At 67.8% G+C, this 55492-nt stretch carries 53 protein-coding genes, 1 tRNA gene and 1 pseudogene (1 of these 55 cut by a window edge); 30 read left to right on the forward strand and 25 right to left on the reverse strand.

Features of this window, described 5'->3' with window-relative positions:
- Positions 1-174: 174 nt before the first annotated feature.
- Complete coding sequence (gene tyrS / locus AC07WC_RS07320; RefSeq protein WP_495209422.1) at positions 175-1386, reverse strand: tyrosine--tRNA ligase; 1212 nt, start codon at positions 1384-1386, stop codon at positions 175-177.
- A 168-nt stretch (positions 1387-1554) separates the two neighbouring features.
- Here tyrS and AC07WC_RS07325 point away from each other — a divergent pair, with 168 nt between their 5' ends.
- Together AC07WC_RS07325 and AC07WC_RS07330 are read left to right on the forward strand one after the other, a co-directional pair.
- The gene (locus AC07WC_RS07325; RefSeq protein ID WP_495209423.1) at positions 1555-3018 is read left to right on the forward strand and encodes a M23 family metallopeptidase; all 1464 of its coding nucleotides are present in this window, start codon (positions 1555-1557) and stop codon (positions 3016-3018) included.
- Positions 3019-3084: 66 nt separating this feature from the next.
- Positions 3085-4212 carry an anhydro-N-acetylmuramic acid kinase gene (locus tag AC07WC_RS07330; protein WP_495209424.1) on the forward strand — a complete coding sequence of 376 codons (1128 nt, stop codon included), beginning with the start codon at positions 3085-3087 and terminating at the stop codon, positions 4210-4212.
- 27 nt (positions 4213-4239) lie between these two features.
- Here the strand turns inward: AC07WC_RS07330 and AC07WC_RS07335 are convergent, their stop codons facing one another.
- The 3 genes from AC07WC_RS07335 to AC07WC_RS07345 all read right to left on the reverse strand — a co-directional run bounded on the left by AC07WC_RS07335 (position 4240) and on the right by AC07WC_RS07345 (position 6641).
- Positions 4240-4467 (reverse strand): hypothetical protein, encoded by a 228-nt coding sequence (locus tag AC07WC_RS07335; protein ID WP_495209425.1) that lies wholly within the window; start codon positions 4465-4467, stop codon positions 4240-4242.
- An 81-nt stretch (positions 4468-4548) separates the two neighbouring features.
- Positions 4549-5844: an AmpG family muropeptide MFS transporter gene (locus AC07WC_RS07340; protein ID WP_293979457.1), complete on the reverse strand. Its 1296-nt coding sequence runs from the start codon at positions 5842-5844 to the stop codon at positions 4549-4551.
- Positions 5841-6641 (reverse strand): exodeoxyribonuclease III, encoded by an 801-nt coding sequence (locus AC07WC_RS07345; RefSeq protein ID WP_495209426.1) that lies wholly within the window; start codon positions 6639-6641, stop codon positions 5841-5843. The genes AC07WC_RS07340 and AC07WC_RS07345 overlap by 4 nt, the downstream gene beginning before the upstream one ends.
- A gap of 207 nt (positions 6642-6848) precedes the next feature.
- Between AC07WC_RS07345 and pyrE the strand changes: the two genes are divergently transcribed.
- From pyrE to AC07WC_RS07385, 8 genes are all read left to right on the forward strand, one after another.
- A complete protein-coding gene (gene pyrE, locus AC07WC_RS07350; protein ID WP_046272987.1) occupies positions 6849-7508 on the forward strand; it encodes an orotate phosphoribosyltransferase in 660 nt (219 codons plus the stop codon).
- An 18-nt stretch (positions 7509-7526) separates the two neighbouring features.
- Positions 7527-8189: a hypothetical protein gene (locus AC07WC_RS07355; protein ID WP_495209427.1), complete on the forward strand. Its 663-nt coding sequence runs from the start codon at positions 7527-7529 to the stop codon at positions 8187-8189.
- A 237-nt stretch (positions 8190-8426) separates the two neighbouring features.
- Positions 8427-8519, forward strand: a complete 93-nt coding sequence (locus tag AC07WC_RS07360; protein WP_019183961.1) for a potassium-transporting ATPase subunit F — start codon at positions 8427-8429, stop codon at positions 8517-8519.
- A gap of 12 nt (positions 8520-8531) precedes the next feature.
- On the forward strand, positions 8532-10250 hold the full coding sequence (gene kdpA / locus AC07WC_RS07365) for a potassium-transporting ATPase subunit KdpA (protein WP_495209428.1): 1719 nt from the start codon (positions 8532-8534) through the stop codon (positions 10248-10250).
- Between the two features lie 11 nt (positions 10251-10261).
- Complete coding sequence (kdpB, locus tag AC07WC_RS07370) at positions 10262-12313, forward strand: potassium-transporting ATPase subunit KdpB (RefSeq protein ID WP_495209429.1); 2052 nt, start codon at positions 10262-10264, stop codon at positions 12311-12313.
- Positions 12310-12972: a potassium-transporting ATPase subunit KdpC gene (kdpC, locus tag AC07WC_RS07375; RefSeq protein WP_495209430.1), complete on the forward strand. Its 663-nt coding sequence runs from the start codon at positions 12310-12312 to the stop codon at positions 12970-12972. The genes kdpB and kdpC overlap by 4 nt, the downstream gene beginning before the upstream one ends.
- Before the next feature lie 37 nt (positions 12973-13009).
- Positions 13010-15670, forward strand: coding sequence for an ATP-binding protein (locus AC07WC_RS07380; RefSeq protein ID WP_495209431.1), 2661 nt, complete (start codon positions 13010-13012; stop codon positions 15668-15670).
- Positions 15651-16370 (forward strand): response regulator transcription factor, encoded by a 720-nt coding sequence (locus AC07WC_RS07385; protein WP_495209432.1) that lies wholly within the window; start codon positions 15651-15653, stop codon positions 16368-16370. Before AC07WC_RS07380 ends, AC07WC_RS07385 begins: the two co-directional genes overlap by 20 nt.
- Positions 16371-16400: 30 nt before the next feature.
- Here AC07WC_RS07385 and AC07WC_RS07390 read toward each other — a convergent pair whose 3' ends face one another.
- From AC07WC_RS07390 to coaBC, 3 genes are read right to left on the reverse strand one after another with little or no spacing between them, the layout of a single operon-like run.
- Entirely contained in the window at positions 16401-18743 is a 2343-nt protein-coding gene (locus tag AC07WC_RS07390; protein ID WP_495209433.1) for a phosphomannomutase/phosphoglucomutase, read from the reverse strand.
- Positions 18744-18755: 12 nt separating this feature from the next.
- Entirely contained in the window at positions 18756-19229 is a 474-nt protein-coding gene (gene dut, locus AC07WC_RS07395) for a dUTP diphosphatase (RefSeq protein ID WP_046272982.1), read from the reverse strand.
- Positions 19226-20485 (reverse strand): bifunctional phosphopantothenoylcysteine decarboxylase/phosphopantothenate--cysteine ligase CoaBC, encoded by a 1260-nt coding sequence (gene coaBC / locus AC07WC_RS07400; RefSeq protein ID WP_495209434.1) that lies wholly within the window; start codon positions 20483-20485, stop codon positions 19226-19228. Before coaBC ends, dut begins: the two co-directional genes overlap by 4 nt.
- A gap of 194 nt (positions 20486-20679) precedes the next feature.
- On the opposite strand from coaBC, the gene radC reads away from it, so the two are divergent.
- From radC to AC07WC_RS07415, 3 genes are all read left to right on the forward strand, one after another.
- Positions 20680-21369: a RadC family protein gene (gene radC / locus AC07WC_RS07405; protein WP_495209435.1), complete on the forward strand. Its 690-nt coding sequence runs from the start codon at positions 20680-20682 to the stop codon at positions 21367-21369.
- A 101-nt stretch (positions 21370-21470) separates the two neighbouring features.
- Complete coding sequence (argS, locus tag AC07WC_RS07410; RefSeq protein WP_495209436.1) at positions 21471-23159, forward strand: arginine--tRNA ligase; 1689 nt, start codon at positions 21471-21473, stop codon at positions 23157-23159.
- A gap of 18 nt (positions 23160-23177) precedes the next feature.
- Positions 23178-24044 (forward strand): SPOR domain-containing protein, encoded by an 867-nt coding sequence (locus tag AC07WC_RS07415; protein WP_495209437.1) that lies wholly within the window; start codon positions 23178-23180, stop codon positions 24042-24044.
- A 108-nt stretch (positions 24045-24152) separates the two neighbouring features.
- Here AC07WC_RS07415 and AC07WC_RS07420 read toward each other — a convergent pair whose 3' ends face one another.
- Both AC07WC_RS07420 and AC07WC_RS07425 read right to left on the reverse strand, forming a co-directional pair.
- Entirely contained in the window at positions 24153-24902 is a 750-nt protein-coding gene (locus AC07WC_RS07420) for an SDR family NAD(P)-dependent oxidoreductase (RefSeq protein ID WP_495209438.1), read from the reverse strand.
- 97 nt (positions 24903-24999) lie between these two features.
- Positions 25000-25191: a hypothetical protein gene (locus AC07WC_RS07425; RefSeq protein ID WP_495209439.1), complete on the reverse strand. Its 192-nt coding sequence runs from the start codon at positions 25189-25191 to the stop codon at positions 25000-25002.
- A gap of 450 nt (positions 25192-25641) precedes the next feature.
- Here AC07WC_RS07425 and AC07WC_RS07430 point away from each other — a divergent pair, with 450 nt between their 5' ends.
- Both AC07WC_RS07430 and AC07WC_RS07435 read left to right on the forward strand, forming a co-directional pair.
- Positions 25642-26112 (forward strand): YehS family protein, encoded by a 471-nt coding sequence (locus AC07WC_RS07430; RefSeq protein WP_046274114.1) that lies wholly within the window; start codon positions 25642-25644, stop codon positions 26110-26112.
- A 159-nt stretch (positions 26113-26271) separates the two neighbouring features.
- The gene (locus AC07WC_RS07435; protein WP_495209440.1) at positions 26272-27447 is read left to right on the forward strand and encodes an MFS transporter; all 1176 of its coding nucleotides are present in this window, start codon (positions 26272-26274) and stop codon (positions 27445-27447) included.
- An 87-nt stretch (positions 27448-27534) separates the two neighbouring features.
- On the opposite strand, the gene AC07WC_RS07440 is transcribed toward AC07WC_RS07435, so the two are convergent.
- Positions 27535-28173, reverse strand: a complete 639-nt coding sequence (locus tag AC07WC_RS07440; RefSeq protein ID WP_495209683.1) for a TorF family putative porin — start codon at positions 28171-28173, stop codon at positions 27535-27537.
- A 235-nt stretch (positions 28174-28408) separates the two neighbouring features.
- Between AC07WC_RS07440 and AC07WC_RS07445 the strand changes: the two genes are divergently transcribed.
- Positions 28409-28798 (forward strand): DUF6165 family protein, encoded by a 390-nt coding sequence (locus AC07WC_RS07445; RefSeq protein ID WP_070426453.1) that lies wholly within the window; start codon positions 28409-28411, stop codon positions 28796-28798.
- A gap of 21 nt (positions 28799-28819) precedes the next feature.
- Here the strand turns inward: AC07WC_RS07445 and AC07WC_RS07450 are convergent, their stop codons facing one another.
- Positions 28820-29200 (reverse strand): FadR/GntR family transcriptional regulator, encoded by a 381-nt coding sequence (locus tag AC07WC_RS07450; protein WP_495209441.1) that lies wholly within the window; start codon positions 29198-29200, stop codon positions 28820-28822.
- Between the two features lie 35 nt (positions 29201-29235).
- Here AC07WC_RS07450 and AC07WC_RS07455 point away from each other — a divergent pair.
- Together AC07WC_RS07455 and AC07WC_RS07460 are read left to right on the forward strand one after the other, a co-directional pair.
- A pseudogene (locus AC07WC_RS07455) lies at positions 29236-29736 on the forward strand (sugar phosphate isomerase/epimerase family protein); the annotation flags it as partial.
- Complete coding sequence (locus AC07WC_RS07460; RefSeq protein WP_495209442.1) at positions 29736-30605, forward strand: alpha/beta fold hydrolase; 870 nt, start codon at positions 29736-29738, stop codon at positions 30603-30605. The pseudogene AC07WC_RS07455 and the gene AC07WC_RS07460, both read left to right, overlap by 1 nt.
- Before the next feature lie 164 nt (positions 30606-30769).
- Here the strand turns inward: AC07WC_RS07460 and AC07WC_RS07465 are convergent, their stop codons facing one another.
- Entirely contained in the window at positions 30770-31198 is a 429-nt protein-coding gene (locus AC07WC_RS07465; RefSeq protein ID WP_495209443.1) for an NUDIX domain-containing protein, read from the reverse strand.
- Between the two features lie 131 nt (positions 31199-31329).
- Positions 31330-31902 carry an OmpO family porin gene (locus AC07WC_RS07470; RefSeq protein ID WP_495209444.1) on the reverse strand — a complete coding sequence of 191 codons (573 nt, stop codon included), beginning with the start codon at positions 31900-31902 and terminating at the stop codon, positions 31330-31332.
- Positions 31903-32571: 669 nt separating this feature from the next.
- On the opposite strand from AC07WC_RS07470, the gene AC07WC_RS07475 reads away from it, so the two are divergent.
- Both AC07WC_RS07475 and AC07WC_RS07480 read left to right on the forward strand, forming a co-directional pair.
- A complete protein-coding gene (locus AC07WC_RS07475) occupies positions 32572-32931 on the forward strand; it encodes a DUF1428 domain-containing protein (protein WP_495209445.1) in 360 nt (119 codons plus the stop codon).
- A gap of 148 nt (positions 32932-33079) precedes the next feature.
- Positions 33080-35518: a S9 family peptidase gene (locus AC07WC_RS07480; protein ID WP_495209446.1), complete on the forward strand. Its 2439-nt coding sequence runs from the start codon at positions 33080-33082 to the stop codon at positions 35516-35518.
- Positions 35519-35533: 15 nt separating this feature from the next.
- Here AC07WC_RS07480 and AC07WC_RS07485 read toward each other — a convergent pair whose 3' ends face one another.
- Both AC07WC_RS07485 and AC07WC_RS07490 read right to left on the reverse strand, forming a co-directional pair.
- Positions 35534-36220 carry a hypothetical protein gene (locus tag AC07WC_RS07485; protein WP_495209447.1) on the reverse strand — a complete coding sequence of 229 codons (687 nt, stop codon included), beginning with the start codon at positions 36218-36220 and terminating at the stop codon, positions 35534-35536.
- A gap of 240 nt (positions 36221-36460) precedes the next feature.
- On the reverse strand, positions 36461-37465 hold the full coding sequence (locus tag AC07WC_RS07490) for a histone (protein ID WP_495209448.1): 1005 nt from the start codon (positions 37463-37465) through the stop codon (positions 36461-36463).
- Between the two features lie 555 nt (positions 37466-38020).
- On the opposite strand from AC07WC_RS07490, the gene AC07WC_RS07495 reads away from it, so the two are divergent.
- The 7 genes from AC07WC_RS07495 to AC07WC_RS07525 all read left to right on the forward strand — a co-directional run bounded on the left by AC07WC_RS07495 (position 38021) and on the right by AC07WC_RS07525 (position 44291).
- A complete protein-coding gene (locus AC07WC_RS07495) occupies positions 38021-39448 on the forward strand; it encodes a Do family serine endopeptidase (protein WP_495209449.1) in 1428 nt (475 codons plus the stop codon).
- 111 nt (positions 39449-39559) lie between these two features.
- The gene (locus AC07WC_RS07500) at positions 39560-39925 is read left to right on the forward strand and encodes a hypothetical protein (protein ID WP_019185548.1); all 366 of its coding nucleotides are present in this window, start codon (positions 39560-39562) and stop codon (positions 39923-39925) included.
- An 8-nt stretch (positions 39926-39933) separates the two neighbouring features.
- Positions 39934-40440 (forward strand): phage holin family protein, encoded by a 507-nt coding sequence (locus tag AC07WC_RS07505; RefSeq protein WP_495209450.1) that lies wholly within the window; start codon positions 39934-39936, stop codon positions 40438-40440.
- A complete protein-coding gene (locus AC07WC_RS07510) occupies positions 40437-40910 on the forward strand; it encodes a protein sip-5 (RefSeq protein WP_495209451.1) in 474 nt (157 codons plus the stop codon). The genes AC07WC_RS07505 and AC07WC_RS07510 overlap by 4 nt, the downstream gene beginning before the upstream one ends.
- Positions 40911-41046: 136 nt before the next feature.
- Entirely contained in the window at positions 41047-42138 is a 1092-nt protein-coding gene (locus tag AC07WC_RS07515; protein WP_495209452.1) for an AI-2E family transporter, read from the forward strand.
- Between the two features lie 46 nt (positions 42139-42184).
- Positions 42185-42895, forward strand: coding sequence for an HAD family hydrolase (locus tag AC07WC_RS07520; protein ID WP_495209453.1), 711 nt, complete (start codon positions 42185-42187; stop codon positions 42893-42895).
- 28 nt (positions 42896-42923) lie between these two features.
- Positions 42924-44291, forward strand: coding sequence for a leucyl aminopeptidase family protein (locus AC07WC_RS07525; RefSeq protein WP_495209454.1), 1368 nt, complete (start codon positions 42924-42926; stop codon positions 44289-44291).
- 126 nt (positions 44292-44417) lie between these two features.
- On the opposite strand, the gene yedA is transcribed toward AC07WC_RS07525, so the two are convergent.
- Positions 44418-45320, reverse strand: coding sequence for a drug/metabolite exporter YedA (gene yedA, locus AC07WC_RS07530; RefSeq protein ID WP_495209455.1), 903 nt, complete (start codon positions 45318-45320; stop codon positions 44418-44420).
- A gap of 218 nt (positions 45321-45538) precedes the next feature.
- Between yedA and AC07WC_RS07535 the strand changes: the two genes are divergently transcribed.
- Entirely contained in the window at positions 45539-46873 is a 1335-nt protein-coding gene (locus AC07WC_RS07535) for an MFS transporter (protein WP_495209456.1), read from the forward strand.
- A gap of 40 nt (positions 46874-46913) precedes the next feature.
- Entirely contained in the window at positions 46914-47297 is a 384-nt protein-coding gene (locus tag AC07WC_RS07540) for a hypothetical protein (protein WP_495209457.1), read from the forward strand.
- A gap of 19 nt (positions 47298-47316) precedes the next feature.
- Here AC07WC_RS07540 and AC07WC_RS07545 read toward each other — a convergent pair whose 3' ends face one another.
- The 4 genes from AC07WC_RS07545 to AC07WC_RS07560 all read right to left on the reverse strand — a co-directional run bounded on the left by AC07WC_RS07545 (position 47317) and on the right by AC07WC_RS07560 (position 51802).
- Positions 47317-48969: a M28 family metallopeptidase gene (locus tag AC07WC_RS07545; protein WP_495209684.1), complete on the reverse strand. Its 1653-nt coding sequence runs from the start codon at positions 48967-48969 to the stop codon at positions 47317-47319.
- Positions 48970-49040: 71 nt separating this feature from the next.
- A complete protein-coding gene (locus AC07WC_RS07550) occupies positions 49041-49973 on the reverse strand; it encodes an MBL fold metallo-hydrolase (protein ID WP_495209458.1) in 933 nt (310 codons plus the stop codon).
- Between the two features lie 40 nt (positions 49974-50013).
- Positions 50014-50343, reverse strand: a complete 330-nt coding sequence (locus AC07WC_RS07555) for a hypothetical protein (protein WP_495209459.1) — start codon at positions 50341-50343, stop codon at positions 50014-50016.
- Between the two features lie 169 nt (positions 50344-50512).
- Positions 50513-51802 (reverse strand): tryptophan--tRNA ligase, encoded by a 1290-nt coding sequence (locus tag AC07WC_RS07560; protein WP_293983733.1) that lies wholly within the window; start codon positions 51800-51802, stop codon positions 50513-50515.
- A gap of 107 nt (positions 51803-51909) precedes the next feature.
- On the opposite strand from AC07WC_RS07560, the gene AC07WC_RS07565 reads away from it, so the two are divergent.
- Positions 51910-52710: a hypothetical protein gene (locus AC07WC_RS07565; protein ID WP_495209460.1), complete on the forward strand. Its 801-nt coding sequence runs from the start codon at positions 51910-51912 to the stop codon at positions 52708-52710.
- Positions 52711-52800: 90 nt separating this feature from the next.
- On the opposite strand, the gene AC07WC_RS07570 is transcribed toward AC07WC_RS07565, so the two are convergent.
- The 5 genes from AC07WC_RS07570 to AC07WC_RS07590 all read right to left on the reverse strand — a co-directional run.
- Positions 52801-53022 carry a CsbD family protein gene (locus AC07WC_RS07570; RefSeq protein WP_019185523.1) on the reverse strand — a complete coding sequence of 74 codons (222 nt, stop codon included), beginning with the start codon at positions 53020-53022 and terminating at the stop codon, positions 52801-52803.
- Between the two features lie 200 nt (positions 53023-53222).
- Positions 53223-53360 (reverse strand): entericidin A/B family lipoprotein, encoded by a 138-nt coding sequence (locus AC07WC_RS07575; RefSeq protein ID WP_019185522.1) that lies wholly within the window; start codon positions 53358-53360, stop codon positions 53223-53225.
- Between the two features lie 190 nt (positions 53361-53550).
- Positions 53551-54471 (reverse strand): arginase, encoded by a 921-nt coding sequence (rocF, locus tag AC07WC_RS07580; RefSeq protein WP_495209461.1) that lies wholly within the window; start codon positions 54469-54471, stop codon positions 53551-53553.
- 93 nt (positions 54472-54564) lie between these two features.
- A tRNA-Thr gene (locus AC07WC_RS07585) sits at positions 54565-54640 on the reverse strand.
- 40 nt (positions 54641-54680) lie between these two features.
- A protein-coding gene (locus AC07WC_RS07590) for an SPOR domain-containing protein (RefSeq protein ID WP_495209462.1) crosses the window boundary here: on the reverse strand, positions 54681-55492 show its 3' portion. 7 nt of this gene lie beyond the right edge of the window; the window shows 812 of its 819 coding nt (coding positions 8-819); the start codon falls outside the window, past its right edge; the stop codon is at positions 54681-54683.

Below are 55492 nucleotides of genomic sequence, written 5' to 3' on the forward strand. Positions count from 1 at the left end.
AAGCTGAAGTCCTGTTCCTTCGCGGTTGCCGCCTTGCGGTGGCCCCTGCGTCGGGGGAGGGAAAGTATGTCCCTATCTGGGTCGTTTGTGAAGGGGGTACGCGACATTTTTTCACGTCGCCTCCCTCCCATTCATGCTGGAGGGGGTCCGGATCGCCCGGACCCCTTGTGCCGCTTAGGCCGCGACCAGCAACACGCGTGCGAAGGTGCGCTTGCCGACCTGCAGCAGGCCTTCGAAGCCGGGCACGAACACCTGCTGGGCGTCATCCACCACCTCGCCATCGACCTTCACCGCACGCTCTTTGAGCTTGCGCGACGCCTCCGAGTTGCTCGGGGTCAGGCCGGCCGCCGTCAGCAGGGCACCGATCCGCAGGCCTTCGGCCGGGATGCTTACTTCCTGCAGCGGCAGCAGGGTCACATCGCCCTGCCCGGTCACGGCGGCGTTCCAGCCGGCGATGGCCTGCTCGGCGGCCGCGGCATCATGGAAGCGGGTGGTCAGCTCACGCGCCAGGCGCAGCTTCACCTCACGCGGGTTCAACCCGCCCGCCTCGACCTGCACGCGCAGGGCCTGGGCCTCGGCCTGGCTGATATCAAAGGAGAGCAGCTCGATCCAGCGCCACATCAGGTCGTCGCCGATCTTCATGGTCTTGGTGACGATGTCGATGGCCGGTTCGCTGATACCAATATAGTTGTTGAGCGACTTGGACATCTTGGCCACGCCGTCCAGGCCTTCCAGCAGCGGCATGGTCAGCACGATCTGCGGCTTCTGCCCGTAGTGCTCCTGCAGGCCACGGCCCATCAGCAGGTTGAACTTCTGGTCGGTCCCGCCCAGTTCGACGTCCGCTTCCAGCGCGACCGAGTCGTAGCCCTGCACCAGCGGGTACAGGAACTCGTGCAGCGCGATGGACTGCTGGGCGGCATAGCGCTTGGCGAAGTCGTCGCGCTCGAGCATGCGCGCCACCGTGTGCTGGCCGGCCAGGCGGATCATGTCGGCGGCGGCCATCTTGCCGAACCACTCCGAGTTGAAGCGCACTTCGGTCTTCTCGCGGTCGAGCACCTTGAAGACCTGGTCTTCATAGGTACGCGCGTTGGCGAGCACGTCTTCCTTGGTGAGCGGCTTGCGGGTGACGTTTTTGCCCGAAGGGTCGCCGATCATCCCGGTGAAGTCGCCGATCAGGAAGATCACCTGGTGGCCGAGATCCTGGAACTGGCGCAGCTTGTTCAGCAGCACGGTATGCCCCAGGTGCAGGTCCGGGGCGGTGGGGTCGAAGCCGGCCTTGACCCGCAGCGGACGGCCGCTTTCCAGACGCTGGCGCAGTTCGTCGGACTTGAGGATCTCATCGGCGCCTCGCCCGATCAGGGCAATGGCTTCTTCAATCGAGGACACGTGACAACTCCCGGCAATGCCTTATTTAAATGAATGACGTTAAGTACAAGTTAACCGCAGGTGCTTCACAAAAACCAATAGGCACAAGGGTTTGACGCGGTATTTATACCTGTCTATGTTACCGACGTTTGGGCCCGCGCTCCCGGGCCAGCCAGGAACAGACCGACGATGCTCAATTCCGATCAAGGCCGCGCGCGAAAGCAGCGCTTCAAGGAACGTCTCCACGTCCTCCACGACACCGCCCTCCATCGGAAGCTCAAACAGCATCTTCCCGCGGCCTTCAACCAGCGCTGGACCCGCCGCCACTGGATGCATGCCAGCCTGTTCGCCACCATCGGCGCCCTGGTGGCCACGATCGTCCCCGGTTTCTCGCACACCATCGATTCGCCCTACTCGGTCAGCCATTCGACCCTGGCGCTGCCGTTGCCGCCGCTGTCGCTGGAACGCCAGCAGCAGACCCCGGGCGACAGTTGGCAGGTGCTGCGCGTGCAGCGCGGCCAGACCCTGAGCAATCTGTTCGACCAGGCCGGCATCCCGGCCACGGTGATGCACCAGGTGCTGGAGCACCCGGGTGTCCGCGACTCGCTGACCAAGCTGCGCCCCGGCGCGGAGATCGCCTTCGACCTGCCGCTGTCCGGTCAGCTGCGCACGATCCGCTTCGACCGCGATGCCGACAATCGTGTCGAGCTGTCCCTGGCCGGCGACAAGATCACCGAGACGGTGAGCAAGCGCGAGACCTCGACCCGCCGCGTGGTCGCCAGTGGCGAGATCACCAGCTCGCTGTATGCCGCCGCGCGCAAGGCCGGGCTGTCGCCGTCGGCGATCGCGACGATGACCGACGAGATCTTCAAGTACGACATCGACTTCTCCAAGGACCTGCAGCCGGGCGACCGTTTCAGCGTGGTGATGGATGAAACCTGGCGCGAAGGCGAGAAGGTGGACACCAGCAAGATCCTCGCGGCGACCTTCAGCTCGGGGGGCAAGACCTACAGCGGCTTCCGCTTCGACCGCAACGGCAAGTCCGAGTACTTCGATGCCAGCGGCCGCCCGCTCAAGAAGAGCTTCATCCGCATGCCGATCCAGTTCGCGCGGTTGAGCTCCAGCTTCGGCGCGCGCAAGCACCCGGTGCTGGGCAAGATGCGCATGCACAAGGGCGTGGACTACGCCGCGCGCACCGGCACCCCGATCATGGCCGCCGGCGATGCCCGCGTGCAGTTCGCCGGCGTGCAGCGCGGCTACGGCAACGTGGTGATCCTCGACCACGGCCGCGGCCACACCACGCTGTACGGGCACATGTCGCGCTTTGGCAGCATCAAGACCGGCCAGCGTGTGGCCCAGGGCACGGTGATCGGCTACGTCGGCTCGACCGGCATGGCCACCGGCCCCCACCTGCATTACGAATTCCGCGTCAACGGCGTGCACCGCAACCCGCTGTCGGTGACGATGCCGCCGCCGGAGCCGCTGCAGGGCGCCGAACTGGCCGCCTTCCGTGCGCAGACCGCGCCGGCGTTGGCGCGCATCCAGGGCATGGAGAAGCTGATCTACGCCGACGCCAGCCCGGCACCGGATGCCAAGGCCGCCGAGACCGCCACGGCGAAGGCCGGCAAGCCGGCCAAGTCCAACCGCGGCTGATCGCATCGATTGACGGCGGCAGCGGGTTGCGCGGAAGCTGCACGCAACCCGTTGGACCGCCTGGCCATGACCTCTGCTGTTGATCCCACCACCCCGATCTACCTGGGCCTGATGTCCGGCACCAGCGCCGACGGCATCGATGCCGCGCTGGTGCAGTTCCCCGCCGAGGGCGGCTGCCGCTTTGTCGATGGCCTGACCCACGCGTGGGATCCGGCGATCCGCGCCGAGCTGATCGCCCTGGGCGAAGGCGGGACCATCACCTCACTGGACGCGCTCGGCCGGCTCGATGCCCAAGTCGGGATCACGTTCGCCGCGGCCGCCAACCGGCTGCTGGACAGCGCGCGCATCGACCGCGCCCAGGTGCACGCCATCGGTTCGCACGGGCAGACCGTACGCCATCGGCCGCTGGCCGATCCCGCCTTCACGATGCAGATCGGCGACGCCAACCGCATCGCCGAACTGACCGGCATCACCACCGTGGCCGATTTCCGCCGCCGCGATGTCGCCGCCGGCGGCCATGGTGCGCCGCTGATGCCGGCCTTCCACTTGGCGATGCTGGGCGACAGCGACGAAGACCGCGCCGTGCTCAACCTGGGTGGCATCGGCAATCTCACCTTGATCCCGCGCGAAGGCACGCCGCGCGGCTTCGATACCGGCCCGGCCAATGCGCTGATGGATGCCTGGTGCCAGCGCCATCGCGGCGAGCCCTTCGATGCCGATGGCGCATTCGCGGCCAGCGGCCAGGTCGATACGGCGCTGCTGGCACGCTGGCTGGCCGATCCGTGGTTCGCGCTGCCGCCGCCCAAGAGCACCGGGCGCGAGCAGTTCCACCTGGACTGGGCGCAGGCACAGCTTGGCGAGGGACAGGTCTCCGGCGCGGACGTGCAGGCAACGCTGTTGGAACTGACCGCGGCGACGGTGGCCGATGCGCTGCTGGCGCACCTGCCGGGCGCCAAGCGGGTGCTGGTCTGCGGCGGCGGCGTGCGCAATCCGCAGCTGCTGCGGCGGCTGGGCGCACGCCTGCCGGGCGTGCTGATCGAATCCAGCGCGGTGCACGGGCTGGACCCGGATTATCTGGAGGCGATGGGGTTTGCGTGGCTGGCGCAGCGCACGCTGGCGGGGTTGCCGGGCAACCTGCCGAGCGTGAGTGGCGCGCGGGGACCACGGATTCTGGGGGCGATCCACCCCGCCTGAGAGGCCGTGGCGGCGGGCGATGCCCGGCTACAGCGCCTGCGCGTCGGGCAAGGCCTGCAGGGCGGCGATGGCATCGGCGAGTGCGTCGACCTCGGGATCGTGAAAGCCGCTGCGGACCTCCAGTTCGCTGGCGAACAGGCCCTGTTCCAGCAACGCCACGCAGGTGTCCTCGCGGCTCCAGCCGCGCGCCACCGCGATCCGGCGGATACGTTCCAGCAACAGCGGGTCCACATCCCGCAGCAGTAGATCAGCCATCGTTCTCCCCGTTGGCGCGCCGCCATCCCCGCGGCGACTGTGCCGGCATGATCCATCAGGCTCTGTCGGCACGCAAACCACTCAGGCGGTGCTGCGGTCCCGGATCCGTGGCCACAACCAGATCAGCAGCAGCAGGGTCGGGATGACCGTGGTGGCGCTGAGGATGAAGAAGGTGCTGTAAGAGCTCGCCTCCACGATGTAACCGGAGACGCCGCCGACGAACTTGCCCGGCAGGTTGGCCAGCGAGACCAGCAGCGCGTATTGGGTGGCGGTGAAGTTGCGATCGGTCAGCGAGGACATGAAGGCGACCAGCACCGTACCGGCGAACCCCTGGAACAGGTTGTCCGCACTCAGCGCCGCGTAGAACGCCCATAGCTGGCCCGGGTTGTGCGCCATCAGCAGGAACGCCAGGTTGGACAGCGCCACGCCCAGCGCGGCGACCAGCAGCATGCGGCGGAAGCCGAACGCCGCGACCGCGATACCGCCAAGGAACGCACCACCGATACCCATCCACACCCCGAACAGCTTGGAGACGGTGGCGATGTCGGCCTTGGTGAAACCCGAATCCAGATAGAACGGGCCGGCCATCACCCCGATCACCTGGTCAGGGAACTTGTAAAGCCCGACGAAGGCCAGCAGCACCAGCGCCAGCACCACCCCATTGGTGCTGAAGAAGCTGGCGATCGGCTGCCAGAACGCACCGAAGAAATCGATCCGGCGCTGGATACGCACTTCCGGCTGTTCCGGCTCGCGGCACAGCAACGTGGTGATGATCGGCAGGATCATCAACGCGGCCATGGCCAGGTAGGCCACGATCCAGCTCTCGAACTGGGCCAGGTACAACGCGCCCGCGCCGGCCAGGATCAGGCCGATGCGATAACCCAGCGTATAGGTCGCGGCCAGCGCCGCCTGCGCGCTCTCCGGTGCGATCTCGATGCGGTAGGCATCGACCACCGAATCCTGGGTGGCACCGGCGAACGAGGCCACCAGCACCCACAGCACCAGCGGGGTGACACCGAGTTCGGGGCGGACGAAGGCCAGCGCGAACAGCCCGCCGGTGACGCCGATCTGCGAGGCCAGCAGCCACGAGCGGCGGCGCCCGAGGAAGCCGATCAGCGGGAACGCGTAGCGGTCGATCAGCGGCGCCCAGACGAACTTCATCAGATAGAAGAAGCTGGCCAGGCTGATCAGCCCGATGCTGCCCAGGTCCAGGCCGACATCGCGCAGACGGGTGGATAGCGTCTGCGAGGCGATCAGCAGGAACGGCAGACCGCTGCCGAAGCCCAGGAAGGCCATCGTCAGCGCCGAGGGCGTGCCGAAGGCACGCTTGATCCCGGCCCAGCCCTTGTAGGACACCGGCTCGACCGCTTCGGTCATGGGGCGTAGTCCACCGTGAACGGCGCATGGTCGGAGAAGCGCTCATCGCGATAGACCGAGCAGCTGCGCAGACGATCGCGCAGGCCCGGGCTGACGAACTGGTAATCGATGCGCCAGCCGACATTGTTGGCGCGCGCCTGGCCGCGGTTGCTCCACCAGGTGTAGTCCTCGCCCTGCGGGTGCAACAGGCGGTAGGCATCCGTCCAGCCCTGGCCGGCGGCGATGTCCAGCGCCTGCTCGGCGTCCACGCACTGGCCGTTGAGCCAGTCGCGCTCGGGCGGCAGGCAGCCGGAGTTCTTCTGGTTGGATTTCCAGTTCTTGATGTCCAGCGCGGAGCGCACGATGTTCCAGTCGCCACACAACACGTAGTCGCGGCCGCTGGCCAGCCAGCCGGCCAGGATCGGGCGCAGCCACTCCATCACTTCGTACTTGAACCCCTGGCGCAGATCGCCCGAGCTGCCCGACGGGATGTAGAAGGAGACCACGCTGAGGTTGCCGTAGCGGGCCTCGATGTAACGGCCTTCATCGTCGAACGGCGCCCAGCCCAGCGAGGTGATCACCTGGTCAGGCTCGCGTTTGCTGTAGATCGCCACGCCGCTGTAGCCCTTCTTGGTGATGGCGTCGCGGTAGAAGCAGTGGTGGCCGTCCGGGCGGAACATCGGGTCGGTCAGCTGGTCTTCCTGGGCCTTGGTTTCCTGGATGCACAGGACGTCGGCGTCCTGGGCGCGGAACCACTCGAGAAAGCCCTTGGTGGCGGCGGAACGGATGCCGTTGGCGTTGAAACTGATGATGCGCATGCTGACCCGGGTCTGGAACGATACCCGCAAGAGCATACCGTTTCGGCCCTTGCAGGGGCTGGCTGGAAACGGACACGATTGCGGCCCTCCGTCGCTTGCTGAAGCCGTCTCGCCACCCTGTGCGACACCGGGCCGCAGGGCGCCGCGAGCGGAAAAGTGCGGGCATGCATTAGGATTTGCGCTCCAAATGAATTGAATTGAGTCTTGATGAGCGACCATCGCCACCGTTTCCTGCAACTGGCCCTGACCGCCGATGCCCTGCGTTTCGGCCAGTTCACCCTGAAGTCCGGCCGCCTGAGCCCCTATTTCTTCAATGCCGGGCGGTTTGATTCCGGCGCGCGCATGTCCCAGCTGGCGGCCTGTTACGCCGATGCCGTGGAAGCGACCGGGCTGAAGTTCGACGTCGTGTTCGGCCCGGCCTACAAGGGCATTCCGCTGGCCACCGCGACCGCCTGTGAATTCGCCCAGCGCGGCCGCGACCTGCCGCTGTCGTTCAACCGCAAGGAAGCCAAGGACCACGGCGAAGGCGGCAATCTGATCGGCGCCGATATGAATGGCAAGCGCGTGCTGATCGTCGATGACGTGATCACCGCCGGCACCGCGATCCGCGAAGCACTGGCGATCATCAAGGGCGCCGGTGGCACCCCGGCCGGCATCGTGGTGGCGCTGGACCGCCAGGAGATCGCCTCGGAAACCGACCGCCGTTCGGCCGCGCAGGCCGTGGCCGAAGAGGCCGGCATTCCGGTGGTCGCCGTGGCCACGCTGGCCGACCTGCTTGATTTTGCCTCCGGAAATCCGGAACTTGTCGGCTACCGGCAGCCGCTGGAGGACTATCGTTCCCGCTACGGCAGCCGTCCTACGCGTTGAGAGCAGGGGGCTTTCACCATGTCCAGGTTTGCCACGTTCACCGTTGTCGGCCTGTTGCTGGCCGTGCCGCTGTTGCCTGCCCAGGCGCAGAAGCGCGCGGCCGATGCGACACCGAAGAAGCTGTACTGCTGGAACAAGGGCAGCGAGCGGATCTGCAGCGACGCCCTGCCCCAGGAGGCGGTGAACAGCGCGCGCGAGGAGTTCAACCTGCGCAGCGGCATGCGCAGTGGCGAAGTGCAGCGTGCGCTGACCGAGGAGGAACGCGCCGACGCTGCGGCGCAGGCCGCGCAACAGCGCCTGGACCAGGCCGCCGAGCAGACCCGCCAGCGCACCGAGCAGGCGATGCTGGCGACGTACGAAAACGAGGAGGACCTGCGCCGGGTGTTCGCCGAGCGCAGTGGCATCCTGGACAACAACATCCATACCGCCCGTTACAACGTGGCCAGCGTGCGTGATGCGCTGGTCACCCTGCTGGCCAGCGCGGGCAACCGCGAGCTGGATGGGCAGCCGGTCCCGGACAAGCAGGCCGAGCGCATCCGCGCCCGGCATGCCGAGCTGGTCGCGCAGCGACGCATGCAGGCCTCGTTCGAGCAGCAGCGCCGGGCGCTGGACGTGGAGATCGAGGGCACGCTGCAGCGCTATCGGTTGTTGAAGGGCATCGCGAGCGATCCGCGCGGATAACGGCGGATAGGCGATGGCGGTGAAAAGGAAGGCGGCCCCGGGGGGTCGCCTTTTTTTATGCACTCTTTACGCGCGGCGCCGGTTTCGGGCGTGGAGCGTTTATGCCGGGCAGGCAGACCATGGGCGCCTGACGTGGAGTGGTTCCACCTGGACGTCCCATGAGCCCGTATCTGCCTGTCTTCCCCGCCGGTGCCCAGTGCACCGCGCGCCCCCTTTCCCGCGTTTGAGGCCACGACCATGTCTGCCTGGCTTTCCCTGCTGTGCGGCGTGCTGGTGCTGGTTGCCGCCGCCTACCTGCTGTACGTCGTGCTTCGGCCCGAAACCTTCTGACCGGAGCCGACCATGACCGAGATCCTGTTGATCCTGCTGGCCAGCATCGTGCTGGCCTTTCCGCTTGGGCTGTACCTGGCCCGGGTGATGCGCGGTGGCCCGATGCGCGGCGACGCGCTGTTCGGGTGGATTGAAAAACCGCTGTACCGGCTGCTCGGGGTCAACCCGGCCCGCGGCATGTCCTGGCGTGGCTACGTCGGTGCCTTCCTGCTCAGCAACGTGGTGATCGCGGTGCTGGTGCAGGCGGTCTTCATGACCCAGGCCTGGCTGCCGTTCAATCCCGACCAGATTCCCAACATGCGCTGGGATACCGCGCTGCACACGATGGTGTCGTTCCTGACCAACACCAACCAGCAGCACTACTCGGGCCAGGCGCAGCTGTCCTATTTCTCGCAGATGACCGCGATTACCGGCCTGCAGGTGGTGACGCCGATGATGGGCCTGGCGCTGGTGGTGGCCACCCTGCGTGCGCTGTTCGGCGCGCGTCCCGAGGATGTGCCGGCCGACCAGGCCGCACTGCTCAGTGCGGACCGCCGCGTCGACGTGGGCAACTACTACGCCGACGTGGTGCGCTCGTGCGTGCGCTTCATGCTGCCGCTGTGCCTGCTGTGGGCGGTGCTGCTGACCAGCCAGGGGGTGCCTTCGACGCTCGCCGGCGGTCCGCAGGCCACGCCGATCGATGCCGCGGCCGGCATGGAGACGCAGAAGCTGCCACTCGGCCCGGTCGCGGCGATGGTCGCGGCCAAGCAGCTGGGCACCAATGGTGGTGGCTGGTACGGCCCCAACAGCGCGATGCCGCTGGAGAACCCGACCCCGCTCTCCAACGCGCTGGAACTGATCGGCATCCTGCTGATCCCGATCGCGGTGATCTTCATGCTCGGCGCGTTCACCGGGCGCAAGCGCCTGGCCGGGCTGGTGTTCGGTTGCATGCTGGCGATGTCCAGCGTGTCGATCGCCGCCACGGTGTGGCTGGAAGGCCATTCGGCCACGGCGGCCAGCCCGCTGCTGATGGAGGGCAAGGAAGTGCGCTTCGGTGCCGACGGCACGGGCTTGTGGGCCGCGGTCACCACCCAGGTGTCCAACGGTTCGGTCAACGGCATGCATGACTCGCTCAGCCCGCTGGCCGGCGCCGTGCCGATGGTCAACATGCTGGTCAACGCGATCTGGGGCGGCATCGGCTGTGGCCTGCAACAGTTCATCGTGTACCTGCTGCTGGGCGTGTTCCTGGCCGGCCTGATGACCGGGCGGACCCCGGAACTGCTGGGCCGCAAGCTGGAAACGCCGCAGGTGCGCTTGCTCGCGCTGCTGGTGCTGCTGCAGCCGATCACCATCCTGGGCTTCACCGCGTTGACCCTGGCGATCCCGTCGATCACCGGCACCTCCAATCCCGGCTTCCACGGCATCAGCCAGGTGTTCTACGAGTACACCTCGGCGTTCGCCAACAACGGCTCGGGCTTTGAAGGCCTCGGCGACGCCACCGTGTGGTGGAACCTGAGCTGCACCCTGGTGCTGCTGCTGGGCCGCTATCCGGTACTGGTGATCCCGTTGATCGTGGCCGCGCAGCTGGCGGCCAAGCGGCGGGCGCCGGAATCGGCCGGCACGCTGCAGATCGAAACCCCGACCTTCGCGCTGACCCTGATCGCGCTGATCGTCATCCTCACCGTATTGCAGTTCATGCCGGCACTGGTCCTTGGCCCGGTGGCCGACCACCTGTCGCTGACACTGCACTGAGACCGCCTCCCATGAGTACGTATCCGTTGAACGTTTCTTCCCACCGCCGCCAGCGCCTGCTTGATGGCGCGGGCTGGCGCCGTGCCCTGCGCGATGCCGTGATCAAGCTCTCGCCGCGGCATCTGCTGCACAGCCCGGTGATGGCCGTGGTGATGGCCGGCACGGTGGTCAGCGCGCTGGTCACGCTGACCGGCAATGCACCACTGGGCTTCGGCCTGGCAGTCACCGCGATCCTGCTGCTGACCGTACTGTTCGGCAACTTCGCCGAGGCGGTGGCCGAAGCGCGTGGCCGGGGCCAGGCCGCCTCGCTGCGGCGTGCCCGCCAGGACCTCAGCGCGCGCCGGCTGGCCGCCGCGCATGCCGGGGCCAGCGAGACCCAGGTGTCGGCCGCCGAGCTGCGGCCGGGCGACCATGTGATCGTCAGTGCCGGGGAGCTGATCCCGGCCGATGGCGAGATCGTGCAGGGCCTGGCGACCATCAACGAAGCCGCGGTGACCGGTGAATCGGCCCCCGTGCTGCGCGAAGCGGGTACCGACCGCAGCGGCGTGATCGGCGGCACCAAGGTGCTCTCCGACCAGATCATCGTGCGCATCACCGCCGAGCCGGGGCACAGCTTCCTGGACCGGATGATCGCGCTGGTGGAAGGTGCGAACCGCCAGAAGACCCCGAACGAGGTCGCCCTGACCCTGCTGCTGGCGGCGATGACGCTGACCTTCCTGGTGGTGGTGGCCACGCTGCCGGCGATCGGCGCGTTCGTTGGCGTGCAGGTCGATCCGCTGCTGCTGATCGCACTGCTGGTGTGCCTGATCCCGACCACCATCGGCGGGTTGCTGCCGGCCATCGGCATCGCCGGCATGAACCGTGCGCTGGCCGCCAACGTGCTGGCCAAGTCCGGCAAGGCGGTGGAAGTGGCCGGCGACGTGGACGTGCTGCTGCTCGACAAGACCGGCACGATCACCCATGGCGACCGCCAGGCCACCCACTTCCATGCGCTGGCGGGGATTGATGCCACGCAGCTGCGCGAAGCGGCGCTGCTGTCGTCGCTGGCCGACCCGACGCCGGAAGGTAAATCGGTCGTGCGTCTCGCGCGTGAACAGGGCTGCACCACCGCCGAGCCGGACCGCGCGGACTACCTCGCGTTCTCTGCGCAGACCCGCATGTCCGGTGTGGATCTGGACGGTGGCCGCCGCATCCGCAAGGGCGCCTCCGATGCGATCACCGCCTACGTGCGTGACCTGGGCGGCACCGTGCCTTCGGAGCTGCCGGGCCGCGTGGAGCAGGTGGCGCGCAACGGTGCCACCCCGCTGGTGGTGTGCGAAGGCCGCCACGTGCTGGGGGTGATCGAGCTCTCGGACGTGGTCAAGCACGGCATGCGCGAAAAATTCGCGCAGCTGCGCGCGATGGGCATCCGCACGGTGATGATCACCGGCGACAACCCGCTGACCGCCGCGGCGATCGCTGCCGAGGCCGGCGTGGACGATTACATCGCCGAGGCCCGCCCTGAAGACAAGCTCGCGCGCATCCGTGCCGAGCAGGCCGGCGGGCGGCTGGTGGCGATGGTCGGCGACGGCACCAACGATGCGCCGGCGCTGGCCCAGGCCGACATCGGTCTGGCGATGAACTCCGGCACGCAGGCGGCCAAGGAGGCTGGCAACATGGTCGATCTGGATTCGGATCCGGCCAAGCTGCTGGCCGTGGTGGAAGTGGGCAAGCAACAGCTGATCACGCGTGGTGCGCTGACCACCTTCTCGCTGGCCAACGACGTCTCCAAGTACTTCGCGATCCTGCCGGCGCTGTTCGCCTCGACTCTGCCGGCGATGGCCGCGTTGAACGTGATGCACCTGTCCAGTCCGCGCAATGCGGTACTGGCGGCGCTGATCTTCAACGCGCTGGTGATCCCGGCGCTGATCCCGCTGGCGTTGCGCGGAGTACGTTTCCGCCCGGCCACGGCGACCGCACTGCTGCGCCGGAACATGCTGGTGTACGGCCTGGGCGGCGTGCTGCTGCCGTTCGCGGCCATCAAATTGATCGACCTCTTCCTTGTCTCGGTGTTCGGCGCATGAACCGCTCGATTGCTACTTCCGTTGCCCGGCCGGCGCGCAGCCGCGCTGCCACCTCCACCCAGCTGCAGCAGGACAGCGCCTGGCGCCCGGCCCTCGTGCTCGGCGTGAGCAGCCTGCTGCTGCTCGGCCTGGCCTATGCGGTGGCCACCACCAGCGTGAGCCGGCTGCTGTTCCCGGCGCAGGCCGACGGCAGCCTGCTGCTCCGCGATGGGCAGGTGCGTGGTTCGCAGCTGATCGCCCAGCCGTTCGTCGGCGATGGCTACTTCCAGGCGCGGCCGTCGGCGGCCAATTACGACCCGATGGCCGCGGCCGGCAGCAACATGGCGCGCAGCAATCCTGCCCTGCAGGAGCGCGTGCGGACCACCATCGCCGCGGTGGCCGCACGCGAAGGCGTGACCGCCGCCCAAGTACCCGGCGATCTGGTGACCCAGTCCGGCGCCGGCATGGACCCGGAGATCTCCCCGGCCGCGGCGCAGGTGCAGATCGCGCGTGTGGCACGCAGCCGCAACCTTCCCGTCGATCGCGTCGCCGCGCTGGTGCAGGCCAACACCCTGGGGCCGCAATGGGGTGTGTTCGGCCAGCCGCGGGTCAACGTGATGACCCTGAACGTCGCGCTGGACGCGCAGCAGGGCAATGCCCGGCTGTACGGTATGCCTTGATGCGCTGCGTACCGCCCCGGGCGCACAATCCCCGCCCATGAGCGACTCCCGTACCCGCCAGGCCGATGCCCTGGTCGACACCCTGCAGCGCGAAGCCGGCGGCAAGCTCACCGTGTTCCTCGGTGCGGCGCCCGGCGTGGGCAAGACCTTCAGCATGCTCACCCGCGCGCATGAGCAACTGCGCCGCGGGGTGGACGTGGTGATCGGCCTGGTGGAAACCCACGGCCGCGCCGAGACCTCGGCGCTGCTGGCAGGCCTGCCGCAGGTGCCGCTGCTGCAGCGCGAGTACCAGCAGCACGCGCTGGAAGAGATGGACCTGGATGCGGTGCTGGCGCGTCGTCCCGCCTTGGTGCTGGTCGACGAACTGGCCCACCGCAATGTGCCCGGGAGTCGGCACGAGCGGCGCTGGCAGGACGTGATGGAGCTGCTCGATGCCGGCATCGATGTGTGGACCACGGTCAACATCCAGCATCTGGAAAGCCTCAACGACGTGGTCATGCGCATCACCGGGGTCCGGGTCAGTGAAACCGTGCCTGATGCGGTGCTCGACCGCCTGCACGACATCGCGCTGGTGGACCTGCCGCCGCGCGAGCTGATCGAGCGTCTGCAGCAGGGCAAGGTCTATGTGCCGGAGCAGGCCGCGCAGGCCCTGCAGGCGTTCTTCTCGCCGGCCAACCTGACCGCCCTGCGCGAGCTGGCGATGCAGGAAGCGGCCGACCGCGTGGACAGCAGCCTGCGCGAAACCCGTGCCGCGCGCGGCGAAGGCAACCTGCCACTGCGCCGCCGCGTACTGGTGGCGATCGATGGCGGCGGCCAGAGCGAGTACCTGGTGCGGGTCGGCCGACGCATCGCCGAGCGGCGCGATGCGCCGTGGACGGTGGTGACCGTGCAGACGCGCGCACATGACGAGCAGACCCGGCGCGAGATCGATGCCGCGTTCGCCCTCGCCCGCCGCCTCGGTGGCGAGGCCGAACTCCTGCACGGCTCCAGCATCGCCGATGCGCTGCTCGACCATGCCGCGCACAACGGCGTGTCCACGCTGGTGCTCGGCCGCACGCGCGAGCGGCCGCTGGCGCGCATGCTCAACCGTACGCTGACCCAGCAGCTGATCCGGCGCGGCGCGCATTTCGAGATCACCATCATCGGCACACCGCAGGCCCGCGCACGTGCGCGGCGGTCCGGACTGTCGATGCCCAGCCGCAGCGCCGGCAAGGATGCACTGCTGGCACTGGGTGCCACCGCGACCGCCTGCCTGGTGGCCCTGGTCGCCGAGCACTGGATCGGGCTGTATGACCTGTCGATGGTGTTCATCGTGGCGGTGGTGATGGTCGCCGCACGCAGCCGTACCAGTGCCGCGGTGATCGCCGCGGCGCTGTGTTTCCTGGCCTACAACTTCTTCTTCATCGCGCCGCGCTTCACCTTCGCGATCAGCGCGCGCCAGGGTGTGATCACGGTCTTCCTGTTCCTTGCCGCGGCACTGGTTGCCGGGCGGTTGGCCTCGCGCCTGCGCATGCAGGTGGTCGCGTTGCGCGCCGCCAACCGGCACGCGCATGCGCGCCAGGCACTGGGCCGGCAACTGGCCAGTGCGGCGAGCAACGAGCAGGTCGCGCAGGCCGGCCGCGAGGCACTGGAACAGGCAATGGACGCCCCGGCGTGGCTGCGCATCGGGCAGTACACCAGTGCCAGCGGCAGCGCCGCCCCGGGCGACACCGATCTGGCCGCGGCCGACTGGGCGCACCGGCATGGCCAACCCAGCGGACGCTTCACCGATACGCTGGCCGGTGCTGGCTGGTGGTTCCTGCCGCTGCTGGATGGCGACGACCGCGCGATCGGCGTGGCCGGCATGCGCTTCCCGCGCGAGGCACCGCGGCTGACACCGGAACAACGGCAACTGGCCGAAGCGATGGTGGACGACATCGCGCAGGCCGCGCTGCGTACCCAGCTGGTGGCCGATCTGGAAAAGGCGCATGTCAGCAACGAGACCGAGCGGCTGCGCTCGGCGTTGCTGTCGTCGGTCTCGCATGACCTGCGCTCGCCGCTGGCCGCGATGATCGGCTCGGCCGACAGCCTCTCCAGCTATGCCGATGCGATGGACGCCAGCGACCGGCGCGCCCTGCTCGATACCATTCTGGTCGAAGGCGAACGCCTGGACCGCTACATCCAGAACCTGCTGGACATGACCCGGCTCGGCCATGACGGGCTGCAGATCAACCGCGACTGGATCGGCGTGGACGAGCTGGTCGGCTCGGCCGCGCGCCGCCTGCAGCGCTATCAGCCGGATGTACTGCTGAAGCTGGATATTCCGGCTGCGCTGGCACCGATCTGGGTCCATCCGGCGCTGGTCGAGCAGGCCGTGTTCAACGTGATGGAGAACGCGGCAAAGTTCTCCCCACCCGGTGCCGCGGTGGAGGTGCAGGCGCGGTTGGTCGAGGGCGAACTGCGCATCGACGTGCTCGATGCCGGCCCCGGCATCCCGGACGATGAACGTGCGCGCATCTTCGACATGTTCTACAGCGTGGAGCGCGGCGACCGCGGCCGGCATGGCACCGGGCTGGGCCTGACCATCTGCCAGGGCATGATCGGCGCGCATGGCGGCAGCGTGCAGGCGCTGCCGGGGCGCGACGGACGCGGTACCCTGATCCGCATCACCCTGCCCTTGCTGCACCCCCATCCTGCCGATGACAACGACGATTCCTGAGGCTTCCCACGGCGTGCCCCCGGCCCGCGTCCTGGTGATCGACGACGAAGCGCAGATCCGGCGTTTCCTGGAGATCAGCCTGCGCGCCCAGGGCTACCGCGTATCCCAGGCCGCGACCGGCCAGGCCGGGCTGGAGGCATTGGTCGGTGAAGGCGCGGATCTGGTGATCCTGGACATCGGCCTGCCCGACATGGAAGGCCATGACGTGCTGCGCGAGCTGCGCCAGTGGAGCCAGGTGCCGGTGATCATGCTGACCGTGCGCGCCAGCGAGACCGAGAAAGTGCGGGCGCTGGATGCCGGCGCCAACGACTACGTGACCAAGCCGTTCGGCACGCAGGAACTGATGGCGCGCGTGCGGGCGCTGCTGCGCTCGCGCACGGTATCCAGCGAAGGCGTGTTGCCGCAGTTCGATGATGGGCACCTGCATATCGACCTGGTACGGCGCGAAGTGCATCTGGACGGCGCGCCGGTGGCGTTGACGCGCAAGGAGTACGCGCTGTTGTCGCTGCTGCTGCGCAATGCCGGGCGGGTGGTGACCCAGCCGCAGATCCTGCAGGAGATCTGGGGACCGACCCACCAGCACGACACCCATTACCTGCGGATCCTGGTCGGCAAACTGCGCCACAAGCTGGACGATTCGGCGCTGGATTCGCGGTATCTGTTCACCGAACCGGGCGTGGGGCTGCGGTTCAAGGGGTAGGTACCGATTGCTGGTCGGTACCCCCGCAGCTCAGAAGCCCAGTTCCACACCCGGCAGCAGCGGCTGCAGCTGCGCGCGGAACAGCGCCTTGATGCGCTCCAGCGCGGCTTCGTCATCGGCTTCGAAGCGCAGCACCAGCACCGGCGTGGTGTTCGATGCGCGCACCAGACCCCAACCATCGGGGAAGTCGGCACGCAGTCCGTCGATGGTGGACAGGCGTGCGCCGGTGAACGGCGAGTCCTCCACCTGCACCGAGGAGACGAACAACGACACCAGCGCATGCGGCGTACCCGCATCGACCGGCACCTTCAGCTCCGGGGTGGAGACGCTGTCGGGCAGCTCATCCAGCACCTCGGCGGGCGTCTCCTCGCGCTGGGCCAGGATCTCCAGCAGGCGCGCGGCGGCGTACAGGCCGTCGTCGAAGCCGAACCAACGCTCCTTGAAAAAGAAGTGGCCGCTCATCTCGCCCGCCAGCTCGGCGTCGGTCTCGCGCATCTTCGCCTTCATCAGCGAATGGCCGGTCTTCCACATCAGCGGGCTGCCACCGTTGCGCAGCACGTAGTCGGACAGCTTGCCGCTGCACTTGACGTCGTAGATCACCAGCGCGCCGGGGTTGCGCATCAGCACATCGGCCGCGAACAGCATCAACAGGCGATCGGCGTAGATGATCTTCCCTTCGCGGGTGACCACGCCGAGGCGGTCGCCATCGCCATCGAACGCCAGGCCGATATCCGCGTCGAAGCGCTTCACGGTCTGGATCAGGTCTTCCAGGTTGTGCGGGTCGCTCGGGTCGGGATGATGGTTCGGGAAGCTGCCGTCCACATCGCAGTACAGCGGAATGACTTCGGCACCGATCGCCTCCAGCAGCGGCTGGGCCAGCTCGCCGGCCACACCGTTGCCGGCGTCGGCGACCACCTTGAGCGGGCGGTCCAGCTGCACGTCATCGGCGATGCGCTGGATGTAGTCGGCGTTGATCTCGCGGGTCTGGAAGCTGCCCGGCTCGGCCGCCACGTGCAGCTGGCCATCGCGGATACGGTGGTACAGCTCGGTGATCGCATCGCCGGACAGGGTTTCGCCGCCGACCACGATCTTGAAGCCGTTGTAGTCGGGTGGATTGTGGCTGCCGGTCACCGCCACGCAGCTGCCGGCGCGCAGGTGGTAGCTGGCGAAGTACACCACCGGGGTCGGCGCCAGGCCGATATCGGTGACGTTGCAGCCGGCGCGGCGCAGGCCTTCGATCAGACCGGCGGTGAGTTCGGGGCCGGACAGACGGCCATCGCGACCCACCACGATGTCGCGCAGGCCCTGGACCTGCAGGACCGAACCGATCGCCTGCCCGATCAGGGCGGCGACCTTGGGGGTCAGCTCGCGGCCGACCACGCCGCGGATGTCGTAGGCGCGGAAGATCCCGGGGGCAACCGCTTCGCCCGGTACGGACGGCGACGGCGGTGCTGCCTCGTCAGTGCGCTCGACGGCGGCCACGGCAAGCGGCGCCTGGGCGAGGCTTTCGCTCAGGGTCGGGCCGGCATCGGTGGCACTGTCGTCGGCACCGCGGCGGCGCGGCAAGGGCACCTTGCCTTTGCCCAGCACCAGCAGCACGGCGATCAGCAGCAGCAACACGGCGACGACCGCACTGGAAATCGCCCCCAGCCCCAACGGACCCGGTTCGACATCCGGCACGGCAGCCGACAGTCGCAGGCCACTGCGCCCGATCGGACGTGCCAGCGCTTCGGCGCCGCCGGACAGCCCGCGGCTGCCCTTTTCGATCACATTGTGATTGCCCTGGCGCAGCGCGAGGTAGCCGGCGCCTGGCACCGCGACCTGATCGAACACGCCGGTCAGCCGCAGCAGCGGCTGGCGGACGTAGACGACAGCCGGGCCCTGCGGGCCGAGATCGACCGCGGCCGCCAGGCCGAGGCGTTGCCCACCTGCATCGCGCACCACGCGGGCGACCGGCGCGTCGTCGGCGATGGCCGCTTCCAGCAGGGCCAGGCGCGAGTAACCGAAGGCCTTCGGGTCGGCATAGGCCGCATCGAGGTCGGCGGTCAGGATCTGGACGTCTTCCACGCCCGGCCAGCCTTCACGGATGGCGACGGCGGCACTCTGTGCGTTGCCACTGGCCAGCGCGCTGGCGACGCGCTCGGTCTTGAGCACCTTGCCCAGCTTGCCCGCCTGTCCGGTCAGGGCCGTCTGCAGGCCCTCGACCATGCGGTCGCGCGATTGCTCCAGCGCGTTGCCGACCGCCGCCTGGCGCCATTGGTGCACACCGCTCCACCCGAACCAGACCGCCAACAGCACCAGCAGCACGGCCAACAGCGGCACCGAGCGCCCTGTCGTCCACCGCGGCCGTCCTTCCGCCTTCGCCTTGCTCATGAAGCTCCCCTGTCAGCGCACCCCGGTATGGCCGAATCCACCCGTTCCCCTGGCGCTGTCGGTGAAAGTATCCACTACCTGAAGGGCGACGCGTGCAATCGGCAACACCACCAGCTGGGCGATGCGATCGCCGGGCTGCAGGGTGAACGGCTCGCGGCCGCGGTTCCAGGCACTGATCAGCAGTGGGCCTTGGTAATCGGCGTCGATCAGGCCGGTCCCGTTGCCCAGCACGATGCCGTGGCGGTGGCCCAGGCCGGAGCGCGGCAGCACTACGGCCGCCAGGTTCGGGTCGGCGATGTGGATGGCGATGCCGCTGGGAATCAGCGCAGTGTCACCCGGCTGCAGGGTGAGCTCGGTCTCCAGCGCAGCGCGCAGGTCGAGCCCGGCGCTGTGCTCGGTCGCGTAGGCCGGCAGCGGCCATTCGTCGCCGAAACGTGGGTCGAGCAGCTTGACCTGCAGGGGCTGGAGGGAGGAATCGATGGTCATGCGTGCAACCTCTGGGCAATCAGGGACAACAGTTGTTCGGCGAGCACGGCCTTGGAGGTGCCGGGGAATACTTGTTCGCCGCCCTGCCAGTAGGCCGTGGCCGCATTTTCATCGCTTTCGAAACCGCCGGTGCTGATCCCGACCTGGTTGGCGATCACCAGGTCCAGTCGCTTGTCGACCAGCTTGCCGCGCGCGTACTTTTCCACGTCGTGGGTTTCGGCGGCAAAGCCGACCACCAGCTTGAGCGCGTTGGTCTGCGCGGCGACCTCGGCCAGGATGTCCGGCGTACGCACCAGTTCCAGAGTGAGGCTCTGGGTGCCGGCGGTCTTCTTGAGTTTCTGCGGCGCCACCTGGCGCGGGGTGTAATCGGAGACTGCGGCCGCACCGATATAGATGTCGGCCGGCAACGCAGCGAGCACCGCTTCGCGCATCTGTGCGGCCGAGCGCACATCGACACGCTGCACGCCCGCAGGCGTGGCCAGCTGGACCGGGCCGCTGACCAGCACCACCTGCGCGCCCAGGCGGGCGGCGGCGGCGGCCAGGGCATAGCCCATCTTGCCGCTGCTGCGGTTGCCGACGTAACGCACCGGGTCGATGTCTTCATAGGTGGGACCGGCGCTGATCAGCACGCGCAGGCCCTTCAGTTCGCTGGCGGCCGGCGGCTCGGCAGCGGCCGGCGCGTGCAGCCCGGCCAGCGCGGCGACGATCGCGTGTGCTTCGCTGAGCCGCCCGGGGCCGGACTCGCCTTCGGCCAGCGGGCCATCTTCGGGCCCGATCACCTGCGCACCGCGCTCACGCAGCAGACCGATGTTGGCCTGGGTGGCCGGGTGCAGCCACATGCGGTGGTTCATCGCCGGGCACACGGTCAGCGGCGCGGTGGTGGCCAGGCACAGCGTGGTGACCAGGTCATCGGCGTGGCCATTGGCCAGGCGCGCGAGCAGATCGGCGGTCGCGGGGGCGACCAAGATGCGGTCGGCCCAGCGGGCCAGCTCGATATGGCCCATCGCCTGCTCGGCCGCGCTGTCCCACAGGGTGGTGCGGGTCGGCTGGCCGGACAGGGCCTGGAAGCTCAGCGGGGTCACGAACTGCTGGGCCCCGGCGGTCATCGCGACCTGCACCTGGGCCCCGGCATCACGCAGGCGGCGCACCAGTTCCAGCGACTTGTAGGCAGCGATCCCGCCACCAACGCACAACAACAGCTTCTGGCCTTCCAACGGGCGCGCGGACGCCGGAGAAGCCTGGGGGGAGTCAGCCACCTTGGGTGTTCCTGTCGAACCGAGGCGATTAGCTTACCCGATGGTCCGTAAGCCGCCTGATGCGCCAGCGGCATAAGGAGGCAGGTTTTCGTCATAAGCCACGCACGGAACCATGCCGATGCCCTGCATTTACCGACACGATGCCGCCCGGTTCACCGATGGTGGACGGCTCGGCATCGTTGGAGACTGAGACCATGTCGATCCGAGACTGGCCCAGCACCGAGCGTCCCCGCGAAAAGCTGCTCGCCCAGGGCGCCGGGGCTCTGTCCGATGCCGAACTGCTGGCGATCTTCCTGGGCTCGGGCCTGCGCGGGCGCGACGCGGTGGAGACCGCGCGCGACCTGCTGCAGGCCCACGGCCCCCTGCGTAACCTGCTTGACCTGCCGGCCACCGCGCTGGCCGCACTGCCCGGTCTGGGCCCGGCACGCAGCTGCAAACTGGTGGCCGGGCTGGAACTGGCACACCGGCACCTGGCCGCCGAACTGGCCCGGGGAGAGGGCCTGCGCGACCCTGCCGCCGCCGGGCGCTACTTCAAGCAGCGGCTGCGGGCCCGGCCGAACGAGGTATTCGCCGCCCTGTTCCTGGACAACCAGCACCGCACGCTGGCCTGCGAGGAGCTGTTCAGCGGGACCGTGGATGCCGCGGCGGTCTATCCGCGCGAAGTGGTCCGTCGCGCCCTGCTGCACAACGCGGCGGCGGTGATCGTCAGCCATAACCACCCCTCGGGCAGCGCCGAGCCCTCGTTGGAGGACCGCCGGATCACCGCGCTGCTGCAACAGGCCCTGGCCTTGGTGGATATCCGCCTGCTCGACCATGTCGTGATCGGCGACGGAGCACCGGTATCGATGGCCGCGCGTGGCTGGATGGGCGCGGGAACGGCCTGATCCTGCGCGGGAAGCGCCCCGCTCGGCCGCGGTTCAATGGATCGGGGTGGCTTCTGGGCTAAAATTGCCGATTCCGCCGCTCCAGTCCCAAAGCAGGCCTTGTGAAAAATCTCCTCCGCGCCCTGATCAGCCAAGGCATCGAAGCCTTGCGCGCCAACGGCACTCTGCCGGCCGATACCCTGACCCCGGAATTCGTGGTCGAACGCCCGAAGACCCGTGAGCACGGCGATTTCGCCACCAACGCCGCGATGCTGCTGGCCAAGCCGGCGCGCAGCAACCCGCGCGCCCTGGCCCAGGCGCTGCTCGATGCGCTGCCCAAGAGCGATGACGTGGCCCGCGTCGAGATCGCCGGCCCGGGCTTCATCAATTTCCACCTTGCCCCCAGCGCTTACCAGCGCGAAGCGACCAGCGTGCTCAAGGAAGGCGCCGATTACGGCCACAACCTGAGCGGCAACGGCCGTACCGTGGGTGTGGAATATGTGTCGGCCAACCCGACCGGTCCGCTGCATGTCGGCCACGGCCGCGCGGCGGCGATCGGTGACTGCCTGGCGCGCCTGCTGGAAGTGAATGGCTGGAATGCCAAACGCGAGTTCTACTACAACGACGCCGGCGTGCAGATCGAGAACCTGGCACTGTCCACCCAGGCGCGTGCGAAGGGCCTCAAGCCCGACGACGCCGGCTGGCCGGAGGCGGGCTATCGCGGCGACTACATCCAGGACGTGGCCAACGCCTACCTGGCCGGCGCCACGGTGGAACTGGAAGGCCACTCGGTGGTCGGCGAGCGCGATCCGGACAACCTCGATGCGATCCGCCGCTTCGCCGTGGCCTACCTGCGCAACGAGCAGAACCAGGATCTGGCCGCGTTCGGCGTGGATTTCGATATCTACTTCCTGGAAAGCTCGCTGTACAAGGACGGCAAGGTCGAAGAGACCGTCGCCCAGCTCAATGCGGCCGGCCATACGTATGAGGAAGGTGGCGCGCTGTGGCTGCGCTCGACCGACTTCGGTGACGACAAGGACCGCGTGATGCGCAAGTCCGACGGCACCTACACCTACTTCCTGCCGGACGTGGCCTATCACCTGAGCAAGTGGCAGCGCGGTTACGAGCGTGCGATCACCGAGCTGGGCGCGGACCACCACGGCTCGCTGGCGCGTGTGCGCGCCGGCCTGCAGGCGCTGGACGTCGGCATCCCGAAGGGCTGGCCGGAATACGTGCTGCACCAGATGGTGACGGTGATGCGCGGCGGCGAGGAAGTGAAGCTCTCCAAGCGTGCCGGCAGCTACCTGACCCTGCGCGACCTGATCGAAGAAGCCGGCCGCGATGCGACCCGCTGGTTCCTGATCGCGCGCAAGCCCGATTCGCAGCTGACCTTCGACATCGATCTGGCCCGCCAGCAGAGCAATGACAACCCGGTGTTCTACGTGCAGTACGCGCATGCCCGCGTCTGCAGCCTGCTGCGCCAGGCGCAGGAGAAGGGCCTGAGCTACACGCCGGCCGAAGGGCTGGCCGGTCTGTCGTCGCTGGGCGATGAAGCCTCGCTGTGGCTGATGGTGGAAATGTCGCGCTTCCCGGAAGTCGTCGAAGCGGCCGGCCTGGCGCTGGAACCGCACCTTATCGCGCAGTACCTGCGTGAATTGGCGCACGCCTTCCACACGTGGTATCACGGCACGCAGGTACTGGTGGCCGACGCAAGCGAACGCAACGCCAAGCTGACGCTGGCCTGCGCCGCGCGCCAGGTCCTGGCCAATGGTCTGAACATCCTGGGCGTGTCCGCCCCGGAAAAAATGTAAGCAGTGGAGAAGCAGTAAATGGCAGCACGACGCGGCAAAAGCCAGGCACGGCGCAACAGCAACCAGGGCACCCCGGGATGGGTGTGGCTGGTCGCGGGTGTGGCGATTGCGGCCGTGGTGTTCCTGGCGGCACCCAACCTGTTCAAGAACGACGGTGACGGTTTCCTGCGGGTCGGCCCGCAGCCGGACCCGAACGCCCAGCCGGCCCCGGTGAGCGATGCCGACACCGACGTCGGCACCGAGCTGCCCAAGCCGGGTGCCGCCAAGCCTGCCGAACCGGCCAAGCCGGCGGCGACGCAGTACGACTTCTACACCCTGCTGCCCGGCAAGGAAGTGGAAATGTCCGATGCCGAGCTGGCCGCCAGCGCGCGTGCTGAAGACCAGCGCCGTGCCAGGGCCGAAGCGCAGCGCGCGCAGGCCGCGTTGGAAGGCCGCCCGTTGCCGCCGGCACCGGCGCCGACCAGCACCGCGGCGACCACTTCGCCTGCGGCAGTGAGCACCGCCCCGCTGCCCGCCCCGGTGGCGGAGCGCCCGGCGGCGACCACGGCTGCGGCGACGACGCCGGCGCAGACTGCGCAGACTGCTCCAACTGCACCGACGCCGGCGGCTGCGGCAACGCCTGCTGCCGGGGCGGCTGAGCCGGCAGCCAGCAACGTCCGTTACATCCTGCAGGCGGGCGCCTTTGGTGCCTCCGGCGATGCCGAAGCGACCAAGGCCAAGTTGGCGATGATCGGTTTGGCGGCGCGTGTGGAATCGGCGCAGATCAACGGCAAGACGGTGTACCGCGTGCGCATGGGGCCGTATGGCAGCGCCGGGGAGCTGGCGGAGGCCAAGCAGAAGCTGGATGGGACCGGGCTTCAAGCGATGGCGATCAAGGCGCAGTAAGGCGCGCTGCGACGTAAACAGGAACGCCGGGCATTGCCCGGCGTTTTTTTTTGATCGCCCAGAGCAGCCGACCAACGGTCGGCTCTACCGGGTGGGGGTCCGGTTGGATCAGTCGCGCGCGACCTGGAAGCCGGCGAACGATTGGCTGACCGGCATCACTTCGAGGCGATTGATGTTCAGGTGCGCCGGCAGCGAGGCGACCCAGAAGATCTGCTCGGCGATGTCATCGGCGGTCATCGGGTTGGCACCGGTGTAGAGCTTGTCCGAGGCGGCCTGGTCGCCATGGGTGCGGACCACGGTGAACTCGGTTTCAGCCATGCCCGGCTCGATCGTGGTCACGCGCACGCCGCTGCCGTGCAGGTCCGAGCGCAGGCCCAGCGAGAACTGGCTGACGAAGGCCTTGGTGCCGCCGTAGGCGTTGCCGCCTGGGTACGGGTACACGCCGGCGACCGAGCTGATGTTGATGATCGCACCCTTGCGCGCAACCAGCTGCGGCAACAGGCGATGGGTCAGCGTCACCAAGGCGGTGACGTTGGTGTCGATCATGGTGCGCCAGTCCTCCAGCGACGCGCTCTGGGCCGGGGCGGTGCCCTGGGCCAGGCCGGCGTTGTTGACCAGCAGGTCGATGTCGGCGAAGCCGGCCGGCAGGGCGGCCAGGGCCGCTTCCATCGCCACGCGGTCGCGCACGTCGAACACCGCGGCATGCACGCGCTCGGGACCGTAGGCATCGACCAGCGGCTGCAGGCGTTCGGCACGGCGCCCAGTGGCGATCACGCGCCAGCCGGCCTGGGCGAAACGGTGGACAGCGGCGGCGCCAAAGCCGGAGGTGGCGCCGGTAATCAGAGCGGTACGGGTCATCGAGGTACTCCGTGGAGATCCCGACCATTTTCGCACCGATGCACGCCCGGTGTAGAGCCAGGCGCCGGCGGTGTGCCCGGCGCTGCGGGGCATCGTGTCAGCGGATGCGGAACACCCGCGCCTTGGGCAGGTCTTCATCCACCTGCAGGAACCAGCGCCCGGCGATGCCCGGCACCACGACGATCCCGGGGTTGCTGCGGGCCGTCTTGAGCTTCATCTCGCCCTTGAGTACCTGCCACTGCTGGCCGTTGTCGAGGGTGAACACCGTGCCGGGGGCCCAGCCGTCCACCTGGCCGGTGACCTTGGCGTTGATGGGGCCGTCGTCCAGCCCGGGAACATCGGGGCGGGCGTTGGCGCCCCTGCTGCGCCGACCGCCGGCGCCGCAACGGCTGCCGGTGCCGGGGCATCGGCCTCGGCCTGGCGCAGCAGGCGGTTCAGTGCCTGCAGCTGGGCCGCGGTGAGCCCGACGTCGGCCAGCGCCTGTGGATCCAGCCGCTGCTCCAGCGCCACATACGGGGCCTGCGCCCATGCCGGGGCCGCCAGCAACATGCCCACACACCCGAGTACCTGCCACCTGCGCATTGCCTGCTCCACTGCCTGTCGATGCCTGATCGCGGCACTGTGCTTCACTTTCATGGCAGCCAGATGACAGCGACCTCTGGTCGCAGCCGGCCGCGCGCCCGGCACGAGGTAAAATGACCGCCAGCCGCGCAGCCGCGCCGGCGGTATTGGACGTCCCATGATCAACAACGATGTACTGCGCAGCATCCGCTACATGCTCGACCTCAGCGACGGCATGATCGCCGACACCTGTGCCCTGGCCGACCCGGCCTTCGTGGTCGACAAGGCCGATGTGGCCGGCTGGCTGCGCAAGGAAGACGAAGAAGGCTTCGTGCCCTGCGACGACCGCACCCTGGCGCACTTCCTGGATGGCCTGATCGTGCATTTCCGCGGCCGCGACGAGAGCCAGCCGGCACGCCCGGTCGAGAAGCGCATCACCAACAACCTGGTGTTGAAGAAGCTGCGCGTCGCCTTCCAGCTCAAGGACGTGGACATGCATGAAGTGTTCGACGCCGCCGGTTTCTCGGTCTCCAAGCCGGAACTGTCCGCGCTGTTCCGGCAGCCGGACCACAAGAACTACCGCGCCTGTGGTGACCAGATGCTGCGCAACTTCCTCAAGGGCCTGACCCTGCGCGTGCGCGGCGCCTGAGGTCGTCGTTGATGCGTGGCTCCGATGCAGGGGCCACGCGCCTCGACTGCCTGACGTGGGTGAGCCATCTGGATTCCAGATGCATGGGATGAAGACGTTTCATTTCCCCCCTTCGCCGATCAGGCAGACACTGACGCCCCTTCTTTCCCGGAGCCCGTCATGAGCAACGACGTGCCCTCGCCGCTCAGCCGCTGGCAGGTCCTGCTGATGGCCTTCGCCACCGGCGTGGCCGTGGCCAGCAACTACTACGCGCAGCCGTTGCTGCATACCATCGCCGGCCAGTTCGGGGTGTCGTTCGCGCGCGCGGGCACGGTGGTGACCGTCGCGCAGCTGAGCTATGCCGTCGGCCTGATCCTGCTGGTGCCGCTGGGCGATCTGTTCGAACGGCGCCGGCTGATCGTGGTGATGTCGCTGCTGTCGGCGGCAGGGCTGGTACTGAGCGCGCTCAGCCATCAGTTCGTGTGGCTGCTGGTGGGCACCGCGCTGACCGGCCTGTTCTCGGTGGTGGCGCAGGTGCTGGTGCCGTTCGCGGCGACGCTGGCGCGGCCCGAAGAACGCGTCCAGGTCGTGGGCACGGTGATGAGCGGCCTGCTGCTCGGCATCCTGCTGGCACGCACCGTGGCCGGGGCACTGTCCTCGCTGGGCAATTGGCGCACCGTGTACTGGATTGCCGCAGCGGCGCTGGTGCTGACCACGGGCATGTTGTACCGGCACCTGCCGCGCTTCCATCAGACCGCCGGGCTGGGCTATCTACCGTTGCTGCGCTCGATCGGGACGCTGTTCGCGCAGGAACCGGTGTTCCGCCTGCGCACCGTGCTGGGCGCGTTGAGCTTTGCGATGTTCGCGATCTTCTGGACGCCGCTGGCGTTTCTGCTCGCCGCCGAACCGTATGGCTACAGCGATGCGACGATCGGCCTGTTCGGGCTGGTCGGTGCGGCCGGCACGCTGGCCGCCGGTGTGGCCGGGCGCATGGCCGACCGCGACAAGGCTGCATTGGCGACCTCCGTGGCACTGATGCTGCTGGCCGCATCGTGGCTGCCGCTGGGCTTCTCCACGCACTCGCTGATCGCGCTGGTGCTGGGCGTGATCGTGCTCGACCTGGCCGCGCAGCTGCTGCACGTCAGCAACCAGAACGTGGTGTACGCACTGCGTCCGGAAGCGCGCAACCGGCTCAATGCCGGCTACATGACCGGCTATTTCATCGGCGGCTCACTGGGTTCACTGGTCTCGGCGCAGGTCTTCGATCGCTTCGGCTGGACCGGCGTGTGCGTGACCGGTGCCGGCGTTGCGATGGTGGCGATCGCGGTGTGGGCGATGGCGCTAGTACGCCGGTAGAGCCGACCGCTGGTCGGCTGCATTGCGCGCCGCCTGGGGCAGCCGACCAACGGTCGGCTCTACCGCGCGGGGTGGGTGGGCGCTCCGTCAGAAGGCGGTTTGTACCGCGAACTCGACGCGCGAGCCTGCGTTGCCGGGGAACAGGCGTTTGGCCGCACCATCGGTGTCGTGCGCGGTGAGGCGCAGTTCCCACGGGCCGTGCACCTTCCAGATGGCGCTGAGCTGGCCATGCAGATAGTCATCGGCCTGCGCGCTGTCCAGCCAGTAGTGGCCCACCGCGCCCTCGATGCGCCACAGCTCGCCCAGCGGCAGGCGCGCGCCGAGCTGGGCGTAGGCGCCGCCATGGCCACCGGCCAGGGCGTTGTCGGACACGCCGACCTGCAGCCAGGCGCGCTGCCGCCAGTTCACGGTGCCGTTGAGCTCGGTCCAGTCCAGATCGACGGTGGTGGACGGATAGACGTAGCGGGTCAGGTTGACGTCCACGCTCCAGTCCGGATTCACCGCACCGCTCCAGCCCGCCACGACATCGAATTCGCTGCGTGCGCCGTTGGCCGGCCGGAACGAGACGCCCGAGCCCCAGGCCGAGGCGTACCAGCCGTTGGCCGCGCTGAGCTTCACCCCGGCCTGCACGGCCGGATCGCCGTCGCTCTGCGAACTGCCGCGCCAGACGTAGTCCGAGGTCAGCGTCGCGTTGCCTTCCACCGCAGCCGCCGCTGCCCCGCTCATGACCAGCCCCACCAGCACCACGCCGCGGCGCAGGCGTCGTTTTGATTGATTACCCACCACGTGTCCCGCTCCAGATGACGGCCGCGCCGTCGAGAGCGACAGTGTCCTCAGGCACCGCGTAAAGCCGCCATGGCGTTGCCGCGCGATCGGCGCAACGTTTCTGTAAATCCTGCGTCAGGGTGGTGCCCGGGGGTGCGCGGTATCATGGCCACTCTGACCTGTTGCGAGTAATGGCGTGGACGCGATCCTGACCCCGGTATCGATTGGCGAGCTGATCGATAAGATCACCATCCTGGAAATCAAGGCCGAGCGCATCACCGATGCCGGCAAGAACGCCAACGTCCGCAAGGAACTCGAGGGCCTGTGGCCGCTGTGGCAGCAGCAGGTTGGCGCGCAGCCCGGGCTGGAGGCGCTGAAGACGCAGCTCAAGGCGATCAACGAGCGCATGTGGGAAATCCAGGACCAGCTGCGCGACAAGGAAGCAGCGCAGGTGTTCGACGATGCCTTCATCCAGCTGGCGCGCGGTGTCTATGGCACCAACGGCGAGCGGGTCAAGGTGAAGAACGAGATCAACCGCATCGCCGGCTCGCAGCTGGTCGAAGAGAAGCAGTACCAGGGCGAATAATCGCGCCGGTACGCGCCAGGCTCAGTGCCCGGTCGCGGCCATGAAGCGTTCGCGGTCCTGCTGGGTACGCCGGCGGATTTCGGCCAGCGCTTCGTTCTCGGTGGCTTCCAGCATCGATTCGAGCAGCCGCTGGAAGTGGTTGCGCATGGCCAACCGTGCCGCTGCCGGGTCGCGCTGGCGCAAGGCGTCCAGAATCCGGGTGTGTTCCTCGTCGCGGGTGTCATCGTCGTTGTGGCAGACGTTGGCATACACCTGCTTGACCCGCGGCAATTCATTGCGCATCCGCCAGATCAGCTGCACACAGTGCTCTACCACCGGGTTGCCGGCGATCCGCGCGATCGACAGGTGGAACTGGCGATCAGCCTCGCTGGCGGCCGCCTCGCCCGAGTTGGGGTCGACCATGGCCGCGATCAGGCCGGCCAGGTCCTCCAGCTCGGCATCGGATCCATCCCAGCGAAGACCTGCACGACGGGACCAGTTTCGAACGCTTCCATGCCGCCGTCGGTGGCCATCGGCGGTGCCGGATCCTGTTCGATCCCAGTCATTTCGTCCTGCAGCAGCTGGACTACCTGAGCTTCCTGGATATCTACCGCGACTTCATCGGCATGGTTCATATCAAGGACGCCGAGTTCACTCCCAGCGGGCGCCAGGGCATCTACGGCGGCTACAGCGGTTGGACCGAGCGCGCGGGGCGCTTCCGCTCGCTCGGTGATGGGCAGGTGGACTTCAAGGGCATCTTCTCCAAGCTGGCCCAGTACGACTACGACGGGTGGGCCACGCTGGAATGGGAGTGCTGCCTGAAGAACCAGGAAGACGGCGCGCGCGAGGGCGTGGCCTTCATCAACGCGCACATCATCAAGGTCACCGACCGCATCTTCGACGATTTCGCGGGTGCGCCCGTCAGCGCGCAGATCCACGGCATGCTGGGGATCCTCTGATGACCCTCGAACTGGAAGGCGTCAGCCACCGCCACGTGCGCATCGAAGGGCGCAGCGTGCATTGCGCCCTGCTCGGCGAGGGTCGCCCGGTGCTGCTGATCCCGGGCTGGCCGCAGACCTGGTACGCCTGGCGGCATGTCATGCAGGCACTCGCCGCACAGGGTTTCCAGGCCATCGCCGTGGACCCGCCGGGAACCGGCGATTCGGATACGCCTGCGCAGGGCTATGACACCGGCAACATCGCCGCCACGCTGCATGCGGTGATGCAGCAGCTGGGCCACGCGCGCTACCAGGTGGTGGGCCATGACGTGGGCATGTGGGTGGCCTACGCGCTGGCCAGCGACCAGCCGCAGGCGGTGCAGCGCCTGGCCATCACCGAGGCGGTGATTCCCGGCCTGGCCGATGCACCGCCGGTCTTCGTGGCACCGGAAGACAACATTTTCCTGTGGCACTTCATGTTCAACCAGGTACGCGACCTGCCCGAGGCGCTGATCGCCGGACGCGAGCGTGCCTACCTGACCTTCATGTTCGACCGCTGGGCGCATCGCCGCGAAGCGGTCGCCAGCGAGGTCTACATCCGCGCGTACGCAGCACCGGGTGGGCTCAGCGGTGGCTTCGGCTACTACCGGGCGATCCCGGAGACCATCCGCCAGAACCGGCAGCGCGCGCTCACTCCGTTGGCCATGCCGGTGCTGGCGATCGGCGCCGAGCACGCCACCGCCGACATGCCGATGGACACCATGCGCGCGCACGCCAGCGACCTGCGCGGCACGATGATCGCCGACTGCGGCCACTTCGTCATGGAAGAAGCACCGGAGGCGTTCCTGGCCCAGCTGCTGCCGTTCCTGCTGCCGGAACTCAGCGCATGAGCCTGGACCCGGACATCGCCCGCTTCCTGTCCACCTTGCCGCCGCCGGAGGCGGTGGCAGGGATGACCCTGGCACAGTTGCGTAGCGCAGTCGCGCGGTTGGCTGGGCCGGTGTAGCCCCGCGGCCGCCTCAAGGGGAGGGTTCTGCCTTGGGGGACCTTGCGCTCAAGGCGGGGTCATTGAAAGACGCTCCGTCGCACGCCGCGCTGACAGGGTCAGCGGTGCGGGCAGCGCTTCCAGGGGGAACCAGCCCAGTGCGAGCAGCGCTTCTGGTTCCTTCACCGCCGCGATGGACGTATCCAGCGCGCGCACTACATACACCGGCGCCACCCAGTGCTGCCCCAGCGCCGGCTCGAAGTGATCAACGACGCACAGCAGCCGTTCAACACTCACCTCGAGTCCGGTTTCTTCCAGGACTTCGCGTACCACGGCATCTTCGACCTTCTCCATGAAGTCCACCTTGCCACCCGGCAGGCCCCAATGCCCCTGTTCGGGCTGACGCCCGCGCTGGACCAGCAGGATGGCGCCATCTGCGCGCTGGATGACGGCACCGCAGCCGAGGCGGGGTTGCTGCAACGCAGAGGTCTCAGACATCGGGCATCTCCATGACGGTGCCCCATTATCCCTGGCGACGCGGGAAAATCCGCGCCCACGAAAAAGGCCCGGCAATGCCGGGCCTTTCCTGCCACGCCGATCAGGCGCGTGGCGATGCGGTCACGCTGGGATTACCAGCTGAAGCGCGGGCCGACCGACCATTCCTTGTCACCATGGCGATCCATCTTGATGTCGCCGTTGATGCCCCAGTTCTGGTTCAACTTCACCTGGCCACCCAGGCGGCCGTAGAACTGGCCATCCGGATTGACGCCATGCTTCTTGCTGTAATCCTCGTAGCCGGCCATGGCATAGACTTCGGCGTGCTGGCCGAAGGCGGTACGGATACCGGCTTCAGCGCTGTAGCCGTTGAAATCCAGGCCTTCCTTCGGGTCGAACTTGTTGTAGGCAACGCGGCCCACGAAGTCAGTGCTGTTGCCGATTTCCTGGTTGTAGCCGACGCCGACGCGCCACTGGTCAATCTTGAAGTTGCCGATGTCGGTCTTCTGCTGGTTGTACTCACCGAAGGCGTGGAAGTTCGGGTGGAAGGCGTAGGAACCCTTCACGCCCCAACCATCGGCCTTGCCGCCATCTGCGTCGGTCTTGACGTAGTCGGCTTCAGCGTAGTTGTAGGACAGGCCTTCAGCCGCCGAAGCGGTGAACGGGAGGGCGGCGGCCAGAGCCAGAGCAATCAACGAAGTCTTCATGGGGGTACACCTTTATGTCTTGGACTACTTGCACCCGGCATGGAGGCCGGACTGCATCGGGAATGTAAATTCTCCGTTATTCGACACAACCCGCCCTGAAGTTGACCGCCTCCACAAAAGTGAATTTTGGGGCGGCGTTCAGACGCGCTCTGGCATACACGCGTGGCTTTTTTCAGGCGATGACGGCGTGAGTGACCGTTGGCGTGGCGATCACGCGCGGGCGTCGGTCAGAAGGGAAGCGAGGCGCGCAGATGGCGGGCAGGAAAGGATTCTGGTCACGACGGTGCCCTTGCGGGGCGTCACGCGCTGGGGAAGCCGCTCTTGGGGAGTCATCGGCTAACGCGTCCTTCCTCCTGGATACACCGTGGTCCCGCGCCTTGGGGCGTTGGACCGCAGGCCGCCGTGGGGCGTCCTGTCCGGCAAGGCCATCATGGGCTGAATGCGTCAGCTGGCCTATCAGATTGTCCCTCGCTCTCACTCAGAATTTTCTGACGTTGGGGCGGGAGGCGGCAAGAAGGACGCACTGAATGCTGAATTTGTTCACTCCTTCACCGTCCTGCAGACATTCACTGGTCGCAAAGGCCATCGCGCGCAGTGTCGAGGTTCCGTCCCCTGGTTCGTCGTATGTCATGAAGGCGCCCATCCCGGCGCGTCATCTGGAGCTCTGCCATGGCCTATATCGATGGTTTTGTACTTGCCGTGCCGAACGCGAACAAAGCGAAATTCCTGGAACACGCGCACATGGGCGATGCGATCTGCATCGAGCATGGGGCGCTGCGCGTGGTGGAGTGCTGGGGCGACGATGTCCCACACGGCAAGCAGACCGACTTCCATCGCGCGGTGGCGGCCAAGGAGGATGAAGCCGTGTTGTTCTCCTGGATCGAATGGCCGGACAAGGCCACGCGCGATGCCGGCATGCAGAAAATGATGGAGGACCCGCGGATGAACCCGGAGAACAATCCGATGCCGTTCGACGGCAAGCGGATGATCTACGGTGGCTTCGTGCCGGTGGTGGAACTCAAGGGCTGAGCGGGGCCAGGAGGGGCACACCCGCTGCGGCAGCGCCGCTTGAGTGCACGCTGGGGCACCGGCATGCTCGGTGCTCCAGGCCGACAGGGAGCACGCGCCATGATGACGATGCTGCCTGCCAGGCGACCGTCATCAGGGAGCGAGACGCATGGCCGCAGCACGTTCGGGAATGTTTCACTGTCTATTCGTTATGGGGCTGGCGGTCACCGCGACCGCCAGTCCGCCGGCCAAGGCCGAGGCACCGGGCCTGATGCAGTACCAGCGCGCCGAACGTGTGCTCGACCAGCGGCTGCGCGGCAAGGTCCGCAATGCCACCGTCGCGCCACGCTGGCTGGAGGACGGCGGCTTCTGGTATGCCCGCCAGGAGGACGATGGTCGCACCCGCTACCTGCTGGTCGATCCGGCGGCCTCCACGCGCACGGCGCTGTTTGACCAGGACGTCATGCAGGGGGCACTGCAGGTTGCCGGGGTCGCCGATCCAGGCGCGGTGATGCAGCAAGTGGAGCGCGTCGCCCGCAGCGGCGATGGATTGCAGATCACGCTGCGCGTGGATGCACGGCGGGTGGTGGCCTGCACGCTGCCGATGCCGTGTGCGCTGCAATCGTCAGCGGTCGCCGATCCTCGCGACCTGCCTGCGCCTGACGGTCGGCACAGCGTGCGGGTCGAGCAGGACAACCTGTGGCTGCGGCGCGGTGCCGACGGTGAACGACGGGCGCTCACCGTGGATGGCGAGCCCTCGTACGGCTATGGGGTACTGCCCGATTTTGCATTGCGCGGCATTCCGCGACGGGAAGGCCGGATGCAGATGCCGCCGTTTGCGGTCACCTGGTCGCCGGACAGCCAGCGCCTGTTCGGTGTGCGCTATGACGAACGCCAGGTCCTGCCCTATCCCTACCTGGCGACCGCGCCCACCATCGGGTTCCGCCCGGTGGTGCATGAGGTACGGCTGGGCCTGCTGGGCGACGCCGAGCAGGTCCGCGATGCATGGTTCGTCACCGAAGTGGACGGCGGCACACGCAGCATCGCCGTTCCCGAAGGCTGGCACACGTTGACCGAAGCCGGCGTGCTGGGCTGGTCGGCCGATGCCGCCAAGGTCTATACGGCGATCGTGCGCTATGACCATCCCGCACGGCTGCGTCTGGTCGAGGTGGATGTCCGCACCGGCAACGTGCGTACCGTGCGGGAAGAGCGCAGCGATACCCGCGTGCAGCTCAACAGCTATCCCTACAACCGGCCGGCGGTGCACGTCCTGCAGCACGACGATGGCATCGTCTGGTTCTCGCAGCGCGATGGCTGGGGCCATCTGTATCTGGTCGATCGCCGCGATGGTCGTGTCGTCCGTCAGTTGACCACCGGCGCATGGCTGGTACGCGATGTGGTCGGCGTCGATGAGGTGCGTCGCCAGGTGCTGTTCACCGCCGGCGGGCGCGAGCCAGGGGATCCGTATCAACGACGCCTGTACCGCGTCTCTCTGGACGGTGGCGCGCCGGCCCTGCTGACACCGGAAGCGGCCGATCACGCGATCGATGGTGGAGCCGGCGTGCTCATGGGCGGGCGGCCCTCCCACCTGCTGTCGCCCTCGGCGGCGTACGTGGTCGACAGCTACTCGCGGGTGGACCAGGCACCGGTCAGCGTGCTGCGTTCGACAGCCGATGGCCGGGTCGTGATGGAACTGGAGCGCGCCGACGACCGCGCCGTGCGTGCCGCCGGGTGGTCGCCACCGCAGCGGGTGAGCGTCCTCGCTGCCGACGGCCACACCGAACTGCAGGCCACGGTCCATCTGCCGCCCGGCTACCGCGAGGACGGACGGCATCCGGTCATCGATGCGATGTACGGCGGCCCCCACATCACCAATACACCGGTCGGTTTCGTCGACGCCACGGCGACAATGAATCCGGTCGCGCGCGCCAGCCTGGCCCAGCTCGGGTTCGTGGTGGTGAGCATCGATGCGCGCGGCACGCCTGGGCGCTCCAAGGCCTTCCACGATGCCAGCTTCCTGACCGCGGCCGATCTGCAGCTGGACGATCATGTCGCGGCGATCGGCGAGCTGGCCAGACGTTATCCGGGCATGGACCTGACGCGGGTCGGCATCTACGGGCATTCGTTCGGCGGCTACAGCGCGGCGCGTGCCCTGCTGCGCCATCCAGCGTTCTACAAGGTCGGGGTGGCTTCGGCCGGCAGCCACAGCTTCCAGGGCATGTACGGTGGCGCCATCCACGGCATGGACCGCCTGGTCGGCGGCCAGCCGATCTATGCCGACGGCACCGCCGTGCGCCCGCAACCCGATGCAGTGCCAGCGCTGTTCCATCCGCTGGCCAACGATGCACTGGCCGACCGCCTGGAGGGCCGGCTGATGCTGGTCTACGGCGACCTGGACGAGAACGGGATGCCGGCGCTGACCCTGCAACTGGCGCGCGCCCTCACGTTGGCCAACAAGGACTACGACCTGCTGTACCTGCCCAACCAGGACCACGAACTGTTCCGCAACGACGATTACTACATGCGCCGGATGTGGGATTACTTCGTCACCCATCTGATGGGTGCGACGCCGCCACCGTACCGGATCGGAGTGGCCGCCTCGCCATGAGGGGATGCGGGCCGCTCAGCGATGGGCGTCGGCCGTATCGTCCACCCCACCCCCCATGCCACCACCGCCCATTCCTCCCATACCACCACCGCCTCCACCCCCACCGCCTTTGCCACCGCCCTTGTCACCCGCATCGCCCTTGCCCTTCGCACCGGCCGAGGGCCGTGCCGGACCCTGGCGCGGAATGGCAACCGTGGTTGGAATCGGATCCAGATCCAGCGCCTGACGGATGAAGTCACGCAGTGACACCACCAGCTCGGCGGTAGGAACGACGCGGCCCTGGGCCATCGCGTTGGCGGCGTGCGCGGCAAGGCGCACCTGCTCATCGGTGCCCAGCAGGATGATGTCCGACAGCGCTGCTTCCACCGCATCACGGATCCGGCGCGCACGCTCGCCCCCGCTCTCCGCCTCCGCCGGCAGGTGCAGCGCATCGCCGTCTTCGCGGCCGTCGGGCAGCGCGCGGAAGTCCCGGCGATGGCGTGGATCGACATCGAGAGTGCCGGTGAACGAGCCGCCAAGGACCTTGTAAGCGGCGATCAGCGTGCGCAGCCGCTCGTTGATTTGACGATTCTCGCGCTCGCGACGCTGCTGCATGGTCTGCATGACCAGCAGCCGGATGCCGACGCCGATCAACGTAATGATCGCCAACCCGACCAGGGTGGAGAGCATGGCCTGCCAGGAGCTGAAGTCGAGACCGCGCATTGCATCTCCCCGTGGACGTGTGCCGGTCAGGTTAGCAACAGACGCAGGGAGGCACCGTCAAGCATGCTCGGACTGGGCGCAGGATCCGAGGGAGAGGCGGAACAGGGGTGGCATGATCCGGGAGCCTGACCGCACAGTGACGCGATGCGCTCGACCGGGGATGCCGAAATGACCGGGGACGGGCACAGGCCATGCCCACCATGCCGCTCCCGCCCTCAGGCAGGAGCAGCACGCTACTACTTACTTGCGCGCGCGCTTGGCCGGCGCCTTGCGGGCAACCGGCTTGGCGGCAGCGCGCTTGGCCGGGGCGGCCTTGCGGGCCGGAGCCTTCTTGGCCACAGCCTTCTTGGCGGTAGCGACCTTCTTGCCGACGGTCTTCTTGGCCGCTGCGGTCTTCCTGGTCACGGCCTTCTTGGCGGTGGCGACCTTCTTGCCGACCGACTTGCGGGCGACGGCGGTCTTCTTGCCGGCCACTTTCTTGGCCGCTGCGGTCTTCCTGGTCACGGCCTTCTTGGCGGTCGCCGACTTCTTGGCAACAGCCTTCTTGGTGGCGGCGACCTTCTTGCCGACGGTCTTCCTGGCGACGGCGGTCTTCTTGCCGGCAACCTTCTTGGCCGCTGCAGTCTTCTTGGTCACGGCCTTCTTGGCGGTCGCCGACTTCTTGGCAACAGCGGTCCTGGCAGCTGCGACCTTCTTGCCGACGGTCTTCTTGGCGGCGGCGGTCTTCTTGGTCACGGCCTTCTTGGCGGTCGCGGACTTCTTGGCGACGGCCTTCTTGGCGGTGGCGACCTTCTTGGTCACGGTCTTCTTGGCAGCAGCAGCCTTCTTGGTCACGGCCTTCTTGGCGGTCGTGGCCTTCTTGCCGGCAGCCTTGGTGGTCTTGGTCACGGCCTTTTCAGCGGCAGCCTTCTTCTTGGCGACCTGCTTCTTGATCGCGGTGGCCTCGGCCTTGGCGTTCTTCTTGGCCGCTTCCAGCTTCTGCTTGGCGGTGGCCAGGGTCTTGCCGACCGACTTGGCCGCCTTGTCAGCCTTCTTGGCGACGGTCTTCTCGACCTTGGTCACGGCCTTCTTGACCTTGGCGACCTGGGTGGTGGCAGCCTTGCGTGCGCGCTTGGCGGTCTTCTTCACCGAAGCGACTGCATCTTCCGCAACGTGTGCGATGGTCTCGCCGACGTTGGTGGCGGTTTCTTTTGCATCTTCGACGGTCTGCGAGAGAACCGTGGTCACACCATTACCGTTGCTCATTGAGTGCCTCCTAAGGGGCCTGGTTAGTCAAATCGCTGGCGATGCTATACCGGCGCGGTCCATCGTGGAACGGTCTGGATGCGATGCACGTGCCGAGCCGACAGTAGCACTCCCATCGGCGGCGGCAAGCAATGCGCCATCCGCCTGCACGAAACCCCTTGAAAACAGCATCGCCGTTCCCGCACGCGGTGCACGCGATGTGTCTCGATGCGCATCGCCGCCGCGTCCGGCGATCCGATGATCGGGCGTCGTACTTGATCCATTCCTTGCCTCCGCACTGCGTATTTGCGCTGGCTTGGACGGAGCGGATGCGCTCGATGCACATACCCCGGGGCGCGCCATGCCCCTGCCAGGGCCGCCGTGATGCATCCTCTCCGGCGTCGGTCACGGCCACACATGGTCCGCTCGGCCACGCCCTTCTGCCGCCCATCGGCACATCACCCCGCAGCGGATTTCATCCAGGGTTTAGCCGGGTGCGGACACACTCATTCAGGTTGAATTACCGTATACGTGTTTTCCCTGCCCCTGCCCTCGCCGCCACGGAACCGCCGGACCATGCGACCGCTCCCGACCCTGCTCACGCTCGCCCTCGCCGCTGCCTTCGGCGGATTCACCGCCACGGCCATCAACGCGCACCTGGACAACCGTGCCGAGGCGGCGCCGGCCGCGTACACGATCCCGGCCACGGCCGCGCTGCCCGCGGCGGTCGCCGGGCAGGCAGTGCCATCGCTGGCACCGATGCTGGAACGGGTGATGCCGGCGGTGGTCAGCGTCAACACCAAGCAGGTGGTGCGCGTGCGCAACCCCTACTTCAACGACCCGTTCTTCCGCCGGCTGTTCCCGGAAGTGCCGCAGGAACGCATCAACGAGTCACTGGGTTCGGGGGTGATCATCGATGCGGCCGAGGGCCTGGTGCTGACCAACCACCACGTGATCGACAACGCCGACGACGTGCAGGTGACCTTGGCCGACGGGCGCACGGTCAAGGCTGAATTCATCGGCTCCGATGCCGATACCGATGTCGCATTGATCCGCATTCCGACCGGCAACCTGACCGAGATCAAGCTCGGTGACAGTACCCAGCTGCGCGTTGGCGACTTCGTGGTGGCGATCGGCAACCCGTTCGGTTTCAGCCAGACGGTCACCTCCGGCATCGTCTCGGCGGTGGGCCGCAGCGGCATCCGCGGGCTGGGCTACCAGAACTTCATCCAGACCGATGCCTCGATCAACCCGGGCAATTCCGGCGGCGCGCTGGTCAACCTGCAGGGGCAACTGGTCGGCATCAATACCGCCAGTTTCAACCCGCAGGGCAGCATGGCCGGCAACATCGGCCTGGGCCTGGCAATCCCCTCCAACCTGGCGCGCGACGTGGTCGACCAGCTGGTCAAACACGGGGTGGTGGTGCGTGGCACGCTCGGCATCGAGGCGCAGAACCTGACCCAACAGATCGCGCAGGGCCTGGGCCTGACCGAGACGCGCGGCGCGCTGGTGACCCGCGTGCTGGCCGGTTCCGGTGCCGCGGCCGCCGGGCTCAAGCCGGGTGACGTGGTGGTGTCGGCCAACGGCCAGCGCGTGGACAGCGCGCAGGCCCTGCACAACGTGGAAGGCCTGCAGCCGGTTGGCAGCACACTCACCCTGGACGTGCGCCGCGAGGGCAAGCCGCTGCAGATCAAGGCCACGCTCAAGGAGCAGGCGCGCGCGGTCACCGGTGAGTCGCTGGATCCGCGCCTGGGTGGTGCCACCTTCGTCGACCTGCCCGAGTCGCTGCGCCAGGCCGGTGTCAGTGGCGTGCTGGTCAGTGACGTCAAACGCGGCAGCCGCGCGGCCAATTCCGGGCTGGCGCAGGGTGACGTGATCACCGCGGCAACGGCAGGTGAGTTTGCCGATCTCGCCAGCTGGCGCGCCAACTTCCAACAACGTCCGGCCCAACTGGTGCTGAGGATCATCCGTGGCAATGGCGGTGGCCAGCTGGTGATGCGCTGAACGCGGCGGCAGCCGTAACGTCGCTTACACCCGGCCGGTGCTATTACCTTGTGTTCGTTGCCGTCGGATCGTCCGCGGTCACCTTCCCCATCGCATAGCAGGAGATACACGATGAGCCCCACCAATACCGAGAACCTGAAGGAACACCTGGGCGAAGCCGGCTCGCACCTGAAGTCGGCCGCCACTGCCGCTGGCGGTGCCATCAAGGGCGCGACCGGCGCTGCCGGTGATGAACTGCGCATCGGCAAAGCCAACGTCAAGGCCGAACTGTCCGATACCGCGCTGTCCGGCCTGGCCGCAGCCGAGTTCGGTGGTGCCGCCGCCAAGGAACAGGTCGATGCACTGATGGACAAGGGCAAGGACCTGGTCGACAGCGCTGCCGAGCTGATCCGTGAGCGTCCGCTGGCGTCCTTCGGCGTGGCCTTCGCGGCGGGCTGGATCATCGCCAAGCTGGCCCGCAGCGGCGGCGACAAGTAAGCAGCGGCGTGAGCGATCAAGCCCAGTCGCCCGCCACCGGTACCGGTGGCGCGGACAGCCCGCCACCGGCCAGCGGAGAAAGCGCACCGCGCCTGGACGAGAGCATCCGCCAGGTAGGTGAGGCCGGCCGTGACACCGTGGATTCGGCCAAGCACACCCTGCGCTCATTGCGACGTCTGGCCTCGGCCGACTTCGCGCTGGCGCGCAGTGCGTTCGGCCGTGCACTGGCATGGAGCGGCGTCGCGATCGTGTTCGGCGCGTCGGCGTGGCTCCTGCTGGCCGGCACGCTGATCGCCCTGATGCAGCGCTGGGGCCTGTCCTGGTTCCATTCGCTGCTGATCACGTCGATCGTGAGCCTGCTCGTCACCGGCTACGCGATGTGGCGGGTGTCGTTCTTCTTCCGCCACACCGGCATGCATGCCACTCGCCGCCAGTTGTCGCGGCTGGGCCTGTATGACGAACCCAGCGATGAAGATCCCGATGCCGACGTGGATACCACGGGGGTGAAGCGATGAACTTCGAAGCCTTGCGGCAACGTGTCCAGCGCGCCGAGCTGGTGGTGGCGGTGCGGGTCGAGAAAACCCGCAGCAGCTGGTTCACCCTCAGCACCGTCTGGCGGGCCGGATGGACGCCGTTGCGGATCATCACCGTAGGCCTGGCCGGCGGCTTCCTGGCCGGCAAGCTGGAACCGACCGGCCTTGGTGCGAAGGTGCAGGGCGCGCGTTGGCTGCAGATGATCGGCTCGGTTTCCAATCTGGTCGCCAGCACGCAGGCCGCGTTCGCCTCGATGCAGGCCAGCGAAGCGGCCGATACTGCCGAACAGGCCGCCGACAAGGTGGATGACGCGGCCGACGGCTCCCCGCGCCAAGCGGCTCCCACCCCGGCACCCGCAGCATCACGGCTGGGCCCGGAGCGGCGGGTCGATCCGGCATCGCCGCATCAGCCGCAGCCGGCCGAAGCGGCCACTGACCTGTCCGAACGCTGACCGCACCACGGTCGGAAGCACTCTGCGAAGGCCCTGCGGCACGTGCCGCGGGGCCTTTCTTCATCTGCACGCACCCCACACGCCATGCGCACCCGGCTTGCCCAATAATGACGCTCCTTTCCAGTGTGCGACCTGCATGAGCGTTCCGGTGTCCCCTTCCGCTGAAGCTGTCGTCGCCCCCCCGCCGCCGCGCCCGCGCGCCCCGATGTCGCTGGTGATCCTGGCCACCCTGGCCGTCGCCTTCACCCTGTGGGCGGCGCAGGACGTGGTGCTGCCGATCCTGCTGGCGATGTTCTTCGCCCTGGTCGGCAACCCGATCCTGCGGGTGCTGCAGAAAATCTGGATCCCGCGGTTCCTCGGCGCGGTGCTGGTGCTCGGCGTCGGCCTGAGCGGCGCTGCCGCACTCGGCGTGCAGCTGGTCGGGCCGGCAATGGAATGGGCACAGGAAGCGCCACAGCAGCTGCGCAAGGTCGCCCGCCAGGTGCAGAACCTGACCAAGCCGGTGCAGCAGGCCAACCAGGCGGCAGAGAACTTCGCACGCGTGGCCGGTGGCGAAGGCAGCCGCCGCGTCCAGATCGTGCGCACCCAGCTCGATGATCCTTACAAAGTGCTGACCCGCGCGCCACGCCTGGCCGCCTCGGTGCTGGCGGTGGTCCTGCTGACCCTGTTCTTCATGATCTACGGACAGAGCCTGCAGAAGCATGCGATCGCCCTGTTCCCCAGCCGCCAGCAGCAGCGGTTCACCACCGACATCCTGCGCTCGATCGAGCGCGAGGTATCCCGCTATGTGCTGACCATCACCGTGATCAACACGCTGGTCGGCCTGGTGTTCTCCGGCATCCTGCTGCTGCTTGGCATTTCGCTGCAGGAGGCCCTGCTGTGGGGCACCGTGGCGGCGCTGCTGAACTTCGCGCCCTATGTGGGGCCGCTGATCGGCGTGGCGCTGATGCTGCTGATGGGCTTCGTGGAGTTCAGCGATCCGTTCCAGGCATTGCTGCCGGCAGCGTGCTATCTCGCCCTGCATACCGTGGAAGGCCAGGTGGTCACGCCCATCGTGCTCGGGCGCCGGATGGCGATCTCGCCGCTGATCCTGATCCTGGCGCTGATGGTGTTCGGCTGGCTGTGGGGCATGATCGGCCTGTTGCTGGCGGTGCCGCTGCTGGTCTGCATCAAGCTGGTGCTGGCGCGGCTGGACGGCACCCAGGGCTGGGCCAGGCTGCTGGAATGAACCGTTGCGGGGTGCCCGCCCGGGATCGCGGGAGTAGAATGAGCCGGTGAATTTCCCAGTCCAAGCCATCACCCTCGACCTTGACGACACCTTGTGGCCGTTCGCCCCCATCGGCGCCCGCATCGACCAGGTGTTGTACGAGTGGATGCTCCAGCACAGCCCCGCCACCGCCGCGATGTACCCGGTGGCGGCGATGCGCGAACTGCGTGAGCGCTCCTTCCATGACAACCCCCACCTGCACTACGACCTCAGCGCGCTGCGCAGGTTGACGCTGAGCGAGGCGCTGGAGAAAAGCGGCGCCGACCCGGCCCTGCTCGAACCGGCGTACGAAGCGTTCTATGCCGCGCGCAACCAGGTCGAGTTCTACCCGGATGCGATGGACGCGCTGGCCCGGATCGCCGCGCGCGTACCCGTGGCCGCGCTCAGCAACGGCAATGCCGACCTGCAGCGGATCGGCGTATCCCACCACTTCACCTTCCAGCTCGGCTCACGCGAACACGGCGCGGCCAAGCCGGCTGCCAGCATCTTCCACGCTGCCTGCGAGCGCCTCGGCGTCGCGCCCGCGCATGTGCTGCACGTCGGTGACCACGCCGACATGGACGTGGTCGGCGCGATGCAGGCCGGTCTGCGCGGCTGCTGGATCAACCGCGTCGAGCACACCTGGACCCATCCATCACTGCAGCCCGATCTGCAGTTCGACACCCTGACCGGGCTGGCCGACTGGCTGGATGCGAACGCATCCGTCCAGCACGCGTAAGCCGCCGCCCAAGGAGCCTTCCAGTCCCATGTCCCAGATCAACGGTTTCACTTCCGATACGTCCAACGCACTGCCGCTGCACGTGATGACCCGTGAACAGTACGCCGGTTGGCGCGCACGGCAGTCCGACGCGCTGGGCGCGTGGCTGGATGCGCAGCGCTTCAACGGCAGCGGCGGCAGCGTGGTGCTGTTGCCGGGCGAGCACGGCCTGGCCGGCGCGATCATCGGCGTGGGCGACCCGGGCGATGCCTACAGCTACGCGCATGCACCGTTCGCGCTGCCGGAAGGCACCGTCTGGACGCTGGCGGACACACTCGCACCGGAGATCGAGACCCTGCTGCAGCTTGGCTGGGGCCTGGGCAGCTACCGCTTCACACGTTACCGCAAGCCCAACCGCGCACCGGCCCAGCTCGCCGCCACGCCTTCGGCCGAGGTGTGCGACGTGGTCACGGCCAGCCTGCGCGTGCGCGACTGGGTCAACACCCCGACCGAAGACATGGGCCCGCAGCAGCTCGAAGACGCCGCGCGCGAACTGGCCACTGCCCATGGCGCGCAGATCGAGGTGATCACCGGCGATGCGCTGCTCGAGCAGAACTTCCCGTCCATCCACGCGGTGGGCCGTGCCTCGCACCGGGCGCCGCGCCTGATCGTGCTGCGCTGGGGCAACGCAGGCCAGCCGCACGTGGCGCTGGTCGGCAAGGGCGTGTGCTTTGATACCGGCGGGCTGGACATCAAGCCGGGCGATGGCATGCGCAACATGAAGAAGGATATGGGGGGCGCCGCGCACGCGCTTGGCCTGGCCGGGCTGATCATGGCCCAGCAGCTGCCGGTGCAGCTGACCCTGCTGATCCCGGCGGTGGAAAACGCGATCGGTCCGGATGCCTTCCGCCCCGGCGAAGTGATCGCCACCCGCAAGGGCCTGAGCATCGAGATCGACAACACCGATGCCGAAGGGCGCGTGATCCTCGCCGACGCGCTGACCTATGCCAGCGAGCAGCAACCGGAGATCGTGCTCGATTTCGCCACCCTGACCGGCGCGGCGCGCATTGCGCTCGGTCCCGACCTGCCGGCGCTGTTCAGCAACGATGACACCCTGGCCCAGCAGTGGCTGCAGGCCGGTGAAACGGTCCGCGATCCGGTCTGGCGCATGCCGCTGTGGCGCCCGTACCTGCGCTACCTGCACAGCAACATCGCCGACCTGGCCAATGCCGGTTCGCGCATGGCCGGCTCGGTCACCGCCGCGCTGTACCTGGAGCGCTTCATCGCCGAGGGCCAGACCTGGGCGCACCTGGACGTCTACGCCTGGAACGACGGCGAACGCCCGGGCCGTCCGGCCGGTGGCGAAGCGCTGGCACTGCGTTCGGCCTGGGCGATGCTCAAGGCGCGTTACGCCTGAGCCTGCGCCGGCTACGGCCCGGCACGCGCTGCACGCCACGATCCCCGCTCCGGCGGGGATCGTCGTGTTGAACAGTTGTCGAAAATGTGAATATCGGGGTAGAACCCCTGTGCTGCGTCGGCACACTCATTTGGTGCGCGTCCGGGCCAGGGTCAGCACCACCACGCCGGCCAGGATCACCGCCATCGCAAGCAGGTCACGTCCACCGAAATGCTCGTTGCCGATGATCACGCCCAGGATCACCGCGATCACCGGATTGACGTAGGCATAGCTGGCCACCAGGGCCGGGCGCACGTTGTGCAGCAGCCAGACGTACGCCGTGAAGGCGACGATCGAGCCGAACATGCACAGGTAGGCCACCGCCAGCAGCCCATTCATGCTGGGCCAGGTGGTCGGGCGTTCGCCGCTGAGCAGGCCGAGCACGATCAGCATCACGCCACCGCACAGCATCTGTCCGGCAGCGGTCATGAACGGGCTGGGCAGGTCCAGCCCACGCGCCCAGATCGAGCCGAAGGCCCAGCCGACCGGCGCGATCAGCAGCAGGATCAGGCCCTGCGGGGAGGCGGTCAGGCTGCTGCCGGCGTTGAGCCAGACCACGCCGAGGAAGCCGATCACGATGCCAAGCCACTCGCCACGGCTGGCGTTCTGCCCGCGCATCGCGCCGAACAGGGCCATCCACAGTGGCACCGAGGCCACGGCGGTCGCCGCCAGGCCCGAGGACACCGTGCGCTCGGCCAGCACCACCATCCCGTTGCCCAGCACCAGCATGGTCAGGCCCATGATCGCCAGGTTGCGCCACTGGCGCCTGGTCGGCGCAGGCGAACCGCGCCAGCGCAGCACGGCGTACATCAGCGAACCGGCGATGATGAACCGGCCGCCCGAGACCATCGTCAGCGGCAGTGCGCCGCCCTCCAGCGCCAGCCGGATCCCGAGATAGGTGGACCCCCAGACCACGTATACCAGCAGCAGCGCCAGGACGACCAGGCCGCTGCGGGGAGCGGCCGACGGGGATTCGGGTAGGACGGCCATGGGCCACCACGGTGCGGGGGAACATGAATTCTAGGCCGTTGCCGATGGCGCGGCACCCTCCGTGCTGGCACGCTGATTTCATCCGGCCCACCGTGATGCGTGACACGCACCCGTTTTTGACGTGCGGTAAGGTAACAAGAGCATGCCAGGCCCCGGAGTGACGTCCGGGTGCCTCTTTCATCCGTAGCAACGCTTCCCAGCCAGGACCCCTTCCCTGCATGAGCACTTCCGTCCCCGCCACTGCGGCACACCCCGAACGGGCCGCCCTGCGGCGTTCCATCTCCAACACCCTCAAAGGCTCGGCCGGCAATCTGGTCGAGTGGTATGACGTCTACGTCTACTCGGTCTTTGCGGTCTACTTCGAATCCCAGTTCTTCTCGGCCGCCGACAAGAACTCCACGATGTACGTGTGGGCGATCTTCGCCGCCACCTTCCTGATGCGTCCGATCGGTGCGTGGTACTTCGGCCGTTTCGCCGACCGCTACGGCCGCCGCCTGGCGCTGACCGTCTCGGTCACGGTGATGGCCGCCTGCTCGTTCCTGATCGCGATCACCCCGACCGCCTCGCAGATCGGCATCTGGGCGGCGGTGATCCTGCTGTTCGCGCGCCTGCTGCAGGGCTTTGCCACCGGTGGCGAGTACGGCACCAGTGCCACCTACATGTCCGAGGCCGCCATTCCCGGTCGCCGCGGCTTCCTGTCCTCGTTCCATTACGTCACCCTGGTCGGTGGCCATGTGCTGGCGCAGCTGACCCTGCTGGGCATGCTCACCTTCTGGGGCAAGCCGGAAATCTCCGCCTGGGGCTGGCGCGTAGCGTTCGGCATCGGCGGTGTCGCGGCGATCGTCGTGTTCTGGCTGCGCCGCAGCATGGATGAGTCATTGCAGTCCGATTCCATCGATGCCGCCCGCGATGGCCGCGCCAAGGCGTCCGGCTCGATGCGCGAGCTGTTCGTCAACCAGTGGCGTCCGCTGCTGCTGTGCTTCCTGATCACCGCCGGCGGCACCGTCGCGTTCTATACCTATTCGGTCAACGGCCCGAAGATGATCCAGAGCGCATTTGCGGGCGATGACGTCATGACCGGCACGATGATCAACCTCGGCGTGCTGACCTTCCTGATGGTGCTGCAGCCGATCGGCGGCTGGCTGTCGGACATGGTCGGGCGCAAGAGCCTGCTGGTGTTCTTCGGCATCGGCGGCGTGCTGTACAGCTGGTACCTGATCACCGAGCTGCCCAACCAGCACGATCCGTTCATGGCCTTCCTGGTGCTGGGCATCGGCTTCGTGATCCTGACCGGCTATACCTCGATCAATGCGGTGGTCAAGGCCGAACTGTTCCCGACCCATGTGCGCGCGCTGGGTGTGGGCTTCGGTTACGCGATGGCCAACTCACTGTTCGGTGGCACCGCGCCGCTGCTGTACCAGGGTGCGCTGAAGACCGGCCAGGTCAGCATGTTCGCGGTGTACGTGACCGCGATCATCGCGGTGTCGCTGGTGGTCTATATGTTCTTCCTGACCAACAAGGGCCCGAACTGGCTCGATGGCACCCGCAAGTAACCGCGGCACGGCCTGCCCCGCGATCGCGCGGGGCGGGTGGATGCTGGCGATGCTGGTCCCGGCGTTCGCCGAGGCCAGCACCGCCACCCACGCAACCAGCGCCCCAACGGGCGCTGCATTGCTTTGGGTGGCGGCCCTGCTCACCGCCGGCACGACCGTGGCGTGGGTGCTGCGACGCCCATCGGCACAGGCCCGCTGGCCGCGAATGGGGTTTGGTATGGCGCTGCTGGCGGTAATGGCCGCGCTGGCGCTGCAACTGGCGGCTGATCTGGGCAGCGGGCACAGCGTACTGCAGCTGCGCTTCGGCCGGCATGTCGCCAGTGCGGCTACCCAGCCGACGCGGTTCGGCTGGATGATCGTCTGTTACCTGGCCGCGCTCGCGGCCAGCGGATGGGGCGCCTGGCGCCTGCTGCGGCGGCGCTGAGCGCCGCCGACGGCCTGCCTCAACGGCGCGCCGACTCGCTCTTCTCGCGCTCGGCGCGGAACTCGGAACCTTCTTCCCACTGCGGCCAGCGCCGGCTGTTGGCCAGTTCCGCACCCAGGTCGTAGACCAGCAGGGTGTCGGCGGCATGGCCGCTCGGGTCCCAGCTCGGGGTCCACGCATCGCAGGCCTGGTGATAGCAGGCGGCGAAGTACGCATCGCGCAGTTCACGGCCTTTCTCCACGCCGCCCTCGCGCATGTCCAGCCCCGGCCCGATGGTGATCGCCGGCACGCCGAGGCGGGCGAAGGCGAAGTGGTCGGCGCGGTAGAAGAAGCCGGCTTCCAGGTTGGGATCGGGCGAGTAGGTGCGGCCGCGTGCCTTGGCCACGCGCTCCAGGTCACCTTCCAGCGAGACCCGGCCCTTGCCCCACGAGGCGATATCGCGGGTCGGGCCATCCGGGCTGAACATCTCGATGTTCAACACGGCGGCGGTCTTGTCCAGCGGCGCCAGCGGGTGCGCAGCGTAGTAGCTGGCGCCGAGCAGGCCCTTCTCTTCGGCGGTCAGTGCCACGAAATACAGCGTGCGCTGCGGCTGCGGGCCAGCGGCGAAGACGCGGCCCAGCTCCAGCACGGTAGCCACGCCGGTGGCGTTGTCGATCGCACCACGACGGATGCGGTCACCCTTGGCATCGGGCTGGCCGATCCCGAACGCGTCCCAATGCGCGGAGAAGATCACCGCTTCGTCGGGGCGCGCGCCACCCGGCAGCTTGGCCACGACGTTGCGGGTGATCACCTGCTCGCGCTTGAGCTTGAAGTCTACCGAGAGCTGCGCATCGCCCAGGGCCACCGGGGTGAACGCCGGGGTCATGGCGCGACGCTTCTCCGCCTCGAAATCCAGGCCCACGTCGCGGAACAGCTGTTCGGCCAGGCTGCGCTGCATCCAGCCGCGCACCGGCACGTGCTGGGCCAGCGCCTGCTCGCGGGTGCGTTCGATATCGAACAGCGGCGAGGTGCCCGAGCTCTTCACCGTGGCCCAGCCATACGCGGCAGGCGCGGTCTCGTGCACGATCAGTACACCCTGCGCGCCGCGGCGCGCGGCTTCTTCGAACTTGTAGGTCCAGCGACCGTAGTAGGTCACCGCCTTGCCATCGAACGCACCCGGCTGGTCGGCCTCGAAATCGGCGTCGTTGATCAGCACCACGGCGATCTTGCCGTGCAGGTCGACGTCCTTGTAATCGTTCCAGTGGCGCTCGGGCGCGTCGATGCCGTAGCCGACGAACACCAGTGGCGCGTTCCTGATCGCCACCGCCTCCTGTGGGCGCAGGCTCTGCAGGGTCACGTCCTCGCCATTGACCAGGGCGCGCTGCTTGCCCTTCTGGCGCAGCTGCGCCCGCACCGGGCCATCCACCTGGGCGCGCACCATCGGCACCGGCTGCACCCAGCCGCCATCGACACCACCAGGCAGCAGGCCGTACTTCTTGAACTCTTCGATCAGGTACTGGACCGTGCGCTCTTCACCGGGCGTGGCCGGGGCGCGGCCTTCGAATTCATCCGAGGCCAGGATGCGTACATGTCGCGACAGTGCCTCCGGATCGATGCCGCCGCCGGGCAGGTCATTGGCGGCGTGGGCCAGGCCGCCCACGAACAGGCAGGACGACAGCAGCAGCATGCGCATCGGATTCACGGCAGACACCAGGACGGAAAACAGGACACCGGAGTGTAACGTGACACCCCTGTGACCGTGCACTAGCGTCGGTCGCGATCCAGCCAGCACGCCAGCCCCTGGGCGTTGAGTTCGATGTCCATCGCCAGCACCCGGGTCACCGCTTCATCGTCCAGCAGGCAGCCATGCGCCTGGGCACGTTCCAGGTACAGCGCGGTCAGCGCCGCGACCAGGCAACGATGCCGATCCGGGCGACCATCGCATTGGCGGCCGATCTCGACCATGGCGTCGATCTGCTCGACCAGATCGGCCGCCAGCTTGCGCGGCGGTGCCACGCGACCGTAGTGGGTCAGGTACATCGCCTGCGGGTCCTGCGCCAGCATCGTCGCGATGGATTGTTTCAGTGGCTCGGGATCGAAATGCACCGGCGAGGACGTGGGCACGATGAAGGCACCTTGCGCGCTGTCCAGTTCACGGTAAGACAGCCCGAAGGTGTCGCCGGTGAACCAACTGCGGCTGCGCGCATCCCACACGCACAGGTGATGGCGTGCGTGCCCGGGCGTGTCCACGCACACCAGCGCGCGCCCGGCCAGATCCACGGTGTGGCCATCTTCGGCGATCACCACCCGGTCTGCAGCGACCGCCAGGATCGGTCCATAGCTGCGTGCGATCTCCGCCTCACCATAGACCTCGGTGGCACCGGCGATCAGGCGGGTCGGATCGACCATATGCGGCGCGCCACGTGGATGCACCACCAGCGTCGCGTTGGGCAGCTGCTGCATCAGCAGCCCGGCACCACCGGCGTGATCGAGGTGCACGTGGGTCAGGATCAGCCAGTCGACCTGCGCAGGCGTGCAGCCGGCGCGGGCCAACGCGGCGAGCATCGCCGGCACGGCCAGGCCGGTGCCGCAATCGATGAAGGCCGCCCGGCCGTTTTCGACGATCAGGTAGGCGGCGTCGAAATCATCGCGCTGGAACGCGGTGTCGATCGTATGAATGCTGGGGTCGGAGTGCATCAACACATCCCTGGCACGAAACGCCCCCATCTTACGTCGATCAGTGCTGCGGCTTCGATGCGGCTTTGGTCGCAGTCGCGCTCAGCAGTGGCCCACGCAGCAGCACCGCGGCCACCATCACCGCCAGGAAGGCACCATAGGCGTAGAGCACGGCCAGCACCTGTCGCCAGATCGGCCCGGCATCGTTCTGGACCACGCCGATGTGATGGCCCCACAACATCGCCAGGATGCTCAGCACGAAGGCCAGCACCAGCGCGGCGCCATCGAACAGGCGGCGCGCGGTGCCACGCGGCTGGCGGGGAAACAACCAGTACAGCGTGCCCAGCAACGCGAACCAGGGCAGGAACAACAACAACGACAACCAAGCCATCGCAGTCTCCCGTGCAGGAACACGCCCCGCGGCGTGCAGGGGCATCATGCCATAGCGATGGCACCGACCAACGGTCGATGCCTACCGGATGGCGCGGTCGCCTGGTTGCCGGCCAGCGGCCGGCACTACGTGGTGCTGCGGGTGGCTGGATGCCGGACAGCAGGCGGCGTTACTCGCGCAGTGCCTGCAGTGCAGCCAGCACTACGTCCACTTCGGCCTCCAGCTTGAACAGCTCGCTCTGCAGCCCATCGCCGTGCTCGGTCTGCTTGAGCACGCCGATCAGCTGACCGGCATCGCGCGGCGAATCGAAGCCCTCGCTCTGGATCAGCAGCGTGCCGTCACCGGCCTGCAGCTTGAAGTAGAAGCGGCCGTCCTTTTCGCGGTACTGCTTGAACAGCGGCGGCGCCGCGCGCGCGGCCTCGCTTTCCTCGCTGGGCACGTCACCGGCGGTGGACAGATCGCGCAGGCCAACCGCATGGCGCAGCTCCTTCAGCAGCGGCACCGCGAACTGCTCGCGCAGCTGCTGGCCACGACGGCGCAGCAGCGCTTCGATCTTTTCCGGCTCGGCCATCAGCGCGTCATAACGCTCGCGCAGCGGGGTGATCTCGCTGTCGATCCGCTCGAACAGCTGCTGCTTGGCATCGCCCCAGCTGATGCCCTCGGCGAAGGCCTGTGCGAAGGCAGCGGTCTGCTCCGCGGTGGCGAACGCCTGGTACATCTGGAACAGTGCCGAGCCTTCGGTGCTCTTGGGCTCACCGGGTGCGCGCGAATCGGTGAGGATCGAGAACACCAGCTTCTTCAGCTCCGCGCGGGGCGCGAACAGCGGAATGGTGTTGTGGTAGCTCTTGCTCATCTTGCGGCCGTCCAGGCCCGCCAGCGTGGCGACCTGCTCATCGATCACCACCTCCGGCAACGGGAAGAACTCCTGGCCGTACACATGGTTGAAGCGCTGCGCGAAATCGCGCGCCATCTCGATGTGCTGGATCTGATCGCGGCCGACCGGCACGCGGTTGGCCTTGAAGATCAGGATGTCGGCGGCCATCAGCACCGGATACATGAACAGCCCCGCGCTGACCCCGGCGTCGTCATCAAGTTGCTCCTCGCGGTTCTTGTCCACGGCGGCCTTGTAGGCATGCGCGCGGTTGAGGATGCCCTTGCTGGCGATCACGGTCAGGAACCACATCAGCTCGGTGGTTTCCGGGATGTCGCTCTGCCGATAGAACCACACCTTGTCCGGATCCAGCCCGCACGCCAGCCAACTCGCCGCGATCTCCAGCGTGGAGCGCTGGGTGCGCTCCGGCTCCTGCGCCTTGATCAGGCTGTGCAGGTCGGCCAGGAAGAAGAAGCTCTCGATATCCGAGGCCTGGCTGGCGGTGATCGCCGGACGAATGGCGCCGACGTAGTTGCCCAGGTGGGGCGTGCCGGAGGGGGTGATGCCGGTAAGAACGCGGGTAGTCATGGGGAATCAATGCGGACAGATGAACCGCCCCAGTTTACCTGCCCGCGCTCAACCCCGTTGGCCGGTCCCGTGCGTTTGATCCTGCACCTGCCTTGCGGAGCCCTGCCATGCAACGCCTGATCCTGCCCCTGCTTGCCGTACTGGCCCTGTGCGGCTTCAAGCCGGCGGTTCCGCTTCGTTACGACACCGGCCCGGTGCACCTGACCGTGATCGACCGCGACAATGGCCAGGCCCTGACCCAGTACCGCCGGGATGGCCAGCGCTGGATCGCGGGCCAACAGGGCCACCGCTACAGCGTCCGCCTGCGCAACGGCAGCGCCGAGCGGGTGCTGGTGGTGCTCTCGGTCGATGGCCTGAATGCCATCAGCGGCGAGGTGGCCGCCCCCCACCAGACCGGCTACGTGCTCAACCCATGGCAGACCACCGACATCCACGGCTGGCGCAAATCCGACGACGAGGTCGCCCAGTTCGTGTTCACCGATCCGGAGCGCAGCTACGCCGGGCGCACCGGGCGCCCGGCCAACATCGGCGTGATCGGGGTGGCGGTGTTCCACGAAGCCGGGCGGCTGTCCCGGGAAGCCGTCCCCGCGGTGGCCGGGTCCGCAACGGCAAGGACACGCCCGCAGGCACGTGCGTCGACGATGGAGAGCGCCGGTGTGACCGGCTCCACCGCGCCGGCACCGCAGCTGGGCACCGGACATGGCCAGCGCGAGCAATCGCGGGTACGCAACACCGCGTTCGAACGCGACACCGTGCATCCCGCACAGCAGGTGCAGGTGCGTTACGACAGCGAGCGCAACCTGGTGGCGCGCGGGATCATTCCGCGGGCAAATGCACCCACGCGTGACGAGCCGCAGGCGTTTCCCGCCCAGTATGTGCCCGATCCACCGCCGTATCGCCGCCGCTGAAGGCGGAGTCCCCTCCACGAAAACGGGCCGCTTGCGCGGCCCGTTCCGGTTTCAATCCCCGACGGCGATGCCGTCGTGCTGGATCACCACTCAGTGGTAATCCGGATAATCCTTGCGCATGGCCGCTTCGAAGTCGCGGACTTCGGTTTCGGCACGGTCGCGTGCCCAGCCATAGCGTTCCTGCAGGCGACCGGCCAGGTACTCGGCATTGCCTTCGGCCACCTTGAAATCGTCGTCGGTCAGGTCGCCCCACTTGGCCTGCGCCTTGCCCTTGAGCTGCGTCCACTTGCCGGAAATGATGTCTTTGTTCATGGGTTCGCATCCTTGATTGCAACGGCCATCTCGCCGTGGGTCCAGAATGCGCGCGGTTGCGTTGCCGCGCGGTCAAGCAGCGATGAAACGCACGCTCACGAGCTTGAATGATTCACCCCTGCACGTATTGCGATGTCATGTGCCGGACATGAAAAAGGCCGGGAAATCCCGGCCTTTTCCGTTGACGACTGATCCGTGGATCAGTTGCCCTTGGCAGCGCCTTCGACCGTTTCACCGGCCTTCTGCACGTCCTTGCCGGCACCGGCAACGGTGTTGCAGCCGGACAGCATGGCCACCGAGAACATCGACAACAGCATCAGTGCGATAACACGCTTCATGGGGTTCTCCTGGTTGTTCAAATTCAATACCGAAATCCGGTCCCGCCTGTCAGAAGAGCACGCCAGCGCAGCTCCTCTTCCTGACCTGCAGTGCCGTGGGTCGAAACACACGGCGCCGCGTGAAGTGCAATCTGGCGGGAGAGGCGTGCAGCGGATGTGAATGCAGGAAAACGCGGTTCAGCCAGCCGTTCTAATCGCGCATCAGCGTCGATTTGCCGAACAGGCTCTCAACCAGATCGACCGCCAGTTCGGCAGTGGCATTGCGGTTGTCCAGCAGCGGGTTCAGCTCGACGATGTCCAGCGATCCCATGCGCCCGGTATCGGCGATCATCTCCATCACCAGCTGCGCTTCGCGGTAGTTGACGCCCCCTGGCACGGTGGTGCCCACGCCCGGCGCGATGCTCGGGTCGAGGAAGTCCACATCGAAGCTGACATGCAGATGGGTATTGGCATCGATGCCGGCCAGCGCCGCTTCCATGGTGCGTTTCATGCCGGCTTCGTCGATGTAGCGCATGTCGTAGACATCGACCTGGTGCTGCTTGATCAAGCGCTTCTCTTCCTGGTCCACCGAGCGGATGCCGATCTGGTGTACCTGCTGCGGACGGATCGCCGGTGCGTCGCCGCCGAGCCGGGTCAGCGCGTCCGGGCCGAGACCGCACAGGCAGGCCACCGGCATGCCGTGCACGTTGCCCGACGGGGTGACCTCGCTGGTATTGAAATCCGAATGCGCATCCAGCCACAGCACGCGCAGGTCCTTGCCCTGCTCGCGGCACCAGCGCGCGACGGCGGTGATGGAGCCGATCCCGAGGCAATGGTCGCCACCGAGCATGATCGGCATGCGGCCGGCCTGCAGCTCGGCGTAGGTCGCCTCCATCAGCACGCGGTTCCAGGCCACCACCTCGTCGAGGTGGCGGTAGCCGTGCACCGGTGCCGTCCACGGATTGCGCGGGCCGTCCAGGTTGCCGAGGTCGCGTACCTCCACGCCACGCGCGCTGAGTGCCTCACCGAGGCCCGCGATGCGCAGGGCGTCCGGTCCCAGACCCGCGCCACGGTGGCCTGCACCGACATCGGTGGGCACGCCAATCAGGGAAACCGGGGAATACGTCGCCATCGCTGTTGCCTCCATTGCAAAGAGGACCAGCATAGCCAGCGCGGCGGGATACGACTCGCGGCGCTGCAGCAGTCGTCATCGACCGTGCAGCAATGGTGCCGGCACCCGGATTCGAACTGGGGACCTACCGCTTACAAGGCGGTTGCTCTACCAACTGAGCTATGCCGGCATCGGCATCGCGGCGGGATGACCGTCGCGGAGCCGGGATTCTAGCGCAAGCGCGCGCATTCCAGCGAGCGGTGCTGGGCCGCGCCACTGCGCTGGCGGGCCGCGGCGGCGTCGGTACCATCGGCCAGGGTCGCATCCAGCCACCACTGCGCGCTGCCATCGCCGCCGCTGGCGACCATAGTCGCCTTGAAACCGGCCGCGCCCAGCGCCGCCAGGCGACGATCCGCGCCCTCCCGGTTGCGGTACTGGCCCAGCGCGATGGCATTGGCCTCCTCGCCCTGGGCAATGATGTAGTAGTCGCTCACCCCGGCCGCGACGATGCGCTTGACCGTGGCCTGCGTCTCTTCGCGGCTCGCCGCAGGCGGCAGCAGCACCCGGTAGCGGGTGGCGCCGGCATCGGCGACCTCGCGCAGCTTCGCCGCACGCAGGGCCCCGCCGGCGCGTGACTGGGCGGCCTGCGCGGCAGCGCGGTCAGCGAAGGGCCCCAGGCTCACGCATCGGGCAGGCGTGGGGGGCGCGGTGACCGGTGCAGCGGCCGCTACCGGTGCGGGTGCCGGCGCGGCAGGGGCCGGCGTCGGGCTGGGCGTGGGGGCCGCAGTCACGGCCGCGGGCGGCGCCGCGCTGGTGGCCGGCGGCTGGGTCACCGGCGCTGGCGCCGGGGTCACGTCCTGCAACGCCGGTGCGGCGTTCTGCGCCGGGGTGGCGGTGCTCGGCGCCTGCGGGGTCGGCAGCACTTCCAGCTGCGCCACCCCGACCGGCGACGGCGGTGGCGCGCTGACCGGTTCGCCGCGCAGCAGCCACCACAGCGCGACCCCGAGGTTGAGGATGACCAGCACGACGATCAGGGCACGGG

The sequence above is a fragment of the Stenotrophomonas sp. GW821-FHT01H02A genome (assembly GCF_059422145.1).

Excerpts from the sequence above, each read along its gene's own strand:
- AC07WC_RS07435 (WP_495209440.1), top strand. The coding sequence starts at position 26,272 with ATGAGCAACGACGTGCCCTCGCCGCTCAGCCGCTGGCAGGTCCTGCTG.
- AC07WC_RS07385 (WP_495209432.1), top strand. The coding sequence starts at position 15,651 with ATGACAACGACGATTCCTGAGGCTTCCCACGGCGTGCCCCCGGCCCGC.
- AC07WC_RS07390 (WP_495209433.1), bottom strand. The coding sequence starts at position 18,743 with ATGAGCAAGGCGAAGGCGGAAGGACGGCCGCGGTGGACGACAGGGCGC.
- AC07WC_RS07515 (WP_495209452.1), top strand. The coding sequence starts at position 41,047 with ATGAGCGTTCCGGTGTCCCCTTCCGCTGAAGCTGTCGTCGCCCCCCCG.
- AC07WC_RS07460 (WP_495209442.1), top strand. The coding sequence starts at position 29,736 with ATGACCCTCGAACTGGAAGGCGTCAGCCACCGCCACGTGCGCATCGAA.
- AC07WC_RS07330 (WP_495209424.1), top strand. The coding sequence starts at position 3,085 with ATGACCTCTGCTGTTGATCCCACCACCCCGATCTACCTGGGCCTGATG.
- AC07WC_RS07440 (WP_495209683.1), bottom strand. The coding sequence starts at position 28,173 with ATGAGCGGGGCAGCGGCGGCTGCGGTGGAAGGCAACGCGACGCTGACC.
- AC07WC_RS07490 (WP_495209448.1), bottom strand. The coding sequence starts at position 37,465 with ATGAGCAACGGTAATGGTGTGACCACGGTTCTCTCGCAGACCGTCGAA.
- AC07WC_RS07335 (WP_495209425.1), bottom strand. The coding sequence starts at position 4,467 with ATGGCTGATCTACTGCTGCGGGATGTGGACCCGCTGTTGCTGGAACGT.
- yedA (WP_495209455.1), bottom strand. The coding sequence starts at position 45,320 with ATGGCCGTCCTACCCGAATCCCCGTCGGCCGCTCCCCGCAGCGGCCTG.
- AC07WC_RS07545 (WP_495209684.1), bottom strand. The coding sequence starts at position 48,969 with ATGCGCATGCTGCTGCTGTCGTCCTGCCTGTTCGTGGGCGGCCTGGCC.
- kdpA (WP_495209428.1), top strand. The coding sequence starts at position 8,532 with ATGACCGAGATCCTGTTGATCCTGCTGGCCAGCATCGTGCTGGCCTTT.
- AC07WC_RS07560 (WP_293983733.1), bottom strand. The coding sequence starts at position 51,802 with ATGACTACCCGCGTTCTTACCGGCATCACCCCCTCCGGCACGCCCCAC.
- AC07WC_RS07570 (WP_019185523.1), bottom strand. The coding sequence starts at position 53,022 with ATGAACAAAGACATCATTTCCGGCAAGTGGACGCAGCTCAAGGGCAAG.
- AC07WC_RS07575 (WP_019185522.1), bottom strand. The coding sequence starts at position 53,360 with ATGAAGCGTGTTATCGCACTGATGCTGTTGTCGATGTTCTCGGTGGCC.
- AC07WC_RS07535 (WP_495209456.1), top strand. The coding sequence starts at position 45,539 with ATGAGCACTTCCGTCCCCGCCACTGCGGCACACCCCGAACGGGCCGCC.
- AC07WC_RS07450 (WP_495209441.1), bottom strand. The coding sequence starts at position 29,200 with ATGGTCGACCCCAACTCGGGCGAGGCGGCCGCCAGCGAGGCTGATCGC.
- AC07WC_RS07510 (WP_495209451.1), top strand. The coding sequence starts at position 40,437 with ATGAACTTCGAAGCCTTGCGGCAACGTGTCCAGCGCGCCGAGCTGGTG.
- dut (WP_046272982.1), bottom strand. The coding sequence starts at position 19,229 with ATGACCATCGATTCCTCCCTCCAGCCCCTGCAGGTCAAGCTGCTCGAC.
- AC07WC_RS07415 (WP_495209437.1), top strand. The coding sequence starts at position 23,178 with ATGGCAGCACGACGCGGCAAAAGCCAGGCACGGCGCAACAGCAACCAG.
- AC07WC_RS07340 (WP_293979457.1), bottom strand. The coding sequence starts at position 5,844 with ATGACCGAAGCGGTCGAGCCGGTGTCCTACAAGGGCTGGGCCGGGATC.
- AC07WC_RS07360 (WP_019183961.1), top strand. The coding sequence starts at position 8,427 with ATGTCTGCCTGGCTTTCCCTGCTGTGCGGCGTGCTGGTGCTGGTTGCC.
- AC07WC_RS07550 (WP_495209458.1), bottom strand. The coding sequence starts at position 49,973 with ATGCACTCCGACCCCAGCATTCATACGATCGACACCGCGTTCCAGCGC.
- kdpC (WP_495209430.1), top strand. The coding sequence starts at position 12,310 with ATGAACCGCTCGATTGCTACTTCCGTTGCCCGGCCGGCGCGCAGCCGC.
- rocF (WP_495209461.1), bottom strand. The coding sequence starts at position 54,471 with ATGGCGACGTATTCCCCGGTTTCCCTGATTGGCGTGCCCACCGATGTC.
- AC07WC_RS07465 (WP_495209443.1), bottom strand. The coding sequence starts at position 31,198 with ATGTCTGAGACCTCTGCGTTGCAGCAACCCCGCCTCGGCTGCGGTGCC.
- AC07WC_RS07540 (WP_495209457.1), top strand. The coding sequence starts at position 46,914 with ATGCTGGCGATGCTGGTCCCGGCGTTCGCCGAGGCCAGCACCGCCACC.
- pyrE (WP_046272987.1), top strand. The coding sequence starts at position 6,849 with ATGAGCGACCATCGCCACCGTTTCCTGCAACTGGCCCTGACCGCCGAT.
- AC07WC_RS07420 (WP_495209438.1), bottom strand. The coding sequence starts at position 24,902 with ATGACCCGTACCGCTCTGATTACCGGCGCCACCTCCGGCTTTGGCGCC.
- AC07WC_RS07500 (WP_019185548.1), top strand. The coding sequence starts at position 39,560 with ATGAGCCCCACCAATACCGAGAACCTGAAGGAACACCTGGGCGAAGCC.
- AC07WC_RS07485 (WP_495209447.1), bottom strand. The coding sequence starts at position 36,220 with ATGCGCGGTCTCGACTTCAGCTCCTGGCAGGCCATGCTCTCCACCCTG.
- kdpB (WP_495209429.1), top strand. The coding sequence starts at position 10,262 with ATGAGTACGTATCCGTTGAACGTTTCTTCCCACCGCCGCCAGCGCCTG.
- AC07WC_RS07380 (WP_495209431.1), top strand. The coding sequence starts at position 13,010 with ATGAGCGACTCCCGTACCCGCCAGGCCGATGCCCTGGTCGACACCCTG.
- AC07WC_RS07475 (WP_495209445.1), top strand. The coding sequence starts at position 32,572 with ATGGCCTATATCGATGGTTTTGTACTTGCCGTGCCGAACGCGAACAAA.
- AC07WC_RS07345 (WP_495209426.1), bottom strand. The coding sequence starts at position 6,641 with ATGCGCATCATCAGTTTCAACGCCAACGGCATCCGTTCCGCCGCCACC.
- AC07WC_RS07555 (WP_495209459.1), bottom strand. The coding sequence starts at position 50,343 with ATGGCTTGGTTGTCGTTGTTGTTGTTCCTGCCCTGGTTCGCGTTGCTG.
- AC07WC_RS07325 (WP_495209423.1), top strand. The coding sequence starts at position 1,555 with ATGCTCAATTCCGATCAAGGCCGCGCGCGAAAGCAGCGCTTCAAGGAA.
- AC07WC_RS07430 (WP_046274114.1), top strand. The coding sequence starts at position 25,642 with ATGATCAACAACGATGTACTGCGCAGCATCCGCTACATGCTCGACCTC.
- AC07WC_RS07525 (WP_495209454.1), top strand. The coding sequence starts at position 42,924 with ATGTCCCAGATCAACGGTTTCACTTCCGATACGTCCAACGCACTGCCG.
- AC07WC_RS07470 (WP_495209444.1), bottom strand. The coding sequence starts at position 31,902 with ATGAAGACTTCGTTGATTGCTCTGGCTCTGGCCGCCGCCCTCCCGTTC.
- AC07WC_RS07480 (WP_495209446.1), top strand. The coding sequence starts at position 33,080 with ATGGCCGCAGCACGTTCGGGAATGTTTCACTGTCTATTCGTTATGGGG.
- AC07WC_RS07565 (WP_495209460.1), top strand. The coding sequence starts at position 51,910 with ATGCAACGCCTGATCCTGCCCCTGCTTGCCGTACTGGCCCTGTGCGGC.
- AC07WC_RS07495 (WP_495209449.1), top strand. The coding sequence starts at position 38,021 with ATGCGACCGCTCCCGACCCTGCTCACGCTCGCCCTCGCCGCTGCCTTC.
- AC07WC_RS07355 (WP_495209427.1), top strand. The coding sequence starts at position 7,527 with ATGTCCAGGTTTGCCACGTTCACCGTTGTCGGCCTGTTGCTGGCCGTG.
- radC (WP_495209435.1), top strand. The coding sequence starts at position 20,680 with ATGTCGATCCGAGACTGGCCCAGCACCGAGCGTCCCCGCGAAAAGCTG.